The 57,349-nt window shown below is 62.0% G+C and carries 53 protein-coding genes (1 of these 53 running past the window's edge); 13 read left to right on the top strand and 40 right to left on the bottom strand.

Going from position 1 to position 57,349, the window contains the following annotated elements; all coding sequences use genetic code 11:
* Positions 1–835, bottom strand: partial view of an ABC transporter ATP-binding protein gene (locus BLU35_RS01580; RefSeq protein ID WP_057250995.1) — the 5' portion only. 308 nt of this gene lie to the left of the window's left edge; only the first 835 of its 1,143 coding nucleotides appear in the window; it begins with the start codon at positions 833–835; its stop codon lies beyond the left edge, outside the window.
* A 104-nt stretch (positions 836–939) separates the two neighbouring features.
* Positions 940–2,034, bottom strand: a complete 1,095-nt coding sequence (locus tag BLU35_RS01575; RefSeq protein ID WP_057250997.1) for a polyamine ABC transporter substrate-binding protein — start codon at positions 2,032–2,034, stop codon at positions 940–942.
* 333 nt (positions 2,035–2,367) lie between these two features.
* On the opposite strand from BLU35_RS01575, the gene BLU35_RS01570 reads away from it, so the two are divergent.
* Complete coding sequence (locus BLU35_RS01570) at positions 2,368–3,351, top strand: fatty acid desaturase family protein (RefSeq protein WP_093231970.1); 984 nt, start codon at positions 2,368–2,370, stop codon at positions 3,349–3,351.
* Here the strand turns inward: BLU35_RS01570 and BLU35_RS01565 are convergent.
* Positions 3,345–4,754: a helix-turn-helix domain-containing protein gene (locus tag BLU35_RS01565; RefSeq protein ID WP_093231969.1), complete on the bottom strand. Its 1,410-nt coding sequence runs from the start codon at positions 4,752–4,754 to the stop codon at positions 3,345–3,347. The two genes, BLU35_RS01570 and BLU35_RS01565, sit on opposite strands and share 7 nt — an antisense overlap.
* A gap of 228 nt (positions 4,755–4,982) precedes the next feature.
* Between BLU35_RS01565 and aceA the strand changes: the two genes are divergently transcribed.
* The 3 genes from aceA (at position 4,983) to BLU35_RS01550 (ending at position 8,037) form a co-directional block, all read left to right on the top strand.
* Positions 4,983–6,272 (top strand): isocitrate lyase, encoded by a 1,290-nt coding sequence (gene aceA / locus BLU35_RS01560; protein WP_058325404.1) that lies wholly within the window; start codon positions 4,983–4,985, stop codon positions 6,270–6,272.
* A 134-nt stretch (positions 6,273–6,406) separates the two neighbouring features.
* On the top strand, positions 6,407–6,646 hold the full coding sequence (locus BLU35_RS01555) for an SMc00767 family acetate metabolism repressor (RefSeq protein WP_034800815.1): 240 nt from the start codon (positions 6,407–6,409) through the stop codon (positions 6,644–6,646).
* A 281-nt stretch (positions 6,647–6,927) separates the two neighbouring features.
* On the top strand, positions 6,928–8,037 hold the full coding sequence (locus BLU35_RS01550; RefSeq protein ID WP_057251004.1) for a helix-turn-helix transcriptional regulator: 1,110 nt from the start codon (positions 6,928–6,930) through the stop codon (positions 8,035–8,037).
* A 58-nt stretch (positions 8,038–8,095) separates the two neighbouring features.
* Here the strand turns inward: BLU35_RS01550 and BLU35_RS01545 are convergent, their stop codons facing one another.
* Positions 8,096–8,965, bottom strand: coding sequence for a LysR family transcriptional regulator (locus BLU35_RS01545; protein ID WP_057251006.1), 870 nt, complete (start codon positions 8,963–8,965; stop codon positions 8,096–8,098).
* A gap of 89 nt (positions 8,966–9,054) precedes the next feature.
* Between BLU35_RS01545 and BLU35_RS01540 the strand changes: the two genes are divergently transcribed.
* Positions 9,055–9,258, top strand: a complete 204-nt coding sequence (locus tag BLU35_RS01540) for a hypothetical protein (RefSeq protein ID WP_057251007.1) — start codon at positions 9,055–9,057, stop codon at positions 9,256–9,258.
* Between the two features lie 96 nt (positions 9,259–9,354).
* Here the strand turns inward: BLU35_RS01540 and BLU35_RS01535 are convergent, their stop codons facing one another.
* The 3 genes from BLU35_RS01535 to BLU35_RS01530 all read right to left on the bottom strand — a co-directional run bounded on the left by BLU35_RS01535 (position 9,355) and on the right by BLU35_RS01530 (position 13,797).
* Positions 9,355–11,877 (bottom strand): methyl-accepting chemotaxis protein, encoded by a 2,523-nt coding sequence (locus BLU35_RS01535; protein ID WP_057251009.1) that lies wholly within the window; start codon positions 11,875–11,877, stop codon positions 9,355–9,357.
* A 353-nt stretch (positions 11,878–12,230) separates the two neighbouring features.
* The gene (locus BLU35_RS35515; protein WP_176907103.1) at positions 12,231–12,377 is read right to left on the bottom strand and encodes a hypothetical protein; all 147 of its coding nucleotides are present in this window, start codon (positions 12,375–12,377) and stop codon (positions 12,231–12,233) included.
* A 235-nt stretch (positions 12,378–12,612) separates the two neighbouring features.
* Entirely contained in the window at positions 12,613–13,797 is a 1,185-nt protein-coding gene (locus tag BLU35_RS01530; protein ID WP_058325401.1) for a BaiN/RdsA family NAD(P)/FAD-dependent oxidoreductase, read from the bottom strand.
* A gap of 124 nt (positions 13,798–13,921) precedes the next feature.
* Between BLU35_RS01530 and BLU35_RS01525 the strand changes: the two genes are divergently transcribed.
* The 5 genes from BLU35_RS01525 (at position 13,922) to edd (ending at position 20,955) form a co-directional block, all read left to right on the top strand.
* On the top strand, positions 13,922–15,358 hold the full coding sequence (locus BLU35_RS01525; protein WP_057251012.1) for a glutamine synthetase family protein: 1,437 nt from the start codon (positions 13,922–13,924) through the stop codon (positions 15,356–15,358).
* 15 nt (positions 15,359–15,373) lie between these two features.
* A complete protein-coding gene (locus BLU35_RS01520; RefSeq protein WP_093231968.1) occupies positions 15,374–16,660 on the top strand; it encodes an NAD(P)/FAD-dependent oxidoreductase in 1,287 nt (428 codons plus the stop codon).
* A 96-nt stretch (positions 16,661–16,756) separates the two neighbouring features.
* Positions 16,757–18,232 (top strand): glucose-6-phosphate dehydrogenase, encoded by a 1,476-nt coding sequence (gene zwf / locus BLU35_RS01515; RefSeq protein ID WP_057251016.1) that lies wholly within the window; start codon positions 16,757–16,759, stop codon positions 18,230–18,232.
* A gap of 8 nt (positions 18,233–18,240) precedes the next feature.
* Complete coding sequence (gene pgl / locus BLU35_RS01510; RefSeq protein WP_057251018.1) at positions 18,241–18,939, top strand: 6-phosphogluconolactonase; 699 nt, start codon at positions 18,241–18,243, stop codon at positions 18,937–18,939.
* Between the two features lie 195 nt (positions 18,940–19,134).
* Positions 19,135–20,955 (top strand): phosphogluconate dehydratase, encoded by a 1,821-nt coding sequence (edd, locus tag BLU35_RS01505; RefSeq protein ID WP_058325399.1) that lies wholly within the window; start codon positions 19,135–19,137, stop codon positions 20,953–20,955.
* 95 nt (positions 20,956–21,050) lie between these two features.
* Here edd and BLU35_RS01500 read toward each other — a convergent pair whose 3' ends face one another.
* The 7 genes from BLU35_RS01500 to BLU35_RS01465 all read right to left on the bottom strand — a co-directional run bounded on the left by BLU35_RS01500 (position 21,051) and on the right by BLU35_RS01465 (position 28,741).
* The gene (locus tag BLU35_RS01500; protein ID WP_286161423.1) at positions 21,051–21,335 is read right to left on the bottom strand and encodes a GFA family protein; all 285 of its coding nucleotides are present in this window, start codon (positions 21,333–21,335) and stop codon (positions 21,051–21,053) included.
* 169 nt (positions 21,336–21,504) lie between these two features.
* Positions 21,505–21,915, bottom strand: coding sequence for a hypothetical protein (locus tag BLU35_RS01495; RefSeq protein WP_057251024.1), 411 nt, complete (start codon positions 21,913–21,915; stop codon positions 21,505–21,507).
* A 285-nt stretch (positions 21,916–22,200) separates the two neighbouring features.
* Positions 22,201–23,289: an ABC transporter ATP-binding protein gene (locus BLU35_RS01485; protein WP_058320484.1), complete on the bottom strand. Its 1,089-nt coding sequence runs from the start codon at positions 23,287–23,289 to the stop codon at positions 22,201–22,203.
* 59 nt (positions 23,290–23,348) lie between these two features.
* The gene (gene bglA / locus BLU35_RS01480; RefSeq protein ID WP_093231967.1) at positions 23,349–25,007 is read right to left on the bottom strand and encodes a beta-galactosidase BglA; all 1,659 of its coding nucleotides are present in this window, start codon (positions 25,005–25,007) and stop codon (positions 23,349–23,351) included.
* Between the two features lie 22 nt (positions 25,008–25,029).
* Positions 25,030–26,175: a carbohydrate ABC transporter permease gene (locus BLU35_RS01475; protein ID WP_093231966.1), complete on the bottom strand. Its 1,146-nt coding sequence runs from the start codon at positions 26,173–26,175 to the stop codon at positions 25,030–25,032.
* 1 nt (position 26,176) lies between these two features.
* Positions 26,177–27,190 carry a carbohydrate ABC transporter permease gene (locus BLU35_RS01470; RefSeq protein ID WP_093231965.1) on the bottom strand — a complete coding sequence of 338 codons (1,014 nt, stop codon included), beginning with the start codon at positions 27,188–27,190 and terminating at the stop codon, positions 26,177–26,179.
* A gap of 192 nt (positions 27,191–27,382) precedes the next feature.
* On the bottom strand, positions 27,383–28,741 hold the full coding sequence (locus BLU35_RS01465; protein ID WP_057251032.1) for an ABC transporter substrate-binding protein: 1,359 nt from the start codon (positions 28,739–28,741) through the stop codon (positions 27,383–27,385).
* A gap of 292 nt (positions 28,742–29,033) precedes the next feature.
* Here BLU35_RS01465 and BLU35_RS01460 point away from each other — a divergent pair, with 292 nt between their 5' ends.
* Positions 29,034–30,065 (top strand): LacI family DNA-binding transcriptional regulator, encoded by a 1,032-nt coding sequence (locus tag BLU35_RS01460; RefSeq protein ID WP_093231964.1) that lies wholly within the window; start codon positions 29,034–29,036, stop codon positions 30,063–30,065.
* A gap of 48 nt (positions 30,066–30,113) precedes the next feature.
* Here the strand turns inward: BLU35_RS01460 and folD are convergent, their stop codons facing one another.
* Positions 30,114–31,013, bottom strand: coding sequence for a bifunctional methylenetetrahydrofolate dehydrogenase/methenyltetrahydrofolate cyclohydrolase FolD (gene folD, locus BLU35_RS01455; protein ID WP_057251036.1), 900 nt, complete (start codon positions 31,011–31,013; stop codon positions 30,114–30,116).
* A gap of 252 nt (positions 31,014–31,265) precedes the next feature.
* Complete coding sequence (locus tag BLU35_RS01450; protein ID WP_057251038.1) at positions 31,266–33,275, bottom strand: GumC family protein; 2,010 nt, start codon at positions 33,273–33,275, stop codon at positions 31,266–31,268.
* A 266-nt stretch (positions 33,276–33,541) separates the two neighbouring features.
* Here BLU35_RS01450 and BLU35_RS01445 point away from each other — a divergent pair, with 266 nt between their 5' ends.
* Positions 33,542–34,807, top strand: coding sequence for a lipopolysaccharide biosynthesis protein (locus BLU35_RS01445; RefSeq protein WP_057251040.1), 1,266 nt, complete (start codon positions 33,542–33,544; stop codon positions 34,805–34,807).
* 14 nt (positions 34,808–34,821) lie between these two features.
* Here BLU35_RS01445 and BLU35_RS01440 read toward each other — a convergent pair whose 3' ends face one another.
* Genes BLU35_RS01440 through BLU35_RS01430 form a run of 3 tightly spaced genes read right to left on the bottom strand, consistent with a single transcriptional unit; the run spans position 34,822 to position 37,762 of the window.
* A complete protein-coding gene (locus tag BLU35_RS01440) occupies positions 34,822–35,715 on the bottom strand; it encodes a DUF6492 family protein (protein WP_306341281.1) in 894 nt (297 codons plus the stop codon).
* Positions 35,712–36,527, bottom strand: coding sequence for a WecB/TagA/CpsF family glycosyltransferase (locus tag BLU35_RS01435; RefSeq protein WP_286161422.1), 816 nt, complete (start codon positions 36,525–36,527; stop codon positions 35,712–35,714). The genes BLU35_RS01440 and BLU35_RS01435 overlap by 4 nt, the downstream gene beginning before the upstream one ends.
* The gene (locus tag BLU35_RS01430) at positions 36,524–37,762 is read right to left on the bottom strand and encodes a glycosyltransferase (RefSeq protein WP_093231963.1); all 1,239 of its coding nucleotides are present in this window, start codon (positions 37,760–37,762) and stop codon (positions 36,524–36,526) included. Before BLU35_RS01430 ends, BLU35_RS01435 begins: the two co-directional genes overlap by 4 nt.
* A gap of 155 nt (positions 37,763–37,917) precedes the next feature.
* On the opposite strand from BLU35_RS01430, the gene BLU35_RS01425 reads away from it, so the two are divergent.
* The gene (locus BLU35_RS01425) at positions 37,918–38,907 is read left to right on the top strand and encodes a glycosyltransferase family 2 protein (protein ID WP_057251114.1); all 990 of its coding nucleotides are present in this window, start codon (positions 37,918–37,920) and stop codon (positions 38,905–38,907) included.
* Positions 38,908–39,035: 128 nt separating this feature from the next.
* On the opposite strand, the gene BLU35_RS01420 is transcribed toward BLU35_RS01425, so the two are convergent.
* From BLU35_RS01420 to BLU35_RS01320, 21 genes are all read right to left on the bottom strand, one after another.
* Entirely contained in the window at positions 39,036–39,602 is a 567-nt protein-coding gene (locus BLU35_RS01420; RefSeq protein ID WP_058325392.1) for a hypothetical protein, read from the bottom strand.
* Positions 39,602–39,970 carry a hypothetical protein gene (locus tag BLU35_RS01415; protein WP_058320491.1) on the bottom strand — a complete coding sequence of 123 codons (369 nt, stop codon included), beginning with the start codon at positions 39,968–39,970 and terminating at the stop codon, positions 39,602–39,604. The genes BLU35_RS01420 and BLU35_RS01415 overlap by 1 nt, the downstream gene beginning before the upstream one ends.
* A gap of 14 nt (positions 39,971–39,984) precedes the next feature.
* Entirely contained in the window at positions 39,985–40,536 is a 552-nt protein-coding gene (locus tag BLU35_RS01410; protein WP_057251047.1) for a rod-binding protein, read from the bottom strand.
* A 103-nt stretch (positions 40,537–40,639) separates the two neighbouring features.
* On the bottom strand, positions 40,640–41,053 hold the full coding sequence (locus BLU35_RS01405) for a hypothetical protein (protein ID WP_058320493.1): 414 nt from the start codon (positions 41,051–41,053) through the stop codon (positions 40,640–40,642).
* Positions 41,054–41,057: 4 nt separating this feature from the next.
* Positions 41,058–41,810: a flagellar biosynthetic protein FliR gene (gene fliR, locus BLU35_RS01400; RefSeq protein ID WP_058320494.1), complete on the bottom strand. Its 753-nt coding sequence runs from the start codon at positions 41,808–41,810 to the stop codon at positions 41,058–41,060.
* A complete protein-coding gene (gene flhA / locus BLU35_RS01395) occupies positions 41,807–43,894 on the bottom strand; it encodes a flagellar biosynthesis protein FlhA (RefSeq protein ID WP_058320495.1) in 2,088 nt (695 codons plus the stop codon). The genes fliR and flhA overlap by 4 nt, the downstream gene beginning before the upstream one ends.
* 133 nt (positions 43,895–44,027) lie before the next feature.
* Positions 44,028–44,294, bottom strand: coding sequence for a flagellar biosynthesis protein FliQ (gene fliQ / locus BLU35_RS01390; protein ID WP_043624946.1), 267 nt, complete (start codon positions 44,292–44,294; stop codon positions 44,028–44,030).
* A gap of 7 nt (positions 44,295–44,301) precedes the next feature.
* A complete protein-coding gene (gene flgD / locus BLU35_RS01385; RefSeq protein WP_057251055.1) occupies positions 44,302–44,712 on the bottom strand; it encodes a flagellar hook assembly protein FlgD in 411 nt (136 codons plus the stop codon).
* Complete coding sequence (gene flbT, locus BLU35_RS01380) at positions 44,703–45,152, bottom strand: flagellar biosynthesis repressor FlbT (RefSeq protein ID WP_025425943.1); 450 nt, start codon at positions 45,150–45,152, stop codon at positions 44,703–44,705. The genes flgD and flbT overlap by 10 nt, the downstream gene beginning before the upstream one ends.
* Entirely contained in the window at positions 45,149–45,496 is a 348-nt protein-coding gene (gene flaF, locus BLU35_RS01375; RefSeq protein WP_034800744.1) for a flagellar biosynthesis regulator FlaF, read from the bottom strand. Before flaF ends, flbT begins: the two co-directional genes overlap by 4 nt.
* Before the next feature lie 34 nt (positions 45,497–45,530).
* The gene (locus BLU35_RS01370; protein WP_057251057.1) at positions 45,531–46,589 is read right to left on the bottom strand and encodes a flagellar hook-associated family protein; all 1,059 of its coding nucleotides are present in this window, start codon (positions 46,587–46,589) and stop codon (positions 45,531–45,533) included.
* 2 nt (positions 46,590–46,591) lie between these two features.
* A complete protein-coding gene (flgK, locus tag BLU35_RS01365; RefSeq protein WP_057251059.1) occupies positions 46,592–48,040 on the bottom strand; it encodes a flagellar hook-associated protein FlgK in 1,449 nt (482 codons plus the stop codon).
* A gap of 23 nt (positions 48,041–48,063) precedes the next feature.
* Positions 48,064–49,296 (bottom strand): flagellar hook protein FlgE, encoded by a 1,233-nt coding sequence (locus tag BLU35_RS01360; RefSeq protein WP_093231962.1) that lies wholly within the window; start codon positions 49,294–49,296, stop codon positions 48,064–48,066.
* 91 nt (positions 49,297–49,387) lie between these two features.
* Positions 49,388–50,059: a transcriptional activator Rem gene (gene rem / locus BLU35_RS01355; protein ID WP_093231961.1), complete on the bottom strand. Its 672-nt coding sequence runs from the start codon at positions 50,057–50,059 to the stop codon at positions 49,388–49,390.
* A gap of 270 nt (positions 50,060–50,329) precedes the next feature.
* Positions 50,330–50,881 (bottom strand): transglycosylase SLT domain-containing protein, encoded by a 552-nt coding sequence (locus BLU35_RS01350; protein ID WP_057251064.1) that lies wholly within the window; start codon positions 50,879–50,881, stop codon positions 50,330–50,332.
* On the bottom strand, positions 50,832–52,268 hold the full coding sequence (fliK, locus tag BLU35_RS01345; RefSeq protein WP_093231959.1) for a flagellar hook-length control protein FliK: 1,437 nt from the start codon (positions 52,266–52,268) through the stop codon (positions 50,832–50,834). Before fliK ends, BLU35_RS01350 begins: the two co-directional genes overlap by 50 nt.
* A complete protein-coding gene (gene motC, locus BLU35_RS01340; protein WP_093232306.1) occupies positions 52,265–53,566 on the bottom strand; it encodes a chemotaxis protein MotC in 1,302 nt (433 codons plus the stop codon). The genes fliK and motC overlap by 4 nt, the downstream gene beginning before the upstream one ends.
* Before the next feature lie 5 nt (positions 53,567–53,571).
* The gene (locus tag BLU35_RS01335) at positions 53,572–54,807 is read right to left on the bottom strand and encodes a MotB family protein (RefSeq protein WP_093231958.1); all 1,236 of its coding nucleotides are present in this window, start codon (positions 54,805–54,807) and stop codon (positions 53,572–53,574) included.
* Positions 54,804–55,457, bottom strand: coding sequence for a hypothetical protein (locus tag BLU35_RS01330; RefSeq protein ID WP_058325386.1), 654 nt, complete (start codon positions 55,455–55,457; stop codon positions 54,804–54,806). The genes BLU35_RS01335 and BLU35_RS01330 overlap by 4 nt, the downstream gene beginning before the upstream one ends.
* A gap of 445 nt (positions 55,458–55,902) precedes the next feature.
* Entirely contained in the window at positions 55,903–56,874 is a 972-nt protein-coding gene (locus BLU35_RS01325) for a flagellin N-terminal helical domain-containing protein (protein ID WP_058320502.1), read from the bottom strand.
* A 346-nt stretch (positions 56,875–57,220) separates the two neighbouring features.
* A partial coding sequence (locus tag BLU35_RS01320) for a flagellin (RefSeq protein WP_286161437.1) occupies positions 57,221–57,349 on the bottom strand: 129 nt, incomplete at its 5' end.

The raw sequence follows: 57,349 nt of genomic DNA, 5'->3' as shown, positions 1-57,349 counted from the left end.
AGCCGTTGGTGCCTTCAAGGCGCACGTAGCCGCCGTCAGCCCCGCCGACCGCTCCCTCGAAAATGTTGACGTCGCCGATGAAGTCCGCGACGAAACGGGAATTCGGCGCCTCATAGATCTCGGCCGGGGTCGCGACCTGGATGACCTTGCCGTGGCTCATGACCGCGATGCGGTCGGCCATGGTCATCGCCTCCTCCTGGTCGTGCGTCACGACGACGAAGGTGAGGCCGAGTTCCTGCTGCAGGTCCATCAGTTCGAACTGGGTTTCCTCGCGCAGCTTCTTGTCGAGCGCGCCGAGCGGCTCGTCGAGGAGCAGCACCTTCGGCCGCTTGGCAAGCGAGCGGGCGAGCGCGACGCGCTGACGCTGGCCGCCGGAAAGCTGGTGCGGCTTGCGCTGGGAAAACTTTTCGAGCTTCACCAGCTTCAGCATCTGCGCGACGCGCGCAGCGATATCCGCTTTCGGCATGCCGTCCTGCTTGAGGCCGAAGGCGATGTTGTTCTCGACCGTCATGTGCGGAAAGAGCGCGTAGGACTGGAACATCATGTTGACCGGCCGCCGGTAGGGCGGGATGCCGGCGAGGCTCTGCCCGTCGAGAATGATCTCACCCGACGTCGGCTGCTCGAAGCCGGCAAGCATGCGCAGGAGCGTCGACTTCCCGCAGCCCGACGCGCCGAGGAGCGCAAAGAACTCGCGTGTGTAGATATCAAGCGAAAGGTCGTCGACGGCGGTGAAATCGCCGAACCGCTTTGTCACGTTCTTGACGGAAATGAATGGCTTGGAAGCGGGATCCGCCCAGGGGGCAAAGGACCGCCGAATACTGCCGAGAGACTTCATCATCTATCCCCGAATGATACAGCCGATTGGGCGCTCTTGTTTTCCCCGGCGCCCATTAAGAAAATTGCCCGGATTTTGAGGTCCGGGCAATTCGTTTTCCGCTCTTACTGGCCGGTTACGACCTTTGTCCAGAGTCGGGTCAATACCCTCTGTTCCTTCGCCTCGAAGGGCGTCACCGTGAACAGTTTCTGCATCACCTCTTCCGACGGATAGATGGCGGTATCTTCCAGAACGGCCTTGTCGAGGAACTGCTGCGAGGCCTTGTTGCCGTTGGCGTAGAAGACGTAGTTCGATGCCTTGGCGACGACTTCCGGCTTCATCATGTAGTTGAGGAAGGCATGGGCTTCCTCGACGTGCTGCGCATCGGCAGGGATCGCGAACATGTCGAACCACATCTGCGCACCCTGCGACGGGATCGCATAGTCGACGGTCACGCCGGCCTTCGCTTCGGCCGCGCGGTCACGGGCCTGGAAGACGTCGCCGGAGAAACCGACCGCAAGGCAGATGTCGCCGTTGGCGAGCGCGTTGATGTATTCCGAGGAATGGAACTTGCGCACGTTGGGACGGATGCTTGCCAGGAGTTCGGCCGCCTTTTCCAGATCGGCAGCATCGTGGCTATCCGGATTGAGGCCGAGATAGGCAAGCGCCGACGGCATGACGTCGGTCGGGGAATCGAGGATGTGGATGCCGCAATCCTTGAACTTCGCCGCCAGTTCCGGCTTGAAGATCACGTCCCAGTTGGGCTTCTCGTCCGTGCCCAGGATCGCCTTCATCTTGTCGACATTGTAGCCGATGCCGGTGGTGCCCCACATGTAGTCGACGGCGTATTCGTTGCCCGGATCGTACTTCGCCGTACGCTCCATGATCACGTCCCACATATTGGAAAGGTTCGGCAGCTTCGACTTGTCGAGCTTCTGGAACACGCCGGCGGCGATCTGCCGCTGCAGGAAGGTTGCCGTCGGCACGACCACGTCGTAACCCGAACCGCCCGCGAGCAGCTTCGTCTCCAGGATCTCGTTGGAATCGAAGACGTCATAGACGACCTTGATACCGGTCTCCTTGGTGAAGTCTTCCAGAATGCTGCTGTCGATGTAATCCGACCAGTTGTAGACGTTGACCACGCGCTCCTGCGCCGAGGCCAGCATGGTCGAACCGGCCAGTACGGCTGCCGCCAGGGTTGTGACGATGAGCTTGGACATACAACTCCCCTTTTGATTTTTCGTATCGGGCCCGGCATGCCGGGACACCGTCCAATCCGCTTCGCTCAGGCCGGAGGTTAGGCATGTTTCTCGATAACCTCAAGCGCTTTCGTGCCAACAAAAGGCGCCGCCGCATCGGTCGGTGTTTTTCACAAGCCAAGGAAAATCGGGCACTTATGGCAAGCCGCCGGGCGGCTGCTTAAACCGGGCGTCACCGCTCGCCGCAGTTAACCATGTCGATGCTCGACATGTACGGACCGACGTTTACAATTGATTAACCATGATCGCCGTGCGATTTTCCGGCCGGTTGTGCATCAAGGCTTGGGTATTGCGATGGGCGAGAAGATCGTTGGCGAGAAGGCCACAGGCGGACGAAGCCGCAGGATCGACCCGAAGGAACTGAAAAGCCTTTCCGTGCTCGAGCCGCACAAGGCGCTGGGCGCAATCGCTTTCGATTGGGTGATGATCGCAGCGGCGATCGCCGTCAGCGAATATGCCAGCAATCCGCTGGTCTATCTGCTCGCCGTTGTGCTGATCGCCGGACGCATGCATGCACACGGCTGCATGATCCACGAGGCCGCGCATTACCGCATCGTCCGCAACAGAAAACTCAGCGACTGGATGAGCGACCTGTTGCTCGCCTGGCCGGTGCTTGCCACCGTCGACGGCTATCGCCAGAACCATCTCGCGCACCACCAGCATGCCAATACCGACGAGGATCCGGACTGGACGGCGAAGCTCGGCATGCCGCAATTCACCTTCCCGCAGAAGCTTGCTCGCGGCATAACACAGTTGCTTGGCTACCTCGTTGCGGTCAATTCGCTGCGCGACATGCTGCACATGGCCAAACGCATGGGAAAGAACGACCGCTCGACGCTTCAATACAAGCTGCTGCGCATCGGCTTCTATGTGGCCGCCGCGGCGATCTTCACGCTGCTCGGCATCTGGCGGGAAGTGGCGCTCTACTGGGTGGTGCCGTTCCTCACTTTCTTCTGCCTGTTCCTTTATATACGCAGCGTCGCCGAGCACTTTGGCAGCATGGACTATAGCGACGAACTCACGAGTTCACGCACGGTCTATCCGCATGCCTGGGAGAAGCTGTTCTTCGCCCCCCACAACATCAACTATCACCTCGAGCACCACCTCTATCCGGGCGTGCCGTTCTACAACCTGCCCGAGTTGCACGCGATCCTGATGCGCAACAAGGCCTATGCGGACAAGGCGCATATCACCCGCGGCTATACGACGGGCCTTCCGGCGGAATGCTTCGCGCCGGATGCACCGCTGCTGCCGAACCAGCATCCCGTCAGCTATTGAAAATCGAAAACGCTGAGCCCGGTCGCCATCTCATCGAGCCCCAGCGGCCGCGTGACCGGCGGCTCGGCGCGTGCCAGACAGCCCTGCCGTTCACAGAGCCGGCAGGCGGCACCAATCGCGACCGCCGGCGGCATCCCCGCACCGTAGACCACCTCATCAGCGAAGGACGCTTCGCAACCGAGGAGTAAGGCCGTGCGCCGAACCCGCTCCTGAAACGCCGCCTGCGGGCCATCCAGCGTGCGCGCCACCGTCAGAAACGCAGCGCCATCGGGCATTTCGACACGATCGACCAGAACCTGCCCCGGCACCGAGAAGGCGGCATGGATATTGAGCTTCGGACAGCCGCCGCCGAATTTCGCCTGCGGGAAGCCTGAAGCGCCGGCCCGCCGCAAGCGGTGGCCGGCATTGTCGATCTCCATCAGAAAGAAGGGCACGCCTTGTGCGCCCGGCCGCTGCAGCATGGTCAGCCGATTGGCGGCCTGCTCGAAGGAGACCTGAAAGCGCGCACGCAGCACGTCGACATCATACTTCGCGCGCTGCGCGGCGGCGAGGAAGGCGGCATAGGGCATCATCAGCGCATGCGCGCCATAGCGCGCAAGCTCGAAACGGGCGATGCGGCGCGCCTCCGCCGTCGAGAAACGCAAAGGCTCGAGTTCGGCGATGATCGCCTCATGGCAGGCGATCGATACGGCCTCCATGGCGATCTCGCGGAGCTGGTCATAGGGCGATAGCCGCTCGGAGATGAAGAGGCGCATGGAATGCCGGTCGAAACGGCGGCGCAGATTGGGCATGGCATGCACCGGCAGGCTGCGCACCACCAGGCCATGCTCCTTCTTCAGCCAGTTCCTGAGAGCACCCACGAGATCATCGCCTGGCGACAGCGCCTCATGAAAGGCTTCCGCCGCTGCCTCGATTGCAGCAAAATGATTGGGCCGAGCCTCGAAGGTCTCGCGCACCTCGTCCATCGGCAGCCGCGTGCCCGAAAGCGCCTCCATATGCCCCTGCCCCGCCAGCAGGTCGGCGAGGTCCTTCAGGCGCGCCGCCTGCTCGCGATAGGCGCGATAGAGCTTGACGACACCGCCGGCGGCATTGGGGGCGGCTTCCGCCACCTCGATCAGCTCCTGCTCTCCGGGCAGTTCGGCTGACAACAGCGGATCGGCAAAAACCTCGCGCAATTGCGTGAGGCTGCCACCGGTTTCTCCCTGCAGTTCGTCGAGATCGACCTTGTAGACCGACGCGAGTTTCAAAAGCAGCTGAACAGTCAACGGCCGCTGATTGCGCTCGATCAGATTGAGGTAGGACGGCGAGATGCCGAGGGCCTCGGCCATGGCCGTCTGCGTCAGCGAGAGACCGTTGCGAATACGCCTGACCCGCGGACCGGCGAAGATCTTGTTCTCGGCCATTTGTAACTACCTTTACAATCTGCAACGAACGCGACGATTTACATTTTTTACAAATTTACTTCGCGCTTCTGTCAAAGGCAAGACAAGATAACCCTTTTGAGCGCGCCATTTCATTGTTTCCAATAGCCGAATATCGCAGCGCAATGTAAAAGCTGTCACATGAACTCGAAACACAAAGCGCCGCGCGACGAAAGTCGAATGGATGTCCGATTTTGACAGGAGGATGTAATGACTGATTTTTACAAGCTGGTTCCGAGCGCACCGCAAGGCCGCTTCGATGGCGTCGAACGCCCCTATACCGCCGAGACCGTAAAGCGGCTGCGCGGGTCGGTCGAAATCCGCTATTCGCTGGCCGAAATGGGCGCGAACCGCTTGTGGAAACTCATTCACGAGGATGACTTCGTCAACGCGCTTGGAGCGCTCTCCGGCAACCAGGCCATGCAGATGGTCCGCGCCGGCCTGAAGGCGATCTATCTCTCCGGCTGGCAGGTTGCTGCCGACGCCAACACCGCTTCGGCAATGTATCCGGACCAGTCGCTCTATCCGGCCAATGCGGCGCCCGAGCTCGCAAAGCGCATCAACCGCACGCTGCAGCGCGCCGACCAGATCGAAACGTCGGAAGGCAAGGGCCTTTCGGTCGACACCTGGTTCGCGCCGATCGTCGCCGATGCCGAAGCCGGCTTCGGCGGCCCGCTCAATGCCTTCGAGATCATGAAGGCGTTCATCGAGGCAGGTGCTGCCGGCGTGCACTACGAAGACCAGCTCGCGTCTGAAAAGAAGTGCGGCCACCTCGGCGGCAAGGTTCTGATCCCGACGGCCGCCCATATCCGCAACCTGAACGCAGCAAGGCTTGCCGCCGACGTCATGGGCACGGCGACGCTGGTCATCGCCCGTACGGATGCGGAAGCGGCAAAGCTGCTCACTTCCGATATTGACGAGCGCGACCGTCCTTTCGTCGACTATGACGCCGGGCGCACGGTCGAAGGCTTCTACCAGGTGAAGAACGGGCTGGAGCCCTGCATCGCCCGGGCCATCGCCTATGCACCGCATTGCGACCTCATCTGGTGCGAGACCTCCAAGCCAGATCTGGAGCAGGCCCGCAAGTTCGCCGAAGGCGTACACAAGGCGCATCCGGGCAAGCTGCTCGCCTACAACTGCTCGCCGTCGTTCAACTGGAAGAAGAACCTCGACGACGCGACGATCGCCAAGTTCCAGCGCGAGCTGGGCGCGATGGGCTACAAGTTCCAGTTCATCACGCTTGCCGGCTTCCACCAGCTGAACTTCGGCATGTTCGAACTGGCGCGCGGCTACAAGGCGAGACAGATGGCCGCCTATTCGGAACTGCAGGAAGCGGAATTCGCAGCCGAGGTCAACGGCTACACCGCAACCAAACACCAGCGCGAAGTGGGCACCGGCTATTTCGACGCCGTTTCGATGGCGATTACCGGTGGCCAGTCCTCAACGACCGCGATGAAGGAATCGACCGAGCACGACCAGTTCCGCCCGGCCGCAGAGTGAAAGCCCGGCGGGAGCGCGGCAATCCCTGCCCGCTGCGCTCCTGCCGATCCTCATAAATCAGAGCGGGACACGGACGGAAACCGCAGACACTCTTCCGCATCCCACTCTAGCCTCGAACCTCAAGGAGAAGTCCAATGACAGTCCAGACACGCGTCAAGGAACGGGCCGAGGAACAGTCTTCGGCGATGACCCCGGACCAGCAGGCAGCGATCCGCATGGTCGCCAACGACCTGCACCGCCTCAACCAGTCCGTTATGAAGGCCGTGGATGCCGGCGTTTCGGTCGAGCTCGTTCGCTCGGCCCGCCACCACGGTGGTGAAGGCAACTGGGGCGACCTCCTGATCCCGGTCATCGTGACCCAGGGCAGGCCATGACACTCGCGGCGATGACGCTTGCGATGGCTTTGCTTTCATCCGTCTCGCTTCGTCCGCTCGCCGCATCTTTCGTCCGAAGCGCAATTTATAGTTGAACAACATTGAAACTGTAGCGCGAGACCTCGGCGCACAAGATCAGAAAGGCCGGCAGCGATGCCGGCCTTTCCGTGCTCGCGGTGATCGTTCACGACGCAACGATCACCGGCAACCCACTATTTCAGGTTGATCGAACCGCCCGCTCCTGCCTATATTAGCCAAACCTACCTTAGGCAGAGGTGCGCATGCATCGATCGACGAGAGCTGCCGATACGGCCGAACTGACGGAGTTGATCTACGGCGCCGCATTTGGTGACTGCAGCTGGCAGGACTTTCTTGATCGACTGACCACGACGATGCCCGGCGGGCGCTCGGCGCTCCATTACCACGATCTCACATCGCCGGCGTCATGCGTGCCCTATGTCTCCGGCTTTACGCCGGAAGCCATCGACCAGTTCAACAGCCACTTCGCGGCGATCAATCCCTGGATACCGAAGTCGGTCCTCGTGCCCGTCGGCCGCGGTCTCGCCGGCGAGCATATCGTCTCGCGCGCGGATTTGCTGAAATCGGAATTCTACAATGACTGGCTGAAGGGCCAGACCGGCTGCGAGACCACGGTGGGCGTCACCATCGTGCGCAGCGCGACGCGCACATTGCTCGTATCGACCTGTACATCGTCCACGGACGAGGAACTCAACCGGCAGGCGGCCGATCAATATACCCTTCTTGCCCCTCATCTGAAACGCGCCTTCGATTTCCTGCGCCGACGGGACTTGATGATGGCCGAGCAGCATGAGGGCCAGACGCTTCTCGATACGATCGGCGTCGGCGTCATTTATGTCGGCGACAATCTTCGCATCCGCTCGATGAACGTCAACGCCGAACGCATGGCGGCGAAGGGTTCTCCGTTTCGCGTCACGATCGGCGGACGCTTGTTCATGGACGAACCGGAAGCCAACGCGGCACTGGAGCTTCTGGCCTCACCGGTCGGCACTCCCGCACAGCCGCAGGTTCGCATCGTCAGGACCGCGGAGAATGGCGCCTTTCGGATCACGCTCGTCCGGCGAAGCGCCAGTATCTTCACCGAACTCCTCGATGGCCCCACCGTCGCGGTGCTGGTCGAGCCGGCGTCCTCGCTGGTTTTTGACCAACGCCTCACCCACCTGAAAGACAGCTACGGCCTCACGCCGGCCGAAATCCGCATCGCGTCAGGCGTCGTTGCCGGCCTGACGCTGAAGGAAATGTCGCATGCCAACGGCGTCAGCTACGAGACGACCCGTACGCAGCTTAAAAGCATCTATTCCAAGACCCGGGTCAATTCTCAGGCCGCCCTGGTCAAGCTCCTGATGCGCTGACCGAAGGCGCCAGAACCCACGACCCGTCGTTCTGGATGCGGGCCGGTCGCGCGCATGCTCAGCCGCGACGCGGCCGTTTTCCGGCAAAGACGTCAGCATGGCTACGCAACAGCTTCGTCATGCGATCGACCACCGTGCGGATTTCCTTTCGGTGCCGATCCTCGTTGTTCATCACGATCCATTGCCGATGCCTGAGCGCCGGGATTTCGTCACCCGCCCGCTCCAGCATCGGATCGAGATCGCCGACGAAACAGGGAAGCACGGCGCACCCGGCGCCGGCACGGGCGAGATCCAGGAGCGAACGCGGCCGTGTGATCGTCGCGACGATCCTGCCCTCTGCCTGCTGGTGAGGCCAGCGAAGATAGGCCGAGATCGCCTCCTCTTCGCCCACGGCCACCCACCGACTGTTGGCAGCTGACGCTGCGTTCTTCTGGCGATAGGCGGCGTAGGCGACGTCACCGATCAGGCTCGCCGCCAGATAGCTTTCCTCGGGCTCGAAAGCACGGATGCCGATATCGGTCTCACGATAGGCGAGGCTTGCGCGTGTCTCGCCAACCGTTATCGCCAGGCTGAAACCATCCCTCTCGCTGCAAAGTGCCGGGAAATTCTCGGCAAGAAGCCAGGCATTCCAGGTGCCGACGGTGATGCGGACTGTCGCGCCTTCACCCTCGCGCCGCCAGCTTTCGACCAGGCGCGCCGCCGTCTCCATCTCCTGAAGCTGCTCGAAAAGAAGCTCACCGTCGCCAGTGAGCTGATAGCCGGTCTGGCTGCGCAGGAATAAGGCGCGGCCCGTCCGCTCCTCGAGCTCCAGCATCCGCCGCCCGACCGTGGCCGGGCTCGAACCGAGCGCCTGTGCCGCGCCGGTCAGGCCCCCGGTGCGCGCCACGCTCATGAAACAGCGGTAGATATCCCAATCCAGGTTTTTCATTACTGAAAAATATAGCGCGATATCCGGTGTATGTAAAACTGCTTTGGATGCATAAAAGACGTGATGCCCACCAAGTGAGGAGCATCACCATGGAAATGATGGCAATGGTCTATATCGCCGACATGGCCTTGAAGAACCGGCGTTGGGACGAAGACTTCGATCCGAAGCCGCCGGGATATCTTCGGCGCCTCTTTAACGCCCTGTCCGTCAGGATTGCCCAGCGGCGCATGAGGCGCCTTGACGCTGAAGAAAAGAGCACCGCGGAGCCCTGCGGCCACGCGGTGCAATGTTAGCCCCTGCCCTTGTTATGTCGCACGGCGATACCGGTTTGCCGTGCCTTCGCCTGAAGGCGGAACGTCCGCAGTCAGCGAATTCGATTGCCGGCCGCCTCAGGCGGCCCGGTAATTGTAGTCGTCTGCCTGCGGCTCCAGCCGGAACTGCTCGACAAGCATCATCAACGTGTCGGCCTGGTGCGCGAGCGACCGGCTCGTCGCCGTGGCTTCCTCGACCATGGAAGCGTTCTGCTGTGTCATCTGGTCCATCTGGTTGACCGAGCCGTTGACCTCGTTGAGCGCAACGGCCTGATCGCGGCTAGCGGTCGCGATCATCTCCACATGCTGGCTGACGGTGACGATCTGCGCGCTGATCGATGCCAGCACTTCGCCCGTTTCCTTGACCAGGTGCGAACCGGCATTGACCTCGTTCGTCGACTTGTTGATGAGCCCCTTGATCTCGCGCGCGGCCTCTGCCGAACGCTGCGCCAGTTCACGCACTTCCTGGGCGACAACGGCAAAGCCCTTGCCTGCTTCACCCGCACGCGCCGCCTCGATGCCGGCGTTCAGCGCCAACAGGTTCGTCTGGAAGGCGATGTCGTCGATCACCTCGATGATCTGCTCGATCTGGCGCGAGGCCTCCTCGATGCGTCCCATGGCGGCGATCGCGTTGGTGACGACGGTCGCTGAGCTGTCGGCGCTGCGCTTCGTCTGGATCACGGCATGGTTGGCTTCGCCGGCACGCTCGGCCGAAGAGCGAACGGTCACGGTGATCTGGTCGACCGCAGCGGCGGTTTCTTCAAGCGATGCCGCCTGGGCTTCCGTTCGCTTCGACAGCGAGTCGGCGGCATGATGCATGCTTGAGCCGCTTTCCTGGATCGCCTGCGCATTGGCACGGATCTGGGAGAGCGTGTCCTGCAGCCGGATCAGCGAGCCGTTGAAGTCCTCGCGCAACTGTTCGAGACGACCGTGGAACGGAACCTCGATCTGGCGCGAGAGGTCGCCCTGCGCGAGACGGCCGAGACCGGCTGCAAGCTCGCTGACGGCCAGATCGATCTGACGATCGAGCTCCCGCTTTTCCCGATCGTTGCGGCTGCGCTCCATCTCGGCGCGAGTACGCTGCTCTTCGCTCTCGGCCTCGATGCGCACCTTGGAAAGCGCGTTCTCCTTGAAGACGCCGAGCGCGCGCGCCATGTCGCCGATTTCGTCACGACGGGCGTCGCCGTCGATCGCCGTGTCGAGGCGGCCATCGGCGAGGCGCCGCATGGCAGCGGTGATCTGACCGATCGGCTTCTTCAGCGTCAGCGTCAACGCAATGCCGGCAAGCAGCGCGATGACGACGCCGCCGACGGTTGCGGCCACCGAGATCTGGTTTGCTTCCTGGCGTTCTGTTCCGGCGGCCACCTTCTGCTGCTCGGCAAAGCCGGTGAGATCGCCCCAGATCTGGTCGATCGATTGGCCGGCAGCGTCGAAGTCGGCGGTCCGCTTGACGGTGATTTCGACGAGCGCTGCGGCATCCTTCTTCATCGCCGTCAGGATCGGCATCAGCGTATCGGCGATCTTGTCGAAGGAAGCGCCGTCACTGGCAACACCACGCAGCGTCGCCATGTTCTGTTGAACGGCAAGCGACTTGTCGAGCAGCTTCTGGCGGTTCTCTTCGTTCGTCTGCCCCATGAAAGTCGCAGCGGAAATCTGAATGTCCGTGATCGACGCGGCGAGCCGGCGGGTTGCGGTCAGTACCGATTCCGTCGTGACGATCTGCTCGTCGAGTTCGGCGAAGATCCGCGTCGCGTCACGCATCTTGCCGACCGATGCCGCCTCCAGGCGGAAGCTCGCAGTGCGGAAACGGTCGACATATTTGGAGATGCCGGCAAGCGTCTCCGGGCCGGCCGGCGCCTTCAGCAGCGAACCGATCTCGCTCGAAGCCGACGTGATCGTTTCGGCAAGCGATTTCTCGTCCTTCGGCAGCAGACGGAAGATGTCGCGCTCGGTGCGGCCGATCATCGGGAAGCGTTCCTTGACGGCCTTGAGCTTGTCGTCGACGGTGATCGCCTTGCTGACCTCGGTGCCGAATTCGTTGAAGAAGCGGCTGGCGCGCATCAGCTTTTCGGCTTCGCGCAACATGGTCTTGGCAGCGTTTTCGTTCTTCCGCACGGCGTATTGCAGCCGGTTCGATTCCTCGTTGATCTTGGAGCGCTCGATCAGCAGCGCGTCGAGGTTTGCCGCCATCGCTGCGCGCAGCTCCTGCTCGCCGACATGCAGCTTCCAGAGGCCATCAATGCGTGCCTCGATGTCGTTTGTCGCGGCGATTGCGGCCGTCAACTCGTCCTGACCGCTCTGGCCGGCGACCTGCGCGGCCGTCGCCGCAAGCACGTCCTTCTGAGCCGAAATCTTCGACTGGACGGCTTGCCTGGTTTCCTCGGTCGTCGAATGCAGGAAGGCGTTCATGCCCGCATAGACATCCTTGAAGCCGCTCAATGTCTGCAGCACGCTGTTGGAAATCTCCATGCGGCCCTGAAGCAGGCCGGATGCATAGAGACCGGTGATACCGACGGCACAGATGCTGACGACGAAGGGCAGGATGAAAAAGAGCACCTTCGTCTGGATCTTGAAACGGGCAAGAATTCTATCAATGAACATTGAAAACACCTTGGCTCGCAGCTCGCATTCGCCTCCCCCGGCAGCTCGAGACGTCTCCGCCTTCAACGACAGGGCGTGAAGGTGCGAGCGATCGAGAGCCACCCGATGCGCAAACAGGCTGATGTTTTTCGGAAAATCATACGGCGCACGCCGCAAGTCCGTCGGCAATCATTGCGGATCCGCGTCACCACTCCTAGGCAACGTGGACCTGACGAACTCACATCGTCGCACTATCCAATTTGAACGATTAAAATTTATATAAGCGCGTTTCACCTGCGGCAGAAAATCCGAAGGTGCGCGGGGCGCTTCAACGGCGCCCGAGGAACCGGCCGTCTAGGGCCGGTTGCCTGAGATCAGAACCAAAGGGCCGGAAGGGCTGCAAGCGCGGCTACGGCGAAGAAAGCGATGAGGGCGAGGCGCGTGATCGCGGCCTTCTGCTGACGGCTTTCATCGGTGCGGGCGACCGCGATGGCGCGGGGACGGCGGCGTGGTTGGTTCATGGCATCCTGTCCTTGTCACATTCACCGGCAACCATCGGCCCGGATGTACCGGCTTGCCAGTCACACATATATTGCAGCCATGCCGTGGCGGAGGAAAGTCAAAAAATAGGAAACAGTGTTATTTCCGTTTACGCGACAATCCGATCACACCAACCGCCGGCTGTGCCGACGAGAATAAAGGTTCGATCAGAGCCGTTAACAATCGCTGAAGCACGACCCACCAAAAGCGGGGAGATCAGGCGTCCTGCCCGGCAGCAAAGCCCGATGCCCAGGCCCATTGGAAATTGTAGCCGCCGAGCCAGCCGGTCACATCGACGCATTCGCCGATGAAGTAGAGCCCCGGTACCGCCTTCGCCTGCATCGTCTTGGAATCGAGCCCTTTGGTATCGACGCCGCCGAGCGTGACCTCGGCCGTGCGATAGCCTTCCGATCCGGCGGGCTTGATCGTCCAGGCCTGGATCGAAGACGAAAGCTGGTTGATCGTCTTGTCCGAGAGGTCGGCAAGCTGACGGCCGGTCAGCTTCGCGCCGTCGGCGAAAAACTGTGCGAGCCGGCGCGGCAGGATATCGCCAAGCGCCGTCTGCACCGCCTGCTTACCGTGGGTACGGCGGATCTCCTTGAGGATCGCGGAGATGTCGATATCGGGCATCAGCCGCAACTCGATCTCCTGTCCCTCGCGCCAATAGGAAGAGATCTGCAGGATCGCCGGGCCGCTCAGGCCACGATGGGTGATCAGCACCGCCTCGCGAAAAGCCGTCTTGCCGAACCGGGCTTCGGCGTCGGCTGCGACGCCCGCCAGTTCGCCGATCGTTTCGAGTTGCGCCGGATCGAGGGTCAGCGGCACGAGGCCCGGCCGCGTTTCGACGATGCCAAGGCCGAACTGCTCGGCGATCCGGTAGGCGAGCCCGGTCGCACCCATCTTCGGAATCGACTTGCCGCCGCTGGCTATGACGAGCGATTGGGCATCGATAGGCCCCTCATCCGTCATGACGCGGAAGCCCGCCCCGTGGCGTTCGACGCTTTCGATCGTTGTCTCCAGCCGCAACTCGGCGTGCACATCACGCATTTCCGCGAGCAGCATCCTTATGATGTCCTTGGCCGAGTGGTCGCAGAAGAGCTGGCCGAGGGTCTTTTCGTGCCAGGCGATGCCGTGCTTTTCGACCAAGGCCAGGAAATCGCGCGGCGTATAACGCGCCAGTGCCGACTTGCAGAAATGTGGGTTGGCCGAAAGGAAATTCTTCGGCCCCGCATGGATATTGGTGAAGTTGCAGCGACCACCGCCGGAGATGCGGATCTTCTCGCCGGGTGCCTTGGCATGGTCGAGCACAGCCGCGCGGCGGCCGCGCTTGCCCGCTTCGATGGCGCACATCATGCCCGCGGCACCGGCACCGATGATGACCACATCCTTCTTCTCAGCCACGAAACACCCCAGCTCTTTTGTCTTTCCTTCCCGGTGGCAAAGAAGAAAGTCAATGACCAAGCCCATCTAGCCAATTGCCAATCTGTGGTTATGATGCGTCATTCGAAGCCAAAACCGGTGATTTATGCCCTCCAAGAGAAGTGCTGCCCAACAAACAACGAAAATCAGCAAAACTTCGAAAATACCCCCCGCCTTGCACTCCCTCCGCGGTGTGAAGACCTGGAAGGAAGCCACGGACTGGCTCAAGATCCGCGGCATCGAAGACGTCGAATGCATCACGCCCGACCTTGCCGGCGTGCCGCGCGGCAAGATGATGCCGACCTCGAAATTCACTTCCAACACCTCGCTGGCGCTCCCCTCGGCCGTCTACCGGCACACGATCTCGGGCGAGTATCCTGACGAAACCGGGCAGTTCCGCTACGATTCGCGCGACAGCGACATCAAGCTCGTGCCTGATCTCTCGACGCTTTCGGTCGTGCCCTGGGAGACCGACCCGACGGCGCAGGTGATCTGCGACATCGTCGGTTCGCAGGGCGAGCAGATCAGCTACACGCCGCGCAACGTCCTGAAGCGCGTGGTCGACCTTTACAAGAAGAAGGGCTGGAAACCGGTCGTCGCACCGGAAATCGAATTCTACCTCGTCGCCACCAATGACGACCCTGACTATCCCCTGCATCCACCGAAGGGTCGCTCCGGTCGCTCGATCCTTGGCGGTCAGGGCTATTCAATTGCCGGCATCAACGAGTTCGACGAGCTGATCGACGACATCTATCACTTCTCCGAGAAGCAGGGTCTCGAGATCGACACGCTGATCCATGAAGAGGGACCGGCGCAGCTCGAGATCAACCTTCGCCACGGCGACCCGATCGAGCTGGCCGACCAGGTCTTCCTGTTCAAGCGCACGATCCGCGAGGCGGCGCTGAAACACGGCATCTATGCCACCTTCATGGCCAAGCCGATGCAGGGCCAGCCGGGTTCGGCGATGCACATCCACCAGTCAGTGGTCGAAATCAACACCGGCCGGAACCTGTTCTCCAACCCGGATGGATCGGCATCGAAGGAATTCTTCCACTTCATCGGCGGCATGCAGCACTACGTGCCGCGCACGCTGGTCATGATGGCGCCCTATGTGAACTCCTTCCGCCGGTTGACGCCCGACATGTCGGCGCCCGTTAATACCGCCTGGGGCTACGACAACCGCACGACCGCCTTCCGCATCCCGGTGTCGGAACCGGTCGCCCGGCGCATCGAGAACCGGCTGCCGAGCTCGGATGCCAACCCCTATCTGGCGCTCGCGGCCTCGCTTGCCTGCGGCTATCTCGGCATCGTCGAACAGCGGGAGCCGACGGCACCGACCGAGGACACGGCCAACGAGGGCGAGATCGACCTGCCGCGCGGCCTGCTCGAAGCTGTCGCTCTGCTCGAATCGGCACCATCGCTTGCGGAGGTGCTGAGCCCTGAGTTCATCGCCATCTATGCCGGCGTCAAACGTGGCGAGTTCGAAACCTTCATGCAGGTCATCAGTCCCTGGGAACGCGAATTCCTGCTTCTCAACGTCTGACCTCAGAGGTTCTCCATGCCCTGGCAAAGCCCGATCTCGCCCGGTTACTCCTGGTATGAGGCGACCGTTCCGGATCGACCGGAGTATCCCGCCATGCCCGGATCGCGGAAAGCCAACGTCGCGATCGTCGGCGGTGGCTATACCGGGCTGCAGGCCGCCTGGAACCTGGCGCGGCAGGGCGTCGACGTCACCTTGATCGACGCCTGCCGCTTCGGCGACGGTGCCTCTGGCCGCAATGGCGGCCAGTTCGGCACCGGGCAGCGCGCCTGGGCGGACGAGACCGAAGAAAGCCTTGGTCATGAGCGGGCACAGGCGCTCTTCGACATGGCGGAGAATGCCAAGCGCTATGTGCTCGACTTCGCAAGCGCCCACGAAATCGACATCGAGTTCGTGCCCGGCCAGCTCTCGGTCGGCCACAAGAAGAGCCTCGAAAAAGACTATCGCGACCATGCGGAAGCGATGGCAACACGCTTCGGCTATCCGCATCTCTCCTTCATGGATCGGGAGGAAACCGCAAGCCGGCTCGGATCGAGCCACTACCACTTCGGCATCCGCGATGCCGGCACCGGCCATATCCACCCGATGAAGCTGCTGGTCGGCCTTGCGAAACAGGCCGCCCTTGCCGGTGCCAATCTCTTCGAGCAGACGAAGGCAACCAAGATCGAGCGCCAAAGCGGCACGATCGTCATCACCACCGACCGCGGCACGATCACCGCCGACCGCGCGCTCGTCGCCTGCAACGCCTATATCGGCAATCTCGAGCCGGTGAGCGCCAGCCACGTCATGCCGATCCGCTCCTTCATCGGCGCAACGACGGTGCTTTCCGACCACCCAAAGGTCATTCCCGGCGGCGAATCGGTCGATGATTCGCGCTTCGTCGTGCGCTATTTCCGCAAGTCGCGGGACGGGCGGCTGCTCTTCGGCGGCCGCGAGGCCTATACCGCTGACAATCCGCTCGATATCTCGACCCACATCCGCCGGCAGATCAGCGAGATCTATCCGGAACTTGCCAATATCGAGATCACCCATGCCTGGGGCGGCTCGGTCGGCATCACCATGCCGCGCACGCCCTTCTGTCGCGAAGTGATGCCCGGCGTCACCTCGATCGGCGGCTATTCCGGCCACGGCGTGATGCTCTCCAACTATTGCGGCAAGCTCTATGCCGACCTGGCGCTCGGCAAGGATACCGAGCTCGATCTGCTGAAAGCCCTGAAAATCCCGGCTTTTCCCGGTGGTACGCGGTTCCGCTCCGCCCTTCTCTTCCTCGCGTTAAGCTGGTACGCATTACGTGACAGGTTCTGAGAAGCCCTCGCGGCGGCATTTTATTGCGCCGCACCCTAGCGCATTTAAATCGATTAGATTATATGTGTCCGTGACCTGAACAGATCGAGATATCCCATGAGCAGCCAGATCATTCCCGTCGAACCATTTGACTATGTGGTGTTCGGGGGCACCGGCGATCTTGCGGAGCGCAAGCTGTTGCCGGCGCTCTATCACCGGCAACTGGAAGGCCAGATCACCGAGCCGACCCGCATCATCGGGGCGTCGCGCGCAGCACTCAGCCATGAGGACTACCGCAAATTCGCCGTCGATGCGCTGAAGGAACATCTGAAGGCTGATGAGTACAAGGAAGAGGAAGTCGCCAAGTTCGCCGCGCGCCTGTTCTATGTTTCTGTAGACGCCAAATCGGACCAGGGCTGGGATGCGCTGAAGAAGATCCTCGAAGAGGGCAAGGAGCGTATCCGCGCCTTCTATCTCGCCGTCGGCCCGGCGATCTTCGGCGACATTTCCGAACGCATCCGCGATCACAAGCTGATCACCAAGAATACCCGCATCGTCGTCGAAAAGCCGATCGGCCGCGACCTCGCATCGGCGACCGAGCTCAACGACACGATCGGCAAGGTCTTCCGCGAAGAGCAGATCTTCCGCATCGATCACTATCTCGGCAAGGAGACGGTGCAGAACCTGATGGCGCTGCGCTTTGCCAATGCGCTCTACGAGCCGCTGTGGAACTCCGCCCATATCGACCACGTGCAGATCACCGTGGCGGAAGCCGTCGGCCTCGAAAACCGCGCCGGCTATTACGACAAGGCCGGCGCGCTGCGCGACATGGTGCAGAACCACATTCTGCAGCTCGTCTGCTTCGTCGCCATGGAAGCGCCGACCTCGATGGACGCGGAAGCGGTCCGCGACGAAAAGCTCAAGGTTCTGCGCGCGCTGAAGCCGATCACCTCGTCCAACGTCGAACAGGTGACGGTGCGCGGCCAGTACCGCGCCGGCGCCTCTGCCGGCGGTCCGGTCAAGGGCTATCTCGAAGAGCTCGAAGGCGGCGTTTCGAACACCGAGACCTTCGTGGCGATCAAGGCCGAGGTCAGCAACTGGCGCTGGGCCGGCGTGCCCTTCTACATCCGTACAGGCAAGCGCCTTGCCGGCCGCATGTCGGAAATCGTCATCACCTTCAAGCAGATTCCGCACTCGATCTTCGACAACAACGCCGGCCGTATCTCCGCCAACCAGCTGGTCATTCGCCTGCAGCCGAACGAAGGCGTGAAGCAGTCGCTGATGATCAAGGATCCTGGCCCGGGCGGCATGCGCCTGCGTAACGTTTCGCTCGATATGAGCTTTGCCGAGGCATTTGCCGTGCGCAATGCCGACGCCTATGAGCGGCTGCTCTTCGACGTCGTCCGCAACAACCAGACGCTGTTCGTACGCCGCGACGAGGTCGAGGCCGCATGGAAGTGGGTCGACCCGATCCTGAAGGCCTGGGAGGAAACCGGGCAGCAGGTTCAGGGCTATACCGCCGGCACCTGGGGTCCGAGCCAGTCGATCGCGCTGATCGAGCGCGACGGCCGCACTTGGAACGATGCGATATAGGTGCGACCATGACGACAGAGCTTCATACATTTGAAAACGGTGCGGCACTCGCAGAGGGCTTGGCTGACGCCGTAAGCAGCGCACTTTCTGCCGGCATTGCAGCACGCGGTTCGGCGAGCATCGCAGTCTCCGGCGGCTCGACCCCCAAGGCTTTCTTCAAGGCGCTGTCCAAAAAGGACATCGCCTGGGACAAGGTAACCGTGACGCTCGTTGACGAACGTTTCGTGCCGCCGGAAAGTGATCGCTCCAACCATGGCCTGGTTGCCAGCAACCTGCTTCAGGACAAGGCGGCCGCGGCCAAGTTCCTGCCGCTCTACCATGCGGCCCCGACCGCCGAGGCGGCCGCTGAAATCGCAAGCCGGGAAACGGCAGCAATCGGCGCGCCGTTCGACGTCGCCATTCTCGGCATGGGAACGGACGGGCACACCGCGTCGTTCTTCCCGGGCGGATCGCAACTCGCGCGTGCCATCGATCCGGCGACGCCGCGCGGCGTGATCACCATGGAGGCGGAAGGTGCCGGCGAAACCCGCCTGACGCTGACCTTCGCCAGCCTTCAGGATGCGCGGCTTCTGGTGCTGCACATCGAAGGCGAAGGCAAGAAGACCGTTCTCGCCAAGGCTGAAGAGGCCGGCGACGAGAAGGACATGCCGATCCGCGCGATGCTGCGCCGTGCCGCATCGCCGGTGCAGATTTATTGGGCGCCGTAGATCGACTGCTGTTGGGTTGAATTGGCCCAATATCAAAGTGGAGACACGTTCAGCCGGTGGCGCGCTCCCGCCGGAACGGGAAAGTGTTTCTGAGAACATGCCGGGACGCGACGTGCGCTCTCCCAAGCTCGCCGCGCTCCGGACCGATGACTGGATGAAGATGAGGAGCTTCAAGGCTCCGGAACAGGATTTGCCATGTCCGCCGATTCCCGCATTGCCGCGATCACCGCTCGCATCGTCGAGCGCTCGAAACCGCACCGCGAACCCTATCTCGACCGCGTCCGCCGGGCGGCGTCGAGCGGCCCGCACCGCAGCGTGCTCGGCTGCGGCAACCTAGCGCACGGGTTTGCCGTCTGTTCCCCCGCCGAGAAGGTGGCGCTTGCGGGCGACCGCGTGGCCAATCTCGGCATCATCACCTCCTATAATGACATGCTCTCGGCGCACCAGCCGTTCGAGACCTATCCGGCGCTCATCCGCGATGCGGCGCGCGAAGCGGGCGGCGTCGCACAGGTTGCCGGCGGTGTGCCGGCCATGTGCGATGGCGTCACCCAGGGGCAGCCGGGCATGGAGCTCTCGCTCTTCTCGCGCGACCTGATCGCCATGGCTGCCGGCGTCGGCCTGTCGCACAACATGTTCGATTCCACCGTCTATCTCGGCGTCTGCGACAAGATCGTACCGGGTCTCGTCATTGCGGCGCTGACCTTCGGCCATCTGCCCGCCATCTTCGTGCCCGCAGGTCCGATGACCTCGGGCCTCCCGAACGACGAGAAGGCGCGGGTGCGCCAGCTCTTCGCCGAAGGCAAGGTCGGCCGCGACGAACTTCTCGAAGCAGAGTCCAAGTCCTACCACGGGCCGGGCACCTGCACGTTCTATGGCACGGCCAATTCCAACCAGATGCTGATGGAGATCATGGGCTTCCACCTGCCCGGCGCCTCCTTCATCAATCCCGGCACGCCGCTGCGCGACGCGCTGACGAAGGAAGCCGCCAAGCGGGCGCTGGCGATCACCGCCATGGGCAACGAGTTCACCCCCGCCGGCGAGATGATCGACGAGCGCTCGATCGTCAACGGCGTCGTCGGCCTGCATGCGACCGGCGGCTCGACCAACCACACGATGCACCTCGTCGCCATGGCGCGTGCCGCGGGCATCGTGCTCACCTGGCAGGATATCTCCGAGCTTTCGGATATCGTGCCGCTACTCGCGCGCGTCTATCCGAACGGCCTTGCCGATGTGAACCACTTCCATGCCGCCGGCGGCATGGGCTTCCTGATCAGCCAGTTGCTGCGGGGCGGGCTGCTGCACGATGACGTGCACACCGTCGTCGGCCAGGGCCTCGATGCCTACAAGATCGACGTTCGGCTTGGAGCCGACGGCGGCGTCGAGCGCGTGCCGACACCGAAGGAAAGCGCCGACCCGAAGGTGCTTGCGACCATCGACCAACCCTTCCAGCATACCGGCGGCCTGAAGATGCTGACCGGCAATCTCGGCAAGGCGGTCATCAAGATTTCAGCCGTGAAACCGGATCGCCACGTCATCGAGGCCCCGGCCAAGATCTTCCACGACCAGGCCGAGCTCAATGCCGCCTTCAAGGCGGGCAAGCTCGAGGGCGATTTCGTCGCCGTCGTGCGCTTCCAGGGCCCAAAGGCGAACGGAATGCCGGAGCTGCACAAGCTGACGACCGTGCTCGGCATCCTGCAGGATCGCGGCCAGCGCGTCGCCATCCTCACCGACGGGCGCATGTCCGGCGCCTCCGGCAAGGTGCCGGCGGCAATCCACGTCACCCCGGAAGCCAAGGACGGTGGGCCGATCGCCCGCATCCAGGAAGGCGACATCGTGCGCATCGACGCGGTCGCCGGGACGATCGAGGTGCTGGTCGAGGACATCGCGCTGAAGACGCGGGTACCTGCGCATGCCGACCTCTCGGACAACGATTTCGGCATGGGCCGTGAGCTTTTCGCGCCGTTCCGGGCGATTGCAGGCGCTGCCGACCATGGAGCGAGCGTTCTTTTCCACTAGGACGCAAATAGCGCCGCCTCCTCAGCCGGGGCGGCGCCCTTTTCTAGCGAACTTTTCTTCGAGGCAGCGGCAAGCTCTCCGCCCTCACTGCCCGCTTACGGCAGCGGACCGGGGAACATGTCATTGCGCCCATCGTAGCGCTCGATCTCCAGCGTAAATACATCGACTCCTTCGATGCAGCGGGCATTGATGGAGATCTTGTTGTCCGGATAGCCGCCGCGCATGATCGGCGTCGAGCAGGTCGGGCAGAAGTGATGGCCCTCTTGAGACCGCGCCAGATGTAGCTCGACAGGCGACGTTTCTCGGTGAGCAGCTTCACCTTGGCGGCGTCCACCTTCCAATGAAGGAAGCCGGAGCGCCGGCAGGTCGAACAGTTGCATTCGACGAGGCCAGAAAGCTCCTCGTCAACCTCGACTGCGATGTCGCCGCAATGGCAGGAAAGCCGATAGGGTCGCTGCATGGTTCCGGTCCGAGTCTGTTGAAGAAGACCGCAACCATTCATTGCGCCGACAGGACGGTCAAGCCCCACACCTCAAGCCGCGTTCGGCCTCAGCGATAGATATCGAGCGTTCGGTTGCGATGGTTCGGATGGGTGCTGTAAACGAAGATCCGATTGAGATCGCGGTCGGTCAGCAGGCGGAGGAACCGCGCTTCGATGACGTTGTTGGCATGCACGCGCTTCAGCAGGCAGCCGACCATCTGGATGCGGGCACTCGGGATATCGAGATAGAAGTTCTGCGGAAGCTGATACTGCGTCAGGATACTGATGACGGCGCCGCTTTTGGAGAGCTTGATGATCTCGCAGCGGCGGGAACTCAGCTGCGTCATGCCCTTCTCGGTATATTCGATGCGCGCCTCGTTCCGTGTGTCCTCCATCGGAAAGTTCGCTTCCCGATCGTACATGAAGGACTCTTCCTTGTTCAGGAAGTGCTGCTGCATTGCGGGCGCCGCGCCTCTCATCGATATGCCTTTCCTATCCCCTTTTGAAACAGATTAGCGGCAGAGATTTAACAGAGGGTTTGATCCGTAGGTTGCATTGAAAAAACCCGCCCGATTTTACGGGCGGGTCGAGATGACCATCTGTTCGTTAGACAAATCCGGACGGAGGGCCGCTACGCACCTCTCCTGGAACTGATCTTCCAAGCCGCAAGTCCGGACGGAAAACCGCTACGCACTTTTCCTGGAATTGATCTTCCAGGCCGCAATTCCGGACGGAAAACCGCTGCGCACTTTTCCTGGAATTGCTTAGGCGCGATAGCTGCGACCGTCAGCATCGAACAGGTGCAGTTTGGCCTTGTCGGCGGTGAAGCGCACCTTGTCGCCGCGATGAACCGGCAGGATGCCGGGGATCTTGGCGATGATCGGCTCCTTGTCGACCAGACCTTCGATATAGAGCAGCGTCACTTCGCCAAGTGCCTCGACGATGGCGACCGTGCCCTCGAACAGGAAGTCCTCGCCAGTGGAGACCTGCAGGTCTTCCGGCCGGACGCCGAAGCTCGCCATCTTGCCGTTCTGCGATGCGTCCGTGGCTATATCGAGCGTGACGCTCTTGCCGCCGGTCAGCTTCACCGTGGTCTGCGCGCCGGTGGCGGTAATCGCCGAGGGGATGATGTTCATCGCCGGCGAGCCGATGAAGCGCGCGACGAAGAGATTGGCCGGCCGCTCGTAAAGTTCCAGCGGCGCACCCACCTGCTCGATATGGCCCTGCGACAGCACGACGATGCGGTCGGCGAGCGTCATCGCCTCCACCTGGTCGTGGGTGACATAGATCATCGTGGTATCAGCCATCTGCTCGTTGAGCTTGGCGATCTCGATGCGGGTGGCAACGCGCAAGGCCGCGTCGAGGTTCGACAGCGGCTCATCGAACAAGAAGACCTTGGGGTCGCGGCAGATCGCCCGGCCGATCGCAACGCGCTGGCGTTGACCGCCCGAAAGCGCTTTCGGCAGACGATCAAGGTATTTGGTGAGCTGCAGGATATCGGCGGCCGCGCGCACGCGCCGGTCGATCTCCTCTTTCGATTCCTTGGCAATCCGCATGCCGAAGGCCATGTTGTCGTAGACGGTCATATGCGGATAGAGCGCATAGGACTGGAACACCATGGCGATGCCGCGCTTCGACGGCGGCACGGTGTTGACGCGCTCGCCATCGATGAACATGTCGCCGCCGGTGATCTCCTCGAGACCCGCGATCATGCGCAGCAGCGTCGACTTTCCGCAGCCGGACGGACCGACGAAGACGATGAACTCGCCCTGCTTGATGTCGAGATTGATGCCGTGAATGACATCGACCGCGCCGTAGGACTTGCGGATATCTTTAAGCAGCAGACCCGTCATTGCACCCTCCCCTTCGGTTCTTCCCGTCAGTTCTTGCTCTCATCATTGTTCAGCCGGCGTCACACCAACCGGGCGAAGTACGCGCCCCAGGCCGGCAGGTTGACCGTTCTGTCCTTCACCTCGGCTGCAAAGCCGTGCCCTTCAAGCGCGGCGACCGGTTCGTTCGGCAGCGTGGCCGCAGCCGGCGTACCGCTCATGTTGAACAGGCAGAAAAGCTTCTCGTTGCCATAGCTGCGCACGAAGGCGAGCACCTGTCCATCCGTGTTCAGGAACTCGATCTCGCCCTTGGCAAAAGCCGGATGCGCCTTGCGGAAATGCAGGAAGCGGCGGTAGTGCTCGAGCACCGACGCCTGGTCGCCCTGCTGCGCCGATACGGCGCGTTGGAGGTGCTCTGCCGGCACGGGCAGCCAGGGTTTCGCGCTGCCGAAGCCGCCATTGACCGCGGATCCGTCCCAGACCATCGGTGTACGGCAGCCATCGCGGCCCTTGAAGTCGGGCCAGAACTGGATGCCATAGGGATCCTTCAGGTCCTCATAGGCGAGTTCGGCTTCGCTCAGCGCCAGCTCCTCGCCCTGATAGATGCAGACCGAGCCGCGCAGCGACATCAAGAGGCTCGCAAGCAGCTTTGCATGCGCGTCGCGATCGGCAACGCCAGCGCCCCAGCGGCTGACATGGCGCACGACGTCATGGTTGGAGAAGGCCCAGCAGGCCCAGCCCTCGGGCGCTGCCTTCTGGAAATTGCGGAGAACCTCGGCGACGGTCGCCGGTGTCAGCGGATCGGGCGCTAGGAATTCGAAGGCGTAGCACATCTGCATCTTGTCGCCGCCGGAAGTGTATTCGCCGGCGATCTCCAGGCCGCGCTGGCTGTCACCGACCTCGCCAACAGCGGCAATCGCCGGAAACTCGTCCATGACGGCGCGGAACCGCTTCAGGAATGCCAGGTTCTCCGGCTGGTTCTTATCGTAGAGATGTTCCTGATAGTTGTACGGGTTGACCGCCGGTGCGGTCTGGGCGTTGCGGCGTTCCGGCGCCAGCGCCGGATTGTCGCGCAGCTGCTTGTCGTGGAAGTAGAAGTTGATGGTATCGAGGCGGAAGCCGTCGACGCCGCGCTCCAGCCAGAAACGCTCGACACCAAGCAGCGCTTCCTGAACTTCCGTATTGTGCAGGTTGAGATCCGGCTGCGAGGTCAGGAAGTTGTGCAGGTAATATTGCAGGCGCGTCGGATCCCATGCCCAGGCCGAGCCGCCGAAGATCGACAGCCAGTTGTTAGGCGGGGTGCCATCCGGCTTGGAGTCGGCCCAGACGTACCAGTCGGCCTTGGCGTTGGTCCGGCTTGCGCGGCTTTCGACGAACCAGGGATGCTGATCCGAGGTATGCGAAAGAACGAGGTCGATCATCACCCGGATGCCGAGGCGGTGCGCTTCCGCGATCACGGAGTCGAAATCGGCAAGGCTGCCGAAGATCTGGTCGACATCGGTGTAATTGGAGACGTCGTAACCGAAGTCCTTCATCGGCGAGGTGAAGAACGGCGAAATCCAGATTGCGTCGGCGCCGAGGGCGGCAATGTGCGGCAACCGGGCAACGATGCCCTTGAGGTCGCCGATGCCGTCGCCGTTGGAGTCCTGGTAGGAGCGCGGGTAGATCTGGTAGATCACCGCGCCGCGCCACCAGTCCCGATCCGGCTGCAAAGTGGAAGTGCTCATTTCGGTCATGCTCATTTTCTCTGGAGGTCCTTGATAGTCAGCCGCCCTTGACCGAGCCCGCCAGCAGACCGCGCACGAGATAGCGCTGCAAGCTGAAGAAGACGATCAGCGGAACGATGATGGTAATGAAGGCGGAAGCCGTCAGGATTTCCCAGTTGCCGCCGCGCGAGCCCAGCAGGTTGACGAGCCGGCCGGTCAGAACCAGTTCATCGGGGCCTGCGCCCAGGAACACGATCGCCACCAGCAGGTCGTTCCAGGTCCACAGGAACTGGAAGATCGCGAAGGAGGCGAGCGCCGGGAAGGACAGCGGCAGAATGATCTTGACGAAGATATCGAAATCGCTGGCACCGTCGACGCGGGCGGATTCCATGATTTCGCGCGGCAGGCCGGCCATGTAGTTGCGAAGCAGATAGATCGCCAGCGGCAGGCCGAACCCGGTATGGGCCAGCCAGATGCCGACATAGGTCTTGGCCGGCACGCCCAGGATCGTGCCAACGCCGTTGTAGAGCTTCAGCAGCGGGATCAGCGACATCTGCAGCGGCACGACGAGAAGACCGACGACCACGGCGATCAGGATCGCCCGGCCGGGGAACGGCATCCAGGCAAGCGCATAGGCGGCGAAGGCCGCGATCATGATCGGGATGATCGTCGCGGGTACGGCAACCGTGAGCGAATTGATGAAGGAGCGGCCGATGCCCTCAGCGCTTAACACCTCGACATAGTTGTCGAAGGTAAAGCGCGGCGGCGAAGACGCGGTGACGAAGACGCGCTGGCCGCGCGAACCCTCCATCTTCTTGTCGGAAACGATCTCGAAATTGCCGTCGGCCTGAACGGTCAGCTTTTCGCCGTCGTTGAGTTCGGCGGTTTCGCCGGCCTTGAACGCAGTCGGCTCGCGGCTGTTAAAGCCGAAGGCGGAGATTTGGCCCGGCTGACCTTCGAGCAGGTTGCCGGAGATCACGAACTTGCCTTCGCGCTCGACCTGGCTTTCTGGGCCTGGCGCACGGACGACGGTGTTCTGCGACGAGGTCGAAAGTGCGGTCCACCAGCCGGAAACGGCGAGCTGATCCTTGTCGCGCAGAGACGAGATCAACAGGCCGGCGGTCGGCAACGTCCAGAGCGCGACGATCAAAAGGACCGAGAGGTGGACGACCCACATGAGGGGTGAGCGTGTCGCTGGATTCATCTCAGTGCCCCTTCATTTCCTTGGCCGCATTGCGGATGTTCCAGACCATGATCGGAATGACGAGGATCATGATGACGACGGCGATCGCCGCACCGCGGCCAAAGTCGCCGCCCCCGCGGAACATCCAGTCGAACATGAGGTTGGCGAGCACCTGGCTCTGCCATTGGCCGTTGGTCATCGCCAGCACGATGTCGAAGACCTTCAGCACGAGAATGGTGATGGTCGTCCAGACGACGGCGATCGTGCCCCAGATCTGCGGCACCATGATCTTGAAGAAGATCTGCCAGCCATTGGCGCCGTCGATGACAGCGGCTTCGATCGTTTCCTCAGGGATGCCGCGAAGGGCAGCGGACAGGATGACCATCGCAAAGCCCGTCTGGATCCAGACGAGGATCGCCATCAGGAAGAAATTGTTCCAGAAGGGCAGCGTGATCCAGGCCTGCGGCGCGCCGCCGAAGGCGACGACGATGGCGTTCAGGAGGCCGATCTGCTCTGCGCCTTCGGGACGGAAATCGTAGATGAACTTCCAGATGACCGCGGCACCGACGAACGAGATCGCCATCGGCATGAAGATCAGCGTCTTGGCGATGTTGCCCCACCAGATGCGGTCGGTGAGTGCTGCGATGACCAGGCCGAAGAAGGTCGCGAGCGCTGGAACGACCAGCAGCCAGAGGAAATTATTGTAGATCGACTGGCGGAACTCACCGTCGTTGACCATCCAGGCATAGTTGCTGACGCCGACGAAGTTCTGTCCGGCGCGATCATGGACGCTGTACCAGAGCGACATGAAGACGGGATAGATAAGATACACTGTCAGCGCAAGGAGCGCCGGTCCCAGAAACAACCACGGACGGATGGCGTTGGTGATACGCAGATTTCTTGACGCGACGGCACCTGATTTTCCCTTCGACGGGAACATCAGGTCGAGAATGAAACTGGTTCCCCAGAAATAGGCGGCGCAGCCGATGACCCCGCCCAACATGAACCCTGCAGCCTTCAAAAGCTGAAACAACATGACATGTCCCTCCCCCTCGGTGCACGGTCGCGTGCAGGGCTGGCGATTGTCGCCGTTCTCATTGGGGTGCGCCACTTCTCATAGACGAAGGCGGGAAGCGAGCGGAAAACCGCATACACTTTTCCTCTGCCCGCCTCTGCAGCGAACCCGGATCGGCAACGGGCGGCATCGCCGCCACCCGTCATCCGGTTCTTACTTGATGGCGTCCCACGCCTTCTGCACGCCATCCGCGACATCTGCCGACGACTTGCCGCCGACGAAATCGACCATCCCGGTCCAGAACGCGCCCGCGCCGATCTTGCCCGGCATCAGGTCGGAACCGTCGAAGCGGAAGGTGGTGGCGTTGAGCAGGATCTCGCCCTGCTTCTTCAGCGGCGGGTTGCCGTAGGTGTCGACGTTGACGCTCTTGTACGGCGTGAGGAAGCTCGTCTGCGCCATCCAGACTTCATGGGCGATCGGCGTCTTCAGGAATTCGATGAAGGCGCGCGCGGCCGGCGTGTCCTTGGTGATCATCGCCAGCGTACCGGCGCCGAGCACCGGATTGCCGAGCTCCTTCTTGCTCTCGTAGGGCGGCATGTAGAAGAAGTCGGCGTCCTCGCCGATCTTGGTGCCCTCAGGGAAGAAGGACGGAATGAACGACGCCTGGTGGTGCAGGTAGCACTTCGGCGGCGAGGCAAAGAGGCCCTTCGGGCTGTCGCGGAAGTCGGTGGAGGCAACGGCTGCAGCGCCGCCATCGACGAACTTGTCGTTCTTGGCAAACCAGCCGAACTCGTCGATCGCCCCAACGACAGCCGGATCGGTGAAGGGAATCTCGTTCTTGACCCACTTGTCGTAGACATCAGCCGGCTGGGTGCGCAGCATCATGTCTTCCACCCAGTCGGTCGCCGGCCAGCCGGTCGCGCCGCCCGAGCCGAGGCCGATGCACCATGGCTTGCCGCCGTCAGCGGCGATCTTCTCGGTCAGCGCCTTCAGCTCTTCCATGGTCTTCGGCACTTCGTAGCCGGCGTCCTCGAAGTTTTCGGGCGAGTACCAGACGAGCGACTTCACGTCGATCTTGTAGGGAAATGCATAGAGCGCGGCATTGCCGTCCTTGCCCTTGTAGGTCGAAAGATCGACCCAGGACTGGCCGGCGGCGTAGTTGTCGAGCAGCCACTTCTGGGTGTCGTCGCCGAGCGGCGTCAGGTAACCCTTGGAGGCGAGATCGCCGATCAGACCCGGCTGCGGGAGGACCGAGATTTCGGCCGGGCTGCCGGCCTGGGTGTCGATGACGATCTGCTGCTCATAGTTTTCCGAGGACGAATATTTGATCTCGGCGCCCGTCGCTTCGGTGAAGTAGGCATAGACGCTCTTGAACAGCGCCTCGTCCTCACCGCGCCAGGGGCCGAAGATCGTCAGCGTCTGGCCCTTGAGGTCATGACCCTTCTTGAACTCCTCGAAGCTCGCCCAGTTGAACTTCGAATCCTCGCCCGGCTTGAACTTGAGGTCAGCGGCGCCGGCAGCACCTGCCAACAGGGCAAACGCCGCCACGCCCAACAGCAATGATCTCTTCACGTTCTTCTCCTCCCAAAGATGAACCCGGATCCCACCGGGCAGACGATGATGCGCGAAAATTCAAAGCGCTTTGAGTTCGCTAACAAACCATTGCGACACGCGAGGAGTCAAGAGATTTCCCATCCCTGTCCTCAATGCGACGAATTTGTGCTTTGCGGTAACGTTTTGCACCGCGCAATGGTTGAATTCCGCTTTGTTGCTCGAAAAACGGATGCTACACCAACCCGAGGCGCTGGGACCAAACACCAAAAATCATACGGATATCCAAAGCGCTTTGGGAGGAATCCTGACCATGGCGGTCAATCTCAAGCAACTTGCGGAACTGCTCGGCCTGTCCCAGACGACGGTCAGCCGCGCATTGAACGGCTATCCGGAAGTGAATGCCGAGACCCGTCAGCGCGTGCTGCAGGCCGTGCGCGAGACCGGCTACAGGCCGAACCGCGCCGCCCAGCGATTGGCCACCGGCAGAGCCTTCTCCATCGGCATGGTCATGCCGATCGCCCCCGGTATCGATTCCGACGTGCACTTTGGCGAGTTCCTGGCGGGGCTTGCGGAAGAAGCGGTCAAGCACGACTTCCATTTCGTGCTCAATCCGAGTGCGCCGGAGGACGAGGAAGTGACGTTCCGGCGGCTGGCAGCCAGCGGCAACGTCGATGCCCTGTTCCTTGCCTATATGCGCGCCAACGACCCGCGCATCGCCATGCTGAAGTCGCTGTCGATCCCGTTTCTCGTCCACGGGCGCTCGATCGGCGAAAGCCGCGACTACCCCTTCCTCGACATCGACAACACCAGTGCCTTCTACGATGCGGCGCGACTTCTCATTCAACTCGGGCATCAACGGATCGCGCTGATCAATGGCCCGGAGTATCTGACTTTTTCCATCCGCCGCCAGAAGGGAATGCTCAGGGCGCTTACCGAACACGGCCTCACGCTCGACGAGGCGCTGGTCGAACATTCGCTGATGACCGACGAGCACGGCTACCGCAGCATGCAGCGCTTCCTGCAGCATGCGCAGCCGCCGACTGCGGTGCTCTGCTCCAGTACGGTGCTGGCGCTCGGCGCGGTCCGGGCGATCAACCAGGCGGGCTTGAAAATCGGCGACGACATCTCGCTGATCGCCCATGACGACGTGCTGCCGATGCTGAAGCCCGAGAATTTCAGCGTACCGCTGACGACGACGCGCTCGTCGCTCAGGGCGGCCGGAGCCCGGATCGCCACACGGCTGATCGGCGGCATCCTGAAACGGGGCGACTATCCGGAACAGGAACTCTGGCGCGCCGAACTGATCGTGCGCGCCTCGACCGGGCCCGCCCCGCAAAAATGAGAACGCGCCGCAATCGCGACGCGTCTCGTCATTCGATGTGAGCAGGAATTAGAAGCGCGGCGGCCTACGGCCAGCCTTGCGGTGAGCGGCAATCACGGTGTTCGCCATCAACATGGCGATGGTCATCGGGCCGACACCGCCCGGCACTGGGGTAATCACGCTTGCGACCTCGGCGGCCTCGGCAAAGGCGACGTCGCCAACCAGCTTGGATTTGCCCTCGCCCTTTTCCGGCGCCGGCACGCGGTTGATGCCAACGTCGATCACCGTCGCGCCGGGCTTGACCCAGTCAGCCTTCACCATCTCTGGGCGGCCAACCGCGGCAACGAGGATATCCGCATTGCGGCAGACGGCGGCCAGGTCCTTGGTGCGCGAATGCGCCGTCGTCACGGTCGCATTGGCAGCGAGCAGCAGCGCCGACATCGGCTTGCCGAAGAGGTTCGAACGACCGATGACGACAGCGTTCAGCCCCGAGAGGTCATCGCCGTGGGTCTGGCGCACGAAGACCATTGCGCCGGCCGGCGTGCAGGAGACGAGACCGCCTTCGAGATCGCCCGTCGCGAGCTTGCCGGCATTGACGATATGCAGGCCGTCGACGTCCTTTTCCGGAAGGATCGACTGGATGATCGGCTCGGAGTTCAGGTGCTTCGGCAGCGGCAGCTGCACGAGGATGCCGTGAATGGAGGGATCCGCATTGAGCTCCGCAACCAGCGCGGCGAGTTCTTCCTGCGTGGTTGCCTCCGACAGTGTGTGCTGGATCGACAGGAAGCCGCACTCCTTGGCCATCTTGCTCTTCGAGGAAACATAGGCGTGGCTTGCCGGATCGTCGCCGACGATCACGACGGCAAGGCCTGCGCGAACACCGGCATCCGTCTCGAGCGCCTTGGTCGCGGCCTTCACAGTCTCGATGACCGAAGCGGCGACTTTCTTGCCATCAATCACAGTCGTCACGGCATGTTCCTCCTGGCTTCCTGTTCACGCGGCACACTCTAGTTCGCCCGGGAAAAGGCGATGGCCTCAAAGCGCCCTATGCTGTTCCAAACGCATAAATGCAAGAGGCGGCGGCGAGGTTGGCGGATGTTTCGTTCCACCGCGCGGCATTTCCTTTCACGGGTGAGAGGAGAGACGGCTTCGCTCAAAATCATGAGAGAGCGATCGCAACGTCGCACAGTCGGGGAATAGAGCCCACCCGTCGGCGATGGCTTAACCGCGTGCCAGCTTTTGAAGGGAGTAGTGTTCGACGCGGGTTCTCAGCGCTCGAAGATCTTCCTGGACCTTGGCGATTTCGGTATCGTTCTCCGCTTCCGCGTATGGTGGCGTGCGCCGGACCATAGCCCCTTCAGCTTCGCCACGACGCGCAGCGGCGTAGGCGGCTGTCAGCGATTGAGCATGATGCGCCGCTGGGCTGAACGGCGGCGGTAGATCGGACTTGGCAGGAGTGGGATCGGCCTGCGGCTGCTTGCGCGGCGAAGGTTCGGGATCGCCCTCCGGCTCTGGCGGCTCCGGATCCTGATCGCGCCGCGGCTCTGCACCAGGGCCGGCAAACAAACCGCGCATGCTACGGTAGATGCCGAGCAAAACGCCGAGGCCGAAGCCGGCGAAGAAGCCGGCCATGGTGGCGGCAATCACGATGATCTTGCGCGAAGGACCCTTCGCCTGCAGCGCAGGCTCGGCCTTCGAGATCACCCGGATATTCTTCGCCGTCAGCTTTTCCTCTTCGCGCGTTTCGCCGGCGCGCTTCAGGAAGGATTCGTAAATTGCGCGGGTGGCCGCGGCTTTCCGCTGCAGCTCACGCAGTTCGACGAATTCGGCGGAAGAATCGATCTGCCGCGCCTTCTGCACCGCAAGCTGCTGCAGCAGGTCCTGCTCGGTGCGCTGGGCGCGATCAAGCTCGGTTCCGGCCGCGGCGGCAATGCGGCGCAGTTCATTGCCGATTTCGGAGCGCGAGGCCTCCAGCGCCTGCTGGGTGGCGATCCGTTGCGGGTGGCGTGGTCCGAGGCTCGCGTCAAGCGCACTCAATTGCGCCCTGGTCGCGGCAAATTGCTTGCGCAGTTCGGACAGCGCCAGCGAGCTGATTTCCTCCGGATAGGCCCCGGTCAAAACGTCGTTCAGCTGCACCTTGCCGGAGGCTTCCGCTTTCGCTTTTGCTTCGGCGATGCGGTTGCGGGCGGCGGCCACCTGGTCGCTGAGGCTCAGGAGCTGCTTGTCAGCGATCAGCTCGCCGCCGGCGCCGACGATGTCGTAGCTCGCCTTATAGTCCTCGACCGCCTTCTCGGCCGCATCGAGCTCGGCCTTCAATTCCTTGATGCGGACGTCGAGCGCCACCGTTGTTTTCTGGAAGAAGCCGGATTGCGCTGCGGTTTCTTCACCGAGAAAAGTTTCGACCAGCCGGTTGGTGATGAGCGCCGATTTCTCCGGGTTGCGCGTCTGCGCCTCGACCGTGACGATGAAGGTCTTCGGGTCGCGCCAAACCTGGATGGCCTCGCTCAGCTTCTTCAGCATACGGGCGGACGCGTCGCCGCCGGCCTTTCCTGCGAATTCCGGATCCTTCTCGAGGTCGAGGCCGGTTGCAACCTTCTCCATGACGGTGCGCGAGCGCAGCACTTCAAGCTGGCTGTCGACGAGCGCGAGAATGCCTTCGGTCGCCAGCGATTGTTTTGACAGATCGGAATCCGTCAGCCGCACCTCGCGCGGATCGATGTAGAGCTTGCTTTCGGAGACGTAGACGCTGGGTGTGGAAAGTGCGAGCAGTATGCCGCCCACAGCACCGAGCGCAGTCGTCGCAATAATGATCTTGCGCAGTTGCCAGACGGAGCGCAGGACGGTCTTGATGTCGACGAGAGGACGGTCACCGGGTGCGTCAGTGGCGGGCGCGGCTGTCGCCTGGGCATCGTCCCGGCTATCGGTCAACCATTGTACCAGCCTGTCGCCCATGCCGCTCAGGGCGCGACGATGCTTGGCCGTTCCACTCGTTCCCTTCGAGGCATTCTTGCCTATTGTCGGTTGCGCCGCCGAACGGGTCGCCTCGCGAGCGCCGGACTGGCCCGTCGGGCCTTCGGCTGCGGACAGGCGATTGAGCAGAGGAGAATTGGCCGCGGAAGCGCCGGCCACACGGGGCTTTTGCGCGCGCGCGGAACCGCGCGTGTCCTCGGCTACGAAATCGAGCAACGATGCACGCGGAACCGGGCGTTTCTCGTCGTCGATGTTGAACATGACTGATCCCGCGGCTGCCGAGACGGCGAATTCCGAATAGTGAAGCCAACCTAAGGAAACATGGAAAACAAATGGTTAATTTCTGTGGATCGACGCACGCAAACGGGTCAATCTCACGCCTTATTAAGCTTTCCCGCCTATGACGGAAGGCAGCAAAGCAGTTCCAGCAAATGCGACACGCGCCTTGCGCTCGGAACTCAGCATAAACAAAGAGATAGAGCGCTTCCAACGGCCGTGCCGGGAGACGCGCTGTTGGAACGTCGGCCGTGCCTCATCGCGTCAAAGCGCTTTATCTCCGCCACCAGGCGCTGATCCACGCCTATCTCTCCATGACCGGAGGCTCGGCCGGGCGGCTCGTGCTGTCGCTCGTCTACTTCATCGCCGTCGCGAACACGCTTGTCATCGCCGATTTTGGTCTCTTTGCCACAGCGTCAGCAGCCGGCATCATGATCTCGCGCGTGCTTGCCTTCGGCTTCATGTCGCCGCTCTATCGGGTCGCCACCGTAAAGCCCCTGCTGGTCGGGACCTACAGCGCCGGCTTCCTGGTGGGTGCGGTGCTCTCGCTGCCGCTGATCGCGATCATCTGCGCCATCATCTTCCTCGCCCTTTTTTCCCGGGACATGACGGCGAGCGCCTTTTCTGCGTTCATGCTGGCGGAAATCATCTGCTGGCGCGGACTGGAAACCGCGGTCATCGTGCTGAATGGCCTTGGCCGTTTCGGACGCGGGGCGCTGCTCGTGGTGATCGGTACGGCGATCCGCACCGGCGCTGCCTTGCTCTTTACTCTCCTATCCTGGAAGACGCTTGAGGCCTGGTCCTATTTCTACCTGGCTGCGAATGCGCTTGGCCTCGTCGTGGCGCTTTTGTGGTTCTACCCTCGCGTCCGGCTGCGCTGGAAGCCCAGGCTCTATTTCCGGCGCTGGTCCGATTCCGTCTCCGTCGCCGGTGCCGAGGTGCTGTTCTACATTCAGTCGGAATTCGACAAGATCGCCGTGCTTGCCATCGGCGGTCCGGCGGTTTCCGGCCTTTATGCCATCCTGATGCGGCTTGCGGACCTGACGGCGCTTCCGGTGCGGTCGTTCAACACCCTGCTCGTCCAGCGCATCATGCGTACGCCCGAGGCGATCGCGCGCTGGCGGATCAGGTTGTCGATCGAACTCCTGGTGGCGCTGGCTTCGCTTGCAGCCATGGCGGCCATGGCTCTCTATCTCTGGATCTTCCCGAACGGCCTCGGCCGCAACGTATCGGCCGCTGCTCCGATCATCGCGATGATCCTTCTCGTTCCCTCGTTCCGCAACCTGATCGAGTATCACTCCGAACTGCTCTATGCGACGGGCCGGACGGTGCGGCGCATGCTCAACCTGCTGATCGCCGGCGTGGTCAAGGTGGCTCTGCTGGTGCTGTTGCTGCGGACAACGACAGATGTTACCGCCTGGGCGCCGTCGCTCAACGCGATCTTCTTCGCGCTCTACGCCCTCTCCTTCGTACTGACTTACACGGCGCTCCGGAAGCCGGCTGAACGCGTCATCTGACGCCGGTCGAACCCTCAGGCGGCGAGTTCGACCACCGCCCTGCGGATGTCATCGAGGTCGTGCCCGACGAAGGATTGAACGCCGATGCCGATCTGGTGCGGCTCCATATCCTTCAGGAAGTCCCTGAGGCCGGAGAGGTCCTGCCGGTAGCTGTCCTCGAACCAGAGCACGTGACAGAGCGCGGCATCGGAGGGCACATGCCCCTCCCCGCCGAGTACCTCGTCGACGAAGCGGCCATAGATCGTGCATTCGGAGAAGGCGCGGGTCCGCGTGATCGCCCGAACCCAATTGCGGCCGTGCTGCGCCTCGATGTGGTCGAGCAGCTTCCGGCACGTGTCCGTGCGCCAGGCGATCAGCGTGTTGATGTAGTCATTGGCCGGCAGGTTACAGGGGCCGATGCCGAGAAGGCGATCGGAATGGGCGAGCCATTCGAGATGGTTGGAGCGCATATGCGCGTCGATCGCGCCATCCTTGCGGTAGAGCGTCAGCCGGTCCGCCTGCCAGAGGCTGGCGGGATCGAAGGCACGCAGGAACACGACGTCGGAGTCGACCGCAAACATCGCCGCCTCGTCGATATGCCGCGCGAGCGCCAGGCGACGAAGCTGCTGCGCATGCCAGCCACGCAACGGCAAACCGAAGGGACTGAGCCATACCTTCCTGCGACCGGCGGATAGTGGATCCGTAACCGGATGCAGCCACCAGGGCAAAAGATCGCCCTCGCTGACGACCACCCGCCGCGCGCCTTCGAGTTGCCGAAAGAGCGTCACGTCAAAATCGGCGACCAGCAGATAGTGCTTCCAATCGCCCTGAAGCTTGCGGTCCATGCTTTCGCACATGAGCCGGCAACGCTCGAAATCGTTCGCATAGGACGCTGTGACAACCGCAGTGCGCATGGTCGGACCGTTCACGATGTCCCCGTTCGAAGGTTGGTGTCGGCGATCGTTTCGCGCGAGCGTCCAGACAGTTTGTGCCAGAGGACATGGCACAGGAAAAGCGGGTTTCCGAGAACGTAGCGGCGCCACATGCGCCGCGGTTCCATCGCCAGACGGAAGAACCACTCCAGCCGCAGCCGGCGCAGGAATTTTGGCGCCCGCGGAAACTCCTCCGCGACGAAGTCGAAGAGCGCGCCGACGGAAATGACCAGCCGGGCGTCCTGGGGGCCGACATGGGCATCGACCCATTTCTCCTGGCCCGGACTGCCCATCGCGACCAAAAGGATATCGGCCTTCAACGCACGGACTTCAGCGAGAATCTCCCGGGACCGTTCCCGGTCGAAAAAACCATCGGAAACCGGCAGGAAGTCGTGCCACGGCGCATGCGCCTGAAAATTCTCGGCGGCACGCGCGAGTACCTTCGGCCGCGCGCCGATCATTGCGATGCGCAGCGGCCTTTCGACATAGGTCAGCAGTGACGGCACGAAGTCCGTGCCATTCAGATTGGCAGGAAACATGCGACCGTAAAAAAGATAGGAGGCGATATCGACGCCGTGCCCATCCGGAAAGACAACCTGGCGCGCCAGTGCCGCACGGTATTCTCCGTCGCGCATCATCAGGTTGGCATTGTTGGCATTGAGGAAGGCGAGGACCGTTTGCCCGCCTGGCCGCGAAAGCGCTTCTGCAGCAAAGGCGAAAGCCTTCGCCCAGCCGAGATCGACGACCGGCATTCCGAGGATCAGACGCCGCGACACGGAAGCGTTGTTTGAGGCAACGATTTTCGTCACGATCGTCCCCCTTCATGAACCGTCAAGTCCGGCGGCAGCGACGGCCCGTCCGCTGCGCTCGCAGGCGCAAGGCCCGCCAGCACATTGCGCATCACCCGCATCAGCCGCACTTTCTGGGCACGGTGGAAGACCGAGCCGTCGAGACGCTGACGATCGCCGGCCCGCACCTTGACAACCTTGTCGACCAAGAGGCGCGCGAATTCCGAGGGATCATCGGCCGCGGAGCAATTGTCGGGGATAGCCTCGATGCCACGCAACGACGCCTGCGTCGCGACGCAGGGCATGCCGAGTTCGAAGGTCTCGAGGCTCTTCAGCTGCACGCCGGTGCCGCCACGGCTGATGAGCGGGACGACCGCGCTTTCGGTGACGAAGGCGCGCGCGTCCGGCACCCTGCCTACGAAGTGGACACCGGGATGGGAGACCGTCGGCACGCCATCCATCTGCCCGGCGATCGCGATCGTCATATCCTCCGGCAAATGCGGGACGACCTCGGCGAGGAACCAGTCGAGGCCCAGCCTGTTCGGCCGCCAGCTCCATGTACCGATCAGGCCGAGATCGTGCTGGAGGTCTTGATCAGGTTCGCCGGTCCGAGCCGCCGGCGCGTCCCAGCCCGTTACCAGCGGCAGAACGAAGGCACGCTCACTGACAGCGCGGCCGAAACCGAAACGATCCGCCTCGGCAAAAGTCCAGACAGCAACCGCATTGTGCGCCAGGTGCTGCTCGTAGTGCTCGAGATATTGCGCTTCGCGCCGGAAGAGAAAGCGCTCGATGGTGCCCTTTGCCCGCTCGGCACTCTCGAAGGCGGAATCCGCCTCGACATTGTGGGCGACATAGACCGACGGATAGGGTCGGAAGACCTGCGCGAAGGCGGCCGGCAATTGCACCGAATTGAGCACCAACCCATCGAACGGGGCCAGGCTGTCGAGGATCGACTGGATCCGGTTTGCCGATACCGTAAGCATCTTGCCGGATGAAACCGACGTGCGGTTAAGGAAGGCGGTCGCGAGCCAGCGCAGTTTCCGAAGCGTGCCGACCTTGGCATTGGTAACCTCGAGCTCGCCGAGGAGGTGCATCTCGCAATCCAGCGCGGGTGTTTGTCCCGGCTGGAGAAAACCGATGACGCTGACCCGGTGACCGAGAGCACGAAGGCCGTCGAGCACGGCCCGGTTGGCGATGTCGAAGCCGGACGCCGGATTGGCCACGGGAACGAGCGAGGAAACCAGGACAAGATGCATTTTGCCACACGTCATGAATGGAACTGGGCACTTCTTTAACAGCATGGGGTGAAAGAGCGCTTAAAGCCCCCTTTCAAAATCTGCCGTCCGGGTTCAGCATCTGTTTAGGAAGATTTGTTGTATTGCACATCAATTTTGCTTGCACAGGTTTCGCCATGACGTCGACCGGCCAGGACATTTCCGTCTACTTCCGGACAGAGCTGGAGGACGCCGGCGACATCGAACTCGTCGTCGTGCTGCCGACGTTTCGCCGGCCCGAACACGTCGTCAAGTCGCTGAAAACCATTGTTTCCCAGAGGCCTGATGTCTCCTTCGCCACGGTCGTCGTGGAGAACGACGATGAAGGATTGGCCGGCGCTCAGGCCGCCAAGGACTTTTTCCTGGGCCATCCCTCCGAATCGATCGTCATCGTCGCGCATCAGCGTGGCAACTGCCATGCGTACAATGCCGGCTGGTCGATGGCGCTCGAAACCTATCCGAACCTCAAGGCGATCGCGATCATCGATGACGACGAGGTCGCGGCACCCGAGTGGCTCGATTGCCTCATCACGGTACAGGAAACGACGGGCGCCGACATGGTCGGCGGGCCGCAGCTCCCGGTCTTCGAGGGCGACGGCGGGCAGAAGTGGAAGCGCCACCCGGTTTTCACGCCCCACTATGACACGACCGGACCGGTGCCGATCCTCTATTCCTCCGGCAACGTTCTCGTTACCCGGCCGGTGCTCGACAGGATGCCGCGGCCGTTCCTGGACCCGGCATTCAACTTTATCGGCGGCGGCGATGCGGATTTCTACAGCCGCAGTAAAGAACAGGGCTTCTGCTTCGCCTGGGCGGCGGATGCCTGGGTCGCCGAAACCGTGCCGGCGCGCCGCACGAGCGCATCCTGGATCCGGGCGCGTAGCCTGCGCAATGGCGCGATCTCGACGATGCTCGAACATCGACGCGACCCAAGTTTCGGCGGGCGGATGCGAACCTTCGGCAAATCGCTGGCGCTGCTCGGCGCTTCGATCCCACGCGGCATCGAGCTCTGGAGCAAGAGCGGGCTGGCAAGCGCCGGGCTCTATCATTTCTATGTGGCGATCGGCCGGTTGATGGCCGAGTTTGGCCTCGTCAACGAACAGTACCGCACGCCGGAGAAAAACTGACGGCAGTAGCATTTGCAGGAGCGCATCCAGGAAAAGCCTGGAGCGGCCTCCGCCCGGAATTCCGCGACGTCAAAAAGGAAATGGTCGAGGTCGGAAAGCGAGCGGACAAAGCGCTCGCGTTTCTCCGGTCAATGCGAGCTGCTTGCCTTGACCGCGCCTTCCGGCAGCTTGTCGCTGGCGACATGGCCGTTCTTGTCGACGATTGGAACCGGCTTCTGCCGCGGCACGTTCTGGCTGTTGGCGACGCGCTTGACGTCGTCCTTGGTGAGGTATTCGAGCTGCTCGACGAGCACCTCCGTGATCACCTCTTCACCGAGCTTCTTGTTCAGGCCATCCTTCACCGTGGTCTTGAAGGTTGGCAGATCGAAGGTGCCGGTATCGGCAACGTCGATGAACTTCGAGCCGACGAGCAGATCGTAAAGCACGTCGGTGACCATCTGCCGGAGCGGAGCACGGAGATTGTTGATCCCCTCCTTGGTCGCAGAGAAGGAAAGCTTCGTGAGGAAATAGCCCTGGACCGAGCCCTCCTTGATCACCGGAATGGTGATCATCTCACCGGGAACATATTGTTCCGACGCGCGACGAGCTGCCTCGCCGTCCGTGACGACGGGCGCCGAAGCGCTTTGCATCGAAAAATAGACCGATCCGAGCGTGACCGCGCAGACCCAGACCCCGGTGAGAATGAGCTTGAGCATCAGAAATCGCTATAGCGGAACTGCGCTTCGGAATAGATGCCGTCCGCATCGGCATCCTGTGCAGCCGTCTTCAGGAGGTCGACGACGGAGCGCACCGCTTCGAGATGCGCTTCCACCTTCTGCGAGTTGATCGCCAGCTTGTCACGCAGGTGACGAGCATGCGAGGAGAAGGTCGACGACGTCTCTCCCGGCAACATGTCGCGATGCAACATCGTCAGTTCGTAGAGGCAACGACTCTTGTGCGCGTTCGACGTCTTGATGTCGAATTCCGGGTCGAGACCGATGCGGCTGTTCTCGTTGTCGAGGATCATTTCCAGTCGCCCGAGCACGTTCTGGATCCGGACGTCATTGGATGCCACAGCTTCCATGAATCAACTCCCAATTAAGCTTGCTTGTTCTTGTCGTCTTCAGGCGTAAAGCCGGTCAGCGTCTTGCGCTCATATTCCTGCACGAGGCTTGCGGCGAGGTTTCGGCTGTTGCCATCGAGCGAGGCCTGGACCCGATCGGTCGCGCTGCCGCTCGCCAGCTGATCGGCGATGCCGATGCCGCCGCTCTTCGAGATGACGTCGCCGATCTGCTCGGCCATCATGCTCTTCCAGATATCGCCTGCGTTCCCTTTACCGAACACGTTCTCGCTGTCGGTCGGCAACATCGACTTCACGAAGTTCTGCAGCACCATGGCCTCGAACTTTCGATAGGTTTCAGGGATCTTCTTCTGCTCGACGCGGTTGTTGATGTCGCCGAGCCCGGTCGAGCCGTCGGAAGAATTGAGGATGTTGACGGCGGCGGTGAAACCGTTGCCGTTTTCCGCGAGGCTCGTCGCCTTGAAAGCCGCACGATTGGCCTTCAGCCGCGCCTGCGCTTCCTGCACCTCGGTCGGGTCGGCGGCGCGCACGACATCCATCACCAGATCGCTGGGCGGAGAGATGGCCATGACGAATCCTCTCAAAATCGAGCCTGCATCGACCAAGGGCGACGCACAAAGGCAATAGTCGGACCGGCATCGCTCCACCGTCGGAGCATCCCCGGATGGCGTACTATCGCCCGTCAACCTTACCGGAAGCTGGCGCCTGCCCCGTAACGTGTTGATCGATCAGGTCATAGATGGAGTTGTCGGCTTCCTCGCGCTCCTCGGACTGGCGCGCTTCCTTCATGTTTTCCTCGAGCCGGTCGGCCTTTGCCCGCTCCCTCAGCATCCGCGCTTCATGCGTCTGCTGGATGCCGAGCAACATCTGGTCCTTCTGCACCAGACGCCCGACCTGCGAGGAATAGTGGCCGGAGAACATGCGATGCATCGGATGGGCCGAACCCATGGCATCGACGACCACGTCGATCGTCTCGGCCAAGGCCTCGCGTTGGCGCACCATCTCGACATAGTCGGCCTCGGCCATCTGCTCGAGATGGCGCTGGACGGCCACCAGGCGCTTGAGCTTCTGCGAACGCGTCTTCATCTGGCTATCCTCCCTGCATGACCGGCGCGAAACCGTCGCCGAACAGGCGCAGCATTGCGGCAATGCCGAGATAGAGCAGGAACATGCCGCCCATGATCAGATAGGGCTGCGAAATGAAGTAGATCGGGATCTGCGGGGCGAGCTTGTTGACCATGCCGATCGCTACGTTGAAAAGCAGGCCGTAGATGACGAAGGGGCTCGCGAGCCTCAGCATGATCATGAAGGTCTGCGCCAGCGAGTCCGTGAGCGTGATCAGCACGCCCTGCGGATCGAAGGCGGTACCGATCGGCATGGCGCGATAGGATTGCACGATCGCCTCGATCATCACGTGATGGAAATCGAGCATGAAGAGCACCATCAACCCGGCGAAGCTGATGAGGCTGGTCAATTGGTTTTCCGGCGTGTCTTCAATCACATCCGACGAGGGCGGGGAGCTGAAGCCCATCAACATGGTGATCGCCGCGCCGGCGAACTGCAGCCCGAGCACATAGTAGCGGGCGACGAGACCCATGACCACGCCGACGGCCGTCTCGGCGGCGATCAGATAGATGTAGGTGTGCCCCTTGCCGGTCACCTCAGGATAGATGTCCGTCCACATGACCGGCAGGATCGCCATGGACACCGCGACCGCGATGAAGAGCCGGACCTGCATTGGAACGCGGGCAGAAGAAAACCCGGGCATGATCATGATGCAGCCACCGATCCGGCAAAAGGCCGCGAACAGCGCGAGAACCGATCCCTCCGGGTCGGTGATCATGAAACGGAGCCGATGATCTTGATCTCGAGGCCCTTGGCAAGCTCGACATGCGAGAGCACGGGCAAAGTGGCAAAGAGACGCTCGATGATCATGCGAACATAAGAGCGGGATTCGGGCGAACTTACCAGTACGAAGGGCATGCCGCGATCGAGATGTTCACGGATAACTTTGGTCGCCTGTTCGCTGAATTCTTCCAGATGGCGCGGGTCGATGTCGAACTCGACGACTTCGCCCTTGGCGTCGCGCTTCAGCGCCTGATGGAAGACCATGTCCCACTTGTTGCCGAGGCGCAGCACGCGCAAGACGCCATTGTCGGCAAGATCGCCGCAGAGCTGCTGCGACATGCGCACGCGCACATGCTCGACGATCTGTTCGGTCTTGCGCACATGCGGCGCAAGTTCGGCAACCGCTTCCAGGATCAGGTGCAGGTTGCGGATCGAGACACGCTCGGCAAGCAGCAGCTTCAACACGGCCTGCAGGCCGGAATAGGACATGTGCGAGGTGCAGATTTCGTCGGCGAGCTTGCGGTATTCCGGGTCGAGCCGTTCGATCAACACCTTCACGTCCTTGTAGGAGAGCAGGTGCGGCAGGTTGTTGCGAATGACCTCGCTCAAATGCGTCAGCACTACCGAGACGTTATCGATCGGGTGGAAGCCTTCGCGCTTCAGGTCTTCGGTGAAGGTTTCGAGGATAGAAACCGCCGGCATGCCGAAGGCGGGTTCGCGGATCTCGTCGCCCGGCACGCTCGGCCGGCGGCCGCCGCCTGTCACCACCAGCACTTCGCCGACACGCACAGTGTTCGAGGCGATCGTCGTACCGTGGATACGGATATGATAGGCCTTGTCCGGAATGCTGATGTCGTCGGACACCTTGATTTCGGGAATGACGAGGCCGTATTGCCCGGCGAATTTGCGGCGCATCTTACCGACGCGGAAGGCCAGTTCCTGGTGGGCGCCGAGCAGACGCGTCGAGACCTGTTTGCCGAGGAGAAGCTCGATCTCGGCGGTCTTCAGCACCGATTTGACGGAATCCGCCTCGCCTTCCTTGGTCTGCTGGACCTTGGCGGCCTCCTCGGCGCGGCGGGCCGCATTGGCCGCTTCGATCTGGCGCGGCACGAGCCAGCTCAGAAAAGCCATGCCGCCGCCGAGAACGGCGAAGGGTAGGAACGGCAGGCCGGGGACGACCGCCAGGAGAATGATCAGACCGGAGGCGACCATCAGCGCCTTCGGATAGCCACCGAGCTGGCCGACGACGGCCTGATCGGTCGAACCCGAAGTACCACCGCGCGACACGAGCAGGCCGGCGGCGAGCGAGACGATCAGCGCCGGGATCTGCGAGACGAGACCGTCGCCGACCGAGAGCTTGACGAAGACGTCGGCCGCTTCTCCGATCGGCATGCCGTGGCGGAGATAGCCGATAATGATGCCGCCGAAGATGTTGATCGCGGTGATGATGAGGCCGGCGATCGCATCGCCGCGCACGAATTTCGAGGCACCGTCCATCGAGCCGTAGAAGGAGCTTTCCTCTTCGAGTTCGCGGCGGCGGCGCTGGGCCTCCTTTTCGTCGATCAGGCCGGCCGAGAGGTCGGCGTCGATCGACATCTGCTTGCCTGGGATCGCATCGAGGGTGAAGCGCGCGCCAACTTCGGCGATACGCGTCGCACCCTTGGTGATGACGATGAAGTTCACGGTGATCAGGATCAGGAAGACGATCAGACCGATGACGAAATCGCCGGACATGACGAGGCTGGCAAAGCCCGAAATGACGCCACCGGCAGCACCATGACCTTCATGGCCATGCGAAAGGATGACGCGGGTCGTGGCGATGTTCAGCGCCAGACGCACCATGGTCGAGATCAGCAGAATCGTCGGGAATGAGGAGAACTCGAGCGGGCGCTGGATCCACAGCGAGACCATCAGGATCAGAACCGAAAAGGCGATCGAAAACGCCAGCCCCATGTCGATCAGGAACGGTGGAATGGGCAGGAAGAGGATCGACAGGATCATCACGATGCCGAGCGCAAAGCCGACGTCGCGGCCCTTCGGTGCGACTTTCGGGATGATCAGCGCTGCTTGTTGTGCCATGTCTCTTCCGTCTCATCATGAGAACAAGGCAGCATTCACACGCGCTGCCCCACTTTAGAGATGGAAATAGCGGCCCAAGCTTGCGCGAGGGTTTCACGGCCGCACGTGCAGATCGCCCCGCACTGCGAGCGGATCAGAAACCGGATTGGATGCGCGAAAAGATGATGTCGGTGAAAATGGAGATCTGGGCGCCGATGAAGGGCGCAGAAACGGCAACCGTGATCATGACCGCAAGAATCTTCGGCACGAAGGTCAGCGTCATTTCCTGAACCTGCGTCAGCGCCTGAATGAAGGCGATGACGACGCCGACGATCATCGCGGCGAGTACGGCGGGCCCCGAGGCCACGATCACGGTCCAGATCGCGGCCTGTACGATATCGAGGGCATCCGCCTCATTCATGGATGGTTCACTTCACCTTGACGCCCGGGCCGATAACAAGCTCCTTGCCGCTATCCAGCACCGCAATGATTCCGTCAGAGTATAGTTTCACTTCCTTAACCACGCCAGTGGTCTTGCCGTCCTCGCTGGTGACGGTGCGTCCGATCACCGCATCGGCTTCGCTCAGCGACGTGCGCTGGAGGAGGCTCTCGAGGTTCTTGTTGGTCTTGATCGTCTGTTCCACCTGCGAAAAGGTCGCGAGCTGGGCGATCTGCTGGGTCGCATCCATAGGTTGCGTCGGATCCTGGTTTTTCATCTGGGCGACCAGCAGCTTCAGGAAGCTCTCGTAGTTGAGCGATGCCTTGGCCGCGTCGCCGCCCGAATCCTGGCCGGAAACGATCGGGGTGTAGCTGTTGTTGTTGACGCCGCTTACCGCCACGGTGCGATCTCCTTGCGAATCTGCTCGACCGTCGCCGGCGTGATTTCCTGCGTGTTGAGAATGCGGTCTTCGATCGCGTAGAGGCCACGGATCGCTTTCAGCGCCTCGAAGGCGCGGCCGTTGGTGACGAGACCGTCGACGCGCTTCAGTTCGGCCAGAATCTCTTCGTTCTTGAAGCAGTTGAGCAGCATGACGACCGACTTGCGGAACATGGCGGTCGACTGTTCCGCACCTTCCGGATTGATGAGGATCATCTGCGCGATGAAGTAGAGCTGCTTCAGCGGCGTCGTCGCGTCTTCCGGCTGCAGCACGTGGTTTTCGAGCAGGAAGGTCACGTCGTTCAGAAATTCGACTGCGACCTTGCGGTCAACGCGAAGCACCGCGCCGTTAACAAAAATCCGTTCGCCCGACTTCAGCGAAATACGCAGTGTGCTCTTCATTTCAGTCCATCCCTGATGATGGTGGTAATGTCAATTATGCCCTGGAAGTTGGAGGATTCGCGTTTGCGGATCTTCTCTGTCTCGTTGAGTATCCAGATGGCGATCGAAATCAGATTGGCGCGCAGCTCTTCGTTGAGCTGGTTTTCCGGAGCGCGCAGATCCTCGATGAAGCGGATCCACAGGCGCCGGGTGAAGTAGATGGCCTCGATGGCCTCTCTCGAATACCCTTTCTGCTGTTTCGCTGCTTCCATGAGCGCGATCGAGCGATCGAGTACCTGCCGTTCTCGATTTTTGGAGTCGGCGACGCCGTCCTCCATGATCTCGGCATAGGAAAACTGATACATTCAGACATCCTTCATGTTTGTCCGGTTCCCCATACTAGAGGAAATTGAGCAAGCTCATCTGCTGTAGTCGCGACGTTAGTGTATAGGACGTTTCCAACTGCACCTTTAGCGTGTTGATCCGGGTCGATGTCTCGATCGGATCGACGCCCTCGATGTCGGCGACATGCGTGTTGACGAGCTTGAGCTGCGCTTCGATGGAGGTATTCGCCTTCTTGACGCGCGCTTCAGAGATACCGAGCGAGCTGCGCTCCGCGTTGAGGCCGGCAATCCCCTGTTCCGCGTAGTCGAGGGCTGCGACGCCAATGGCCGAGCGCACCTCAGGCGTTACGTTCTTGTCCATCAGTTCAGCGGCGATCACGCTTGCCACCGCGAACATCCGGAAACCCTTGGTATTGGCGTTGGTCGAGCTCTCGATGACTTCGCTGGTGCTGATCCGGCTCGTCATGTTCTGGTTCGAAGCGTCGGACCAGTTGGCATCCCAGCCAGGTCCGGTGAACATCGGTTCGACGGTGTTCTTGATGAAGTCCTGCATTTGCGTGACGGAGAACTGGTTCATGCCGGTCAGCGGCGGAACCTGCGCAGCCATGAAGGTCGAGAGTGCATTGTCGAAAGCAGTCTTGGCGGCCGACGGCGGTGTCGTGTCGTAGTCGGCAACCGGCTTGGCATCCGTGTTGATGCCCGAAAACAGGAACTCGCCATTGAAAGAAGTGTTGGCCGCAGCAGTAAAGGTCTGCAGCGCGCCCATGATCTCGGTCTTCTGGATCTTCAACTGGCTGGCAGCATCGTTGCCCTTGTAGGTGACGAGTGTGTCGCGCACCTTTTCCGCCGCCTTCGCCATGGTCTCGAGAGCGCCCTGCGAACCGGAGAGACGCTGGGTCACGACCGAGTTCGTGCTCTTCATCGAGTTCAGCCGGTCCAGCTCGCGCTGAAGGTTGAGTGAACGCGACGCCGTCGCACCAAGCGCCAGGCCAACGTCATAGTGGCGGCCGGTGGTCTGCTCCTGGGTGAGTTTGAGCAGCTCCGACTGATTCTGCTGGATCGTCAGGCGCATTGCGCTCTGGATCGCCAGATTAGAAACGTAGGACGTCTTCATGATTACCTCACGGCTTCCATAAGGGCTGCCATCATGGCATCCACGGTACTGACCAGCTTGGCCGATGCTTTGTAGGATTGTTCGAGATCGAGCAGCAGCGACAGTTCTTCGTCGATGCTGACGCCCGTCTGCTTGCTGAGTGCTTCCTGGGTGCGCGCAAGCATTGCCTGCTTGTTGTCGTCCGCGGTCGAGGCCGTCTTGCGTGTCTGCTCGAGCCAGCCAACCGAACCGGTCGCAAAGTTCAAAAGGCTGCTATTGCTATCGAGGCCAGTCGACGGGGCGAACGACATGTTCTCGCCCATCTTGTTGATGAAGCCGTCGAGCAGCGCGGTATAACCGGGGCTCGGATTGGCCGCACCGCCCGGGTTCGACACCACGCCATTGAAGCCGCCGTCTCGCAGCAGCAACGGGTTCGCTTTGGCCAAGGCGTTGACGGTGATCTTGGACGCCATGCCGGGGACGATGGTGCCCGTTGGCGGAACGCCAGCACTTCCCCAGGTGAACAAGCCGGGCTGATACGCGATTGCCGGCGGGCTGCCTTCCTTGAAAAGCTCGACCAGACCGCGCGCGATCTCGTCCAGCTGCGACTGGAACTTCGGCGCGATATCGTCGCGCAACTGCACCAGGCTCGCGAGCTTGCCCTTGGCTGTCGTGTCCGCGCCGGTTCCGGCTGCGATCGGCACGCCATCGACGAAAATCTTGTTTCCTGTGACGGTGGCGTCGAATGTGGTGGTAGGAGCGAAAGTGACCTGACGCGGAATGTTCTCGAAGAGCACCGTGCCGTCGGTGGTGAAGATCACCGTATCGCTGTTGCCGCGCGTGACGGTGGAGATGCCGATGATCTCCGAAACCTGCTTCAGGATCTTGTCGCGCTGGTCGAGCGCGTCGCTGGCGTCACTGCCTAGGGCCGTCGCCGACTTGACGGCGTTGTTGGCCTTCTCGAAATCCGCCAGCAAGCCGTTCAGCTTGTCGACCTCAAGGGCGATTTCCTTGTCGGCATCCTTGCGCAGGTCCTGCACCGTGGTGGAGGTTTTGTTGAGCGAGTCGGCGAGATCCTGCGCATCGGAGACGGCCGTCGCCGCGATCGTCTTGTTCCCCGGCGTCGCAGCCAAGGTCTGTAGGCTGTTGCGGAAGTCCGAGAGCAGCTTCGACGGCGCCGTTTCATAGTTGTTGCCGCCGAGCGCCGACTTCAGCAGTTCCAGCCCGTCGCGAAGTCGGGCCTGGCCCGAGGCTTCGCCGATGCTGGCGATGCTCTGCTTGAGCAGCGCCTCGTTCTGGGCCCGGTAAATGGATACGACCTGCGCCCCGTTCGGCGTGCTGCCCAAGAGAGCGAGACGACGCGAATAATCCGCATTGCCCGCATTCGCGATGTTCTTCGACACGGTCGCGGTCTGCTGCGCCGTATTGCTGAAGGCCTGCTGTGCGATGGATATTGCGGAGGACAGCGACATGACGCGGACCGTATCTCTTTCAATTACCGTTTCAGGTTGACCAGCACGTCAAGCAGGTCCGAGGCGGTCTGGAACACCTTGGAGTTTGCCGTGTAGTTGCGCTGCGCCTCGATCATCGAGGTCAGTTCGTTGGCGATGTCGACGTTGGAGTTTTCAAGCGCCTTGGACTGGATGTTGCCGAATGCCCCGGAGCCGGCAAAACCGGTGACGATGACGCCGGAATCGGTGCCCTGCGAATAGACGTTGCCCGATTCCGGCTGCAGCTTGTCCGGGCTCTGCACGGTCGCCAGCGCGATGCGATACTTCGGGACGAGGTTGCCGTCGCCGTACTTGACGTAGACGATGCCTTCCTTGTCGATCTCGAAGCCCGACATCTTGCTCGGCTTGCTGCCGTCGATGCCGCCGCCGGTGCTGGTGAAGTCACCGCCGAGCTGCGTGGTCTTAGTGGTGTCGATCGTCAGAGCGCCGAGATTGGCGCCGGTGCCCGGCAGGTTGTTGATAGCCGTCGTCGTCAGTGTGGCAGGGACCGCGCCGGTGCGCTTGCCGGCCGCGTCGAAAGTCATGACCTGAGAGCCGATCACACCGGTGATCGGCGGGCCGGCCGAGTAAGTCGCCCGGTCGCGGATCTCCAGCGACCACTCATTGACGTTGGTTTTCTTGTAGACGAAATCGAGGATACGGGTGTTGCCCTGGCTGTCATAGACGACGAGCGAGGTCGCCTTTTCGTCGCCGATCGCTGCACCCGACGGCAGGTTGGCTTCCATCGCACCCTTGGTCGAACCGGAGGCCACCAGGCCTTCGTCCTTGAGCTTGACCTGCGTCAAGCCGTCAAAGCCGTTGACAACAACCGTCGGATCAGCGCCGGCCTTGTATTCGTAACCCATCAGCGTGAAGCCGGCGGTGTTGACGAGGTTGCCGTCCTTGTCGGGGACGAAGGAGCCGGCACGCGTCAGGAAATTCTGGCCGCCATTGCCCTGGACGATGAAGAATCCGCCACCGTTGATGGCCAAGTCACTTGCTGACGTCGTGTAGCTCGTGCCGCCCTGCTGCGAGATGCTGTAGCGCACCTGGGTCTCGACGCCGCCGGAATTGTAGTTGCCGCCGCCAGAAGGCAGGATCATCGACGAGAACTCGGTCGAGGCGCGCTTGTAGCCCGTCGTGTTCGCATTCGCGATGTTTTCGGCGACCGTGCCGAGACGGTTGGACTGGGCGTTCATACCGGACACGCCCGTTCTCATGCTGCCATAGAGACTCATATCGGATCCTCATTTCTTTGTTACGGCGACACTAGGAAGCGGGCCTTGCGTGAACCTGTCTTGATTCGGCGCCCGCTCAACCGCGTGGCGTTCAGTTCCAGTCGATGCAGTAGCCAAGGAAGCGCTTGGAATCGATCGGATCGAAGCCGAGCTTCTTGCGCAGTTTCTTGCGCAGCTTGCTGATGTGGCTCTCGACGACGTTTTCTTCGACGTCCTCGTCGAAGATCCCGTAGATCGCGTTGAAGATCTGCGACTTGGATACGCGGCGGCCGCGGTTTGCGACCAAATACTCGAGAATCCGCCGTTCGCGGCGCGGCAGTGCGAAGACGTCGCCGTTGATCTCCGGATCACGGCCATCGGCAAAAACGCGGATCGGACCGATGTCGGTAAAGTTGGCGATCGCCTTCAGGCGTCGGCGGATTGCAGCGACGCGGGCGAGGATTTCGCGGGGGTGAACCGGCTTGCGCACGACGTCGTCGACGCCACAATCAAAGAGCGCAAGCGTGTTTTCGAGAGAGGGGGTGTCGCTGACGGCGATGACGGGCGCCATCGACCGGTCGCGGATGGCGCGAGGCAGTGCGAAGGTGGCGTCGCCCTGACCGATCAGGAAGGCCTCAACGGCATCGATATCCGAATCAGCCGCCGCGTTTACCCACTCGCCAAACTCCCTGGGGTCGAAGCCCGTCGAGGGAATTCCTTCACGCCCGAAGAGCGACGTATAGCCGTCCTTCACAAGCTCTCTTTCATCAACCACTACGATCATTCGCCCGCCTCCGAATCAGTATGGCTCCGCACTGATCGAGAGGTACGAATCGAGGGATTCATGAACAACTAGAGGAAGTTACTGGGTGGAATTAATAATTGATTAACCATGTTTCGCCGATTTGATCTATATCTAGTGGCACCCCGTTAACATCGATACTAAAATAATGTGGAAAAGTTAACGGATTACGACAAATCCGCTTGCCGTCACATTGTCCACGCAATGTCGCCACAATGCGGCGGCGCCTTCAAAAATACAATTATTGGTTGCTCATTGACAGAACTGCGTGGCGTTCGGCGTCCACTTGCCGTAGCCCGTCGCGACGAGATTCGCGATCACCCGACAGACATATTTCTTCTGCGCCGGGTCGTTGTTCGGGCCCGCGTGATAGCGGGCGACAGCCATAGTCCAAGTCTCATGCTTGGCGTGCAGATTGGCCAGGAAGCGCGCGGCATATTCGACATTCTTGCGCGGGTCAAGCATCTCCTGCGGCGAGCTGAAATGCTCGCCATGGAAGTAATAGTTGATCTGCATACAGCCAAGATCGATGAGCTTGGCGCCCTGCGCACGGGCATTGCCGAACTGCGTGAGAACGTCCTGTTCACTGGTACCGAAATAGGCCTTGCCTTCGATGTTCATCGCATAGGGCTGCAGCGAGCCCTTGCGGCCGGTTTCGGTCAACCCGACGGAATAGAGTATCCCGGCGGGGATGTCGTATTTCGCCGCGGCGTTCATGATCTCGCGTTCGCAGACGCCGGCGCTGGCCAAGGCACTACATGTAGACGTGACCAGTGCGAGAGCGCTCAGTGCCGGCAGCCGCATCGTCCGTCCCGCCATTGCCAACCCACCTTTCCGCCATCGAAGCCTGGCCGTCGTCCTGTCGCTGCTGACGTCCCTGGGCGTTGCCGTCAGCCCGCTCGCGTCCCTGCTGCCCGGCCTGGGCTTGTGCCTGAGCCTGCGAGCCTCCACCCGAGGACGTGTCGCCGCCCGAATTGAAGACGATGTTGACCTGGTCGACCGCGAAGCCCTGCGCACGCAGGGCCTTCACCATCTCGCTCTGGTCGTCGCGCAACTGCCGGAACGCTTCGCCGGTCTCCACCTTCAGCTCGACCTGCAATTCGTCATCCTTGAGCCTCAGCGTGGCGGTGACGAGACCGAGTTCGATCGGATGGAGCTGGATCTTCAGCGTGTTCAGCGTCTTGCCTGCTTGGGTCCAGGCGCCTGGCTGGCTGAGTGCCGCGCTCGGCTGCAACGGGCTGGCGCCGACTTCGCCTGCGATCGCGTCCGCCACGGCGCTCGTGTTCGGATTCATCGAGATGCCCAGATAGCGCCGAGCCTCAAGCACCGTGACGTTCTCGACCTTGGCAGCCTGCGAACGGGTGCCGTCGAAGGCAGCCCCTCCATCCTTGGAGAGGCTCATGGTTACGGCCTGTCCCTTGCCGTCGGCCCGGGCGAAGCGGAAGAGCCGATCCGCGTCGCCCTCGCCTGCCGCGGACTCGGCCTTCGCGCCGTGCTCGCCGGTCCCAGCGACATGCATGCCTGCAGCCTCGCCCGTGCCAGTCGCCGGCTGACGGCCGGCCTTGGTCGTTTCGCCGAGCGCCTGCCCGACTGCCTGGCCGCCGCCAAGCAGCGTCAACAGGTCATCCATATCCGTCTTCGACGCCGACGTCGCTTCGCTGCCCTCGCCATTGGCGGCATCGGCGTCGCCTACCGCCGTCGTCTCGCCGTTTGCCTGCACCTTTGCCAGCCGCTCCGCAAGGGCGGCAATGCGCTCTGCGAGTTCGTCCGGGACGGTCGCGTTGTTCAAACCGGCCGGATCCGCGTTCGCCTTGGCCGTCTCGGCCTTGTTCGCCGCGCGCCGCGCGCCAAGGTCGCGTTCCGTTGCTGGAAAACGGTCGTGGGGGGCGTGTTCGCCAAGTGCTTGTTCGTCGCGGCCGATGGCAATGCTGCGCGTCGCCGCACCGTGCCTGCCGGCGGTCTTGGCAATGTTGTCCTTGTCGATCAAGGCTCCAGCCTCCGCGTCGTCGCCGGCAGCGGTGTCGCCGAGGCCCTTGCCGGTTCCCGCCTGATCATTCGCCTTCTGCCGTCCAGCATTTGCCACGGCGTCCTCGAAGGCGCCACCCGCCTGCTCCTTGCCGCCGGCGCGCCCATTTCCCTTGCCGGCAGGGGCCGGGGGCAGACCACGCAGGCTATCATCAAGAGCCCTCATTTCCCTTCTCCCTTCAGGAGAGCATCGATCTCTTCGATCTTCGACCTCCCCTTCGCCACGAACCCGTCGTGTTCGGGATCGCCGGCCGCACCGGCATCGATTTCCGCCGCGCCTTCAGCTGCGGCCACCGGGATCGGCGTATTGCCGAAGGGGCTTAGGCCACTGCCTGTCTCCTCACCCGTTTGCGAGCCGTCGGCTTCGACCGGTCTATCGGGTTTAGACGCAAACGCTTGCGTGAGGCTTTCATCATTCGGCGGCCTGACGACCGCATCTGCGACGGCTCTTGCGGCATCTCGCAGCGCACGGTCGCGTGGCGAAAGCTCCGCATCCGGTATCGCTGCTATGCTCGCTGTCGCGGCGAACACGTCGCTGGAGGGAACGGACGCAAGGCCCGCATAGAAGCCCGCGAGCACCTTCGGCTGCATTGCGCCGTCGGCACCAAGCGCTTCTGCCCGCTCAGAAGCCTGCTTCGCCAATACCTGCTTGCCGGCAATCGCTGCGCGCCGGGCGACACGCAGATAGACCTCGCGCTGGCGCGGCGCGTCCATGAAGTCGAGAATCTCGGAGATCCGCCCCTGGGCTTCTCCGTCGAAATGCGCGACGGCGAGCTCGACGAAGACGTCGGCGAACTGGCTGGCATAGGGAGACGTCAGGTAGCGGCGCGCATAGGTCAGCGCGTAGTGAAAGCCCTTGTCCGGCGCGTCGGCCTGCACCGCAAGGAACACCGAGCGACGCAAGGCCGCCTCCTCGATGATCGTGCCGGGAGCCGTCAAACGCGCCCAGTCGTAGTACTTCATCGCCGCAACCGGATCCTGCTGCGAGGTCGCATTGCCAAGAATGAGATAGAGATAGGGACCGATGCGGGCGTTTCGATATTCCGGGGCAGCCTTGGACAGGTTCTCGACGATCAGACCACCCTTGCCGTTCAGATAATGCCGTAGCGCTTCGGTCACGCGGGAATCGAAATTGCCGGCCACGTCATGATCCGAAAGGTACTTCAGCGTCTCGGGATTGCCGCCGCTCATCGCATAGACAAGCGCCGCATCGACGTTGCGCGGGTCGCTAAACACCGAGGCATCGGCGGCGCGCAACCGCTTGTCGATCGCCCCGAGCATGAAACGCTGCATCTCGATCGCGGAGTGATCGCCGAGCACCACGGAGTCCTGCACATATTGCAGCGACCGGATCATCTTGAAGGGTGCGAGTTCCTCGATATCGTTCGCCCTGGCGCTCCCGATTGCAAACGGGGTCGCCAGCACGCAGCAGGTCATCAGGATCGATCGCAGGCGTCTCAGCATCATGTTTAACCCGGAGCCGATTGCAGCAGGATCTCGATGCGCCGGTTGCCCGGCGCATAGGGATCAGCCGGGATCTGCAACCGCCGGTCGGCGAAGCCAGTGATCTGGCTGACGCGGCCTTCCTTCAGACCACCGCGAACGAGCATGTAATAGGCACTCTGGGCGCGTGCGGCGGAGAGCCGCCAGTTGTCATAGGTGCCGTCCTTGAACGGGCGACCGTCGGTGTGGCCGCGGATCGCGACAGCACCCTGCCGCTCGGCGAGCAGATGGCCGATCTTTTCCATCGCCAGTACCAGTTCCTTCTGCGGCACGGCCGAACCGATGGCGAACATCTGCGCGTCCGTGCGCTCGCTGATCGTAACCATGAGACCGCCCTCGGCCGGCGTTACGACGAGGCCTTCCGCCAGCTGGCCAGCCTCACCGGCAAGCTCCTTCTTGAGCTCGGCCTGGAGTTCTTCGGCCTGTTTCTCCGCGGTCGCCTCGGCCGTGTCGGTCTTCGGCTTGTCGCCGGCGTCGCTCTCGGCCGTTTTGTCCGTGCCGTCTCCTGCCTTCGCCTGCTCCGCCTGTTTTTCATCCTCGGTCTTGTCGACCGCGGGCGCGCCACCTGCCTGCATCGCAGATGCCGCGGCGAGCGCCACGTCGCTCTTGGTCGTATTGCCCGCTTCGGTCAGTTCGACCTGTTTGGTCCAGAAATCCGGATCGAACGGATCGCGATAGGCTTCGCCGCCGTCGGCGCCGGTTGCCGGACCGGACTGAGCCGCTCCGCCCTCACCCTTCACGCTGATGTTGGCCTGCTGGCCGACTTCGCGGGCGATTTCGGAGAGCACCGAATAGGGGTTCTCGAAGAAGTCTGCGTCGGAATACTTCGTTTCTTCGCCCGAGGTCGCCGTCAACTGGTCGCCGGTCTTGGCCGACCCACCGGACTTTTCCTGCTCGCCATCGACCTTGGAGCGCTGCTGCGTCTCCTCGCCCTGCGCATCCTTCGCCGGATCCTTCAAGCCGCGTTCGGCAGGCTTCTGGTCGGTCAATTGCACCGGATTGAAATAGGAGGCGATCGCCGCCTTCGTTTCCTCGTTGGCAGCGTTGATCAGCCACATGACGAGGAAGAAGGCCATCATTGCCGTCATGAAGTCGGCATAGGCGATCTTCCACGAGCCGCCGTGATGCCCGTCATGGCCACCGTTGTGGCGCTTGACGATAATGATCTCATGTTTGCCGTTGTGATGGTTTTCGTCGCTCATGCGAGAACTTTCCGGACGGTATCGGCCCAGGCGGCCATGCGTGTCACCAGGATCGCACCGTCCATTTCGACAGCGAGATCGATGTCGTCGGTTTCGACGTGGCGGAACAAAGGCATGTCCTCCCCGAGCTGGCGCTTCAGCGCCTCGAAGAGTTGGGTTGGGCCCTTGACGACGAGGGTGCAACCTTCGCCGGCCACCAGGCCCTGCTTAATCATCTGCGCCATATCGGCGACGGCGCGCTGCAGGAGGGCATCCTCCATGACCGGCGCAAGAACCCGAGCGGTCTGGTCTCCGAGCGCGGCCACCAGACTGTCGGCCATGTCGGCAAAACGCTCTGCCAGGCGGTTGGCGGTCTCTGCTTCGAGGCGTTGGGTCAAGGCCGCGAGCTCGGCCGCATGGGCCGCCTGCAGGTCGGCAATCTGGCGCTCGTGTTCGAAGACGAGCTCGGCCGTCGCCTCGGCGCGGCCTTCTGCGAAGGCGCGTCGGCGCTCCGCGTCGATGTCAATCTCTGGCATGGCTGGCCTCGCCCCGAGGCGGTCGCCATCGGCATAGTCGCTGTCCAGGTCGGGGAAATATTTTTGGGGCATCAGCGACAGCTCGACTTTCGGCGCGCTGAAATCCTTGAGGTAGCGGGAGAGCATCGCACTCATGACCGGTCACTCGCGGCGGCGCAGCGATGCGGCAATCCCCGTCTGATCACGAGACGGCACCCTCTGGCGCGGACTTCCATGGCTCCTGGCACTGCTGACATGTCTCCCACGGGTCCAGCCGCGGATGCGAAGAACCCAACATTCTTGACGTACATCGGCGATGTTCGGGCTAGTCGTTCCCGGAGCAATCCGATGCAGGCGGCGGCCAAGATTCATTTTGGCCGGCAGTCATGCGACAGGACTGCGAGAGAAGGCTATTCGGTCAAACTTGTGCGAAAATGAATGTGTTGGACCGCGCCAGGGCAATTAGCGCGGTCCAACCGTTTCCACCGGGGCCGTGACCGACGACGTGGCAGAACTCAAACTTTGCCGCCCCCATTCCGGGAAAGCGGAAGCGTTTTGGCGGATCCGCCGGGCGCAGCCGGCCGCTCTCCGCCGATGCGCCTTACTGTTGGAACAGGCGCAGGATGTTCTCGGAGTTCGTATTGGCGATCGAGAGCGCCTGGATGCCGAGCTGCTGCTGCGTCTGCAGTGCCTTGAGGCGCGTCGATTCCTCGTTCATGTCGGCATCGACGAGGCGACCGACACCCTTGTCGATCGTATCCATCAGGTTGGCGATGAAGCTCTCCTGCATGTCGATGCGCTTGGTGATGGCGCCGAGCGTGGAACCGGCATCCGTCAACTGGCCGAGGATGTGGTCGACGACGCGGATCATGTCGTCCATCTGGGCGTCGGTGGTCGCTGCCGTCAGCTTGACTTCCGACGAGGTCGCATTCGGGGTGGTCACCGGTGCGCCGATCAGGTGGAAAAGCTTGGCCGAGGTGCCGACCGGCGACGTGAGCAGCGAGGCGTCGTAGCTTCTGGTCAGGAGGCCACGGCTCGCATTGGCCGTATCGATCAGCATGGATTGCGCCGTGTCGAAGTCGAGCGTGGTGACCGACACGTTGCCGTTGGCATCGCGGTTGAACGAGGCAACGATCGACTTGGTGCCGACGGAAGCCGCATTCGCGTTATAGAGCCAGTTTTCGCTGGAGAAGGATGCGGACTGCGCGGCAGCCAGGAGCTGGTTCTTGAGTTCGGTGATTTCCTTGTCGATCTTCAGCTTGTCGACGCCCGGCTCGCGCGCGGCAACCAGCTTGCGCTTGATCTCGCTGACGACGTCGATGGACGAATTCATCGCCGCATAGGCCGTGTCGATCTTGGCTGCACCGAGGCCGAGTGCGTCTTCGACGGTCGACAGCGCCGCATTGTCGGAGCGCATGGTGGTCGCGATCGACCAGTAGGCGGCATTATCCGCAGCGGTCTGCACGCGGTAGCCGGAGGAAATCCGATCCTGGACCTCGGCCATGTCGGTATTGATGGAACGCAAGGTCTGAAGCGCCGCCATGGCGGCGGTATTGGTCATGATGCTGGTCATTGGTCACCTGCCCGGAATGAATTTCTGAAGACATTCCGGAGTGCAGAACCGGCAGCGATGGGACTGGCATCATGCGAATCGCCCCTGTTTTGCCCTGGAGGCGACCCTTCGCTCTTAACCAAGATGTAACGATTGCATGGTTAACAAATGGTTAACGCCGTTAGTAAGTCGGTAACAAAGGTGAACAAAAATAAGGGAATATGGATGAAAGGTTAAAGGCGGATCGCGCCCGCTGCCAAAGTTTGAAGCGCAAAACGAAAAAGGCCGCACGACCCCGTTGGGCGTGCGGCCTTTCTGCTGTGTGCGCAAGAGGGGCGAAAAATCGCCCGTCTTGCCTGTCGTTCGCTTAGCGGAACAGCGACAGGATGTTCTGCGAGTTCGAGTTGGCGATCGTGAGCGCCTGGATACCGAGCTGCTGCTGCGTCTGCAGAGCCTTCAGGCGGGTCGACTCTTCGTTCATGTCAGCGTCGACGAG

Origin of the sequence: Sinorhizobium sp. NFACC03 (assembly GCF_900103435.1) — a bacterium.
Classification (GTDB): domain Bacteria; phylum Pseudomonadota; class Alphaproteobacteria; order Rhizobiales; family Rhizobiaceae; genus Ensifer.
This window is presented reverse-complemented; position numbering and strand designations above follow the sequence as displayed.

Coding starts and splice junctions, on each gene's coding strand:
- BLU35_RS01460 (WP_093231964.1), top strand. CDS start 29,034: ATGGCGGTCAATCTCAAGCAACTTGCGGAACTGCTCGGCCTGTCCCAG.
- BLU35_RS01335 (WP_093231958.1), bottom strand. CDS start 54,807: ATGAGCGACGAAAACCATCACAACGGCAAACATGAGATCATTATCGTC.
- zwf (WP_057251016.1), top strand. CDS start 16,757: ATGAGCAGCCAGATCATTCCCGTCGAACCATTTGACTATGTGGTGTTC.
- BLU35_RS01410 (WP_057251047.1), bottom strand. CDS start 40,536: ATGGCCATCTCTCCGCCCAGCGATCTGGTGATGGATGTCGTGCGCGCC.
- fliQ (WP_043624946.1), bottom strand. CDS start 44,294: ATGAATGAGGCGGATGCCCTCGATATCGTACAGGCCGCGATCTGGACC.
- flgK (WP_057251059.1), bottom strand. CDS start 48,040: ATGTCGCTGTCCTCCGCAATATCCATCGCACAGCAGGCCTTCAGCAAT.
- BLU35_RS01545 (WP_057251006.1), bottom strand. CDS start 8,965: ATGAAAAACCTGGATTGGGATATCTACCGCTGTTTCATGAGCGTGGCG.
- BLU35_RS01370 (WP_057251057.1), bottom strand. CDS start 46,589: ATGAAGACGTCCTACGTTTCTAATCTGGCGATCCAGAGCGCAATGCGC.
- rem (WP_093231961.1), bottom strand. CDS start 50,059: ATGATCGTAGTGGTTGATGAAAGAGAGCTTGTGAAGGACGGCTATACG.
- BLU35_RS01540 (WP_057251007.1), top strand. CDS start 9,055: ATGGAAATGATGGCAATGGTCTATATCGCCGACATGGCCTTGAAGAAC.
- BLU35_RS01525 (WP_057251012.1), top strand. CDS start 13,922: ATGCCCTCCAAGAGAAGTGCTGCCCAACAAACAACGAAAATCAGCAAA.
- BLU35_RS01555 (WP_034800815.1), top strand. CDS start 6,407: ATGACAGTCCAGACACGCGTCAAGGAACGGGCCGAGGAACAGTCTTCG.
- BLU35_RS01500 (WP_286161423.1), bottom strand. CDS start 21,335: ATGCAACTGTTCGACCTGCCGGCGCTCCGGCTTCCTTCATTGGAAGGT.
- pgl (WP_057251018.1), top strand. CDS start 18,241: ATGACGACAGAGCTTCATACATTTGAAAACGGTGCGGCACTCGCAGAG.
- fliR (WP_058320494.1), bottom strand. CDS start 41,810: ATGATCACCGACCCGGAGGGATCGGTTCTCGCGCTGTTCGCGGCCTTT.
- BLU35_RS35515 (WP_176907103.1), bottom strand. CDS start 12,377: ATGAACCAACCACGCCGCCGTCCCCGCGCCATCGCGGTCGCCCGCACC.
- BLU35_RS01360 (WP_093231962.1), bottom strand. CDS start 49,296: ATGAGTCTCTATGGCAGCATGAGAACGGGCGTGTCCGGTATGAACGCC.
- edd (WP_058325399.1), top strand. CDS start 19,135: ATGTCCGCCGATTCCCGCATTGCCGCGATCACCGCTCGCATCGTCGAG.
- BLU35_RS01495 (WP_057251024.1), bottom strand. CDS start 21,915: ATGAGAGGCGCGGCGCCCGCAATGCAGCAGCACTTCCTGAACAAGGAA.
- BLU35_RS01570 (WP_093231970.1), top strand. CDS start 2,368: ATGGGCGAGAAGATCGTTGGCGAGAAGGCCACAGGCGGACGAAGCCGC.
- BLU35_RS01470 (WP_093231965.1), bottom strand. CDS start 27,190: ATGTTGTTTCAGCTTTTGAAGGCTGCAGGGTTCATGTTGGGCGGGGTC.
- BLU35_RS01535 (WP_057251009.1), bottom strand. CDS start 11,877: ATGTTCATTGATAGAATTCTTGCCCGTTTCAAGATCCAGACGAAGGTG.
- flbT (WP_025425943.1), bottom strand. CDS start 45,152: ATGAAGAGCACACTGCGTATTTCGCTGAAGTCGGGCGAACGGATTTTT.
- bglA (WP_093231967.1), bottom strand. CDS start 25,007: ATGAGCATGACCGAAATGAGCACTTCCACTTTGCAGCCGGATCGGGAC.
- BLU35_RS01330 (WP_058325386.1), bottom strand. CDS start 55,457: ATGAGTGCGATGCTCTCCCGCTACCTCAAGGATTTCAGCGCGCCGAAA.
- BLU35_RS01405 (WP_058320493.1), bottom strand. CDS start 41,053: ATGAAGACGCGTTCGCAGAAGCTCAAGCGCCTGGTGGCCGTCCAGCGC.
- BLU35_RS01475 (WP_093231966.1), bottom strand. CDS start 26,175: ATGAATCCAGCGACACGCTCACCCCTCATGTGGGTCGTCCACCTCTCG.
- flaF (WP_034800744.1), bottom strand. CDS start 45,496: ATGTATCAGTTTTCCTATGCCGAGATCATGGAGGACGGCGTCGCCGAC.
- BLU35_RS01575 (WP_057250997.1), bottom strand. CDS start 2,034: ATGTCCAAGCTCATCGTCACAACCCTGGCGGCAGCCGTACTGGCCGGT.
- BLU35_RS01420 (WP_058325392.1), bottom strand. CDS start 39,602: ATGCTCAAGCTCATTCTCACCGGGGTCTGGGTCTGCGCGGTCACGCTC.
- BLU35_RS01520 (WP_093231968.1), top strand. CDS start 15,374: ATGCCCTGGCAAAGCCCGATCTCGCCCGGTTACTCCTGGTATGAGGCG.
- BLU35_RS01450 (WP_057251038.1), bottom strand. CDS start 33,275: ATGTTCAACATCGACGACGAGAAACGCCCGGTTCCGCGTGCATCGTTG.
- BLU35_RS01415 (WP_058320491.1), bottom strand. CDS start 39,970: ATGGAAGCTGTGGCATCCAATGACGTCCGGATCCAGAACGTGCTCGGG.
- motC (WP_093232306.1), bottom strand. CDS start 53,566: ATGCTGAGACGCCTGCGATCGATCCTGATGACCTGCTGCGTGCTGGCG.
- BLU35_RS01565 (WP_093231969.1), bottom strand. CDS start 4,754: ATGGCCGAGAACAAGATCTTCGCCGGTCCGCGGGTCAGGCGTATTCGC.
- BLU35_RS01550 (WP_057251004.1), top strand. CDS start 6,928: ATGCATCGATCGACGAGAGCTGCCGATACGGCCGAACTGACGGAGTTG.
- BLU35_RS01430 (WP_093231963.1), bottom strand. CDS start 37,762: ATGCATCTTGTCCTGGTTTCCTCGCTCGTTCCCGTGGCCAATCCGGCG.
- BLU35_RS01350 (WP_057251064.1), bottom strand. CDS start 50,881: ATGCGGCTGCCGGCACTGAGCGCTCTCGCACTGGTCACGTCTACATGT.
- aceA (WP_058325404.1), top strand. CDS start 4,983: ATGACTGATTTTTACAAGCTGGTTCCGAGCGCACCGCAAGGCCGCTTC.
- BLU35_RS01485 (WP_058320484.1), bottom strand. CDS start 23,289: ATGACGGGTCTGCTGCTTAAAGATATCCGCAAGTCCTACGGCGCGGTC.
- BLU35_RS01425 (WP_057251114.1), top strand. CDS start 37,918: ATGACGTCGACCGGCCAGGACATTTCCGTCTACTTCCGGACAGAGCTG.
- fliK (WP_093231959.1), bottom strand. CDS start 52,268: ATGAGGGCTCTTGATGATAGCCTGCGTGGTCTGCCCCCGGCCCCTGCC.
- flhA (WP_058320495.1), bottom strand. CDS start 43,894: ATGGCACAACAAGCAGCGCTGATCATCCCGAAAGTCGCACCGAAGGGC.
- BLU35_RS01325 (WP_058320502.1), bottom strand. CDS start 56,874: ATGACCAGCATCATGACCAATACCGCCGCCATGGCGGCGCTTCAGACC.